Origin of the sequence: Nonomuraea sp. AD125B (assembly GCF_041402765.1) — a bacterium.
In the GTDB taxonomy this organism is placed as follows: Bacteria; Actinomycetota; Actinomycetes; order Streptosporangiales; family Streptosporangiaceae; genus Nonomuraea; species Nonomuraea bangladeshensis.
The window spans coordinates 55859-112663 of record NZ_JBGLOU010000016.1; the positions used below are offsets into that span (position 1 = coordinate 55859).

48 protein-coding genes and 1 riboswitch (1 of these 49 running past the window's edge) are annotated in these 56805 nt (G+C 71.3%); of the genes, 16 read left to right on the forward strand and 32 right to left on the reverse strand.

Translation table 11 applies throughout. From position 1 onward, the window contains the following. The first annotated feature begins 78 nt into the window (after positions 1 to 78). Complete coding sequence (locus ACBR40_RS35605) at positions 79 to 2049, forward strand: M3 family metallopeptidase (RefSeq protein WP_371251581.1); 1971 nt, start codon at positions 79 to 81, stop codon at positions 2047 to 2049. Positions 2050 to 2103: 54 nt separating this feature from the next. Here the strand turns inward: ACBR40_RS35605 and gltX are convergent, their stop codons facing one another. Together gltX and ACBR40_RS35615 are read right to left on the reverse strand one after the other, a co-directional pair. Beyond that, positions 2104 to 3444, reverse strand: a complete 1341-nt coding sequence (gene gltX, locus ACBR40_RS35610) for a glutamate--tRNA ligase (protein ID WP_371251672.1) — start codon at positions 3442 to 3444, stop codon at positions 2104 to 2106. A gap of 34 nt (positions 3445 to 3478) precedes the next feature. Next, a complete protein-coding gene (locus tag ACBR40_RS35615) occupies positions 3479 to 4255 on the reverse strand; it encodes a fumarylacetoacetate hydrolase family protein (protein ID WP_344206472.1) in 777 nt (258 codons plus the stop codon). A 117-nt stretch (positions 4256 to 4372) separates the two neighbouring features. Here ACBR40_RS35615 and ACBR40_RS35620 point away from each other — a divergent pair, with 117 nt between their 5' ends. Together ACBR40_RS35620 and ACBR40_RS35625 are read left to right on the forward strand one after the other, a co-directional pair. Then, positions 4373 to 4729 carry an antibiotic biosynthesis monooxygenase gene (locus ACBR40_RS35620; protein WP_344206471.1) on the forward strand — a complete coding sequence of 119 codons (357 nt, stop codon included), beginning with the start codon at positions 4373 to 4375 and terminating at the stop codon, positions 4727 to 4729. A gap of 106 nt (positions 4730 to 4835) precedes the next feature. Continuing rightward, entirely contained in the window at positions 4836 to 6479 is a 1644-nt protein-coding gene (locus ACBR40_RS35625) for a heparinase II/III family protein (protein WP_371251582.1), read from the forward strand. Positions 6480 to 6495: 16 nt separating this feature from the next. Here ACBR40_RS35625 and cimA read toward each other — a convergent pair whose 3' ends face one another. Together cimA and ACBR40_RS35635 are read right to left on the reverse strand one after the other, a co-directional pair. Continuing rightward, entirely contained in the window at positions 6496 to 8070 is a 1575-nt protein-coding gene (gene cimA / locus ACBR40_RS35630; protein ID WP_344206469.1) for a citramalate synthase, read from the reverse strand. A gap of 188 nt (positions 8071 to 8258) precedes the next feature. Next, complete coding sequence (locus tag ACBR40_RS35635; protein WP_371251583.1) at positions 8259 to 8903, reverse strand: DsbA family protein; 645 nt, start codon at positions 8901 to 8903, stop codon at positions 8259 to 8261. A 58-nt stretch (positions 8904 to 8961) separates the two neighbouring features. Between ACBR40_RS35635 and ACBR40_RS35640 the strand changes: the two genes are divergently transcribed. Continuing rightward, positions 8962 to 9606 carry an O-methyltransferase gene (locus tag ACBR40_RS35640; protein WP_344206467.1) on the forward strand — a complete coding sequence of 215 codons (645 nt, stop codon included), beginning with the start codon at positions 8962 to 8964 and terminating at the stop codon, positions 9604 to 9606. 21 nt (positions 9607 to 9627) lie between these two features. Here ACBR40_RS35640 and ACBR40_RS35645 read toward each other — a convergent pair whose 3' ends face one another. Together ACBR40_RS35645 and ACBR40_RS35650 are read right to left on the reverse strand one after the other, a co-directional pair. Next, a complete protein-coding gene (locus ACBR40_RS35645; RefSeq protein WP_344206466.1) occupies positions 9628 to 10725 on the reverse strand; it encodes a branched-chain amino acid aminotransferase in 1098 nt (365 codons plus the stop codon). A 223-nt stretch (positions 10726 to 10948) separates the two neighbouring features. Continuing rightward, positions 10949 to 11995, reverse strand: a complete 1047-nt coding sequence (locus tag ACBR40_RS35650) for a 3-isopropylmalate dehydrogenase (RefSeq protein ID WP_364454035.1) — start codon at positions 11993 to 11995, stop codon at positions 10949 to 10951. 112 nt (positions 11996 to 12107) lie between these two features. Beyond that, positions 12108 to 12249, forward strand: a riboswitch (cyclic di-AMP (ydaO/yuaA leader). A gap of 24 nt (positions 12250 to 12273) precedes the next feature. On the opposite strand from ACBR40_RS35650, the gene ACBR40_RS35655 reads away from it, so the two are divergent. Next, a complete protein-coding gene (locus ACBR40_RS35655) occupies positions 12274 to 12873 on the forward strand; it encodes a C40 family peptidase (protein ID WP_344206464.1) in 600 nt (199 codons plus the stop codon). Positions 12874 to 13287: 414 nt separating this feature from the next. On the opposite strand, the gene serA is transcribed toward ACBR40_RS35655, so the two are convergent. Further along, positions 13288 to 14877 carry a phosphoglycerate dehydrogenase gene (serA, locus tag ACBR40_RS35660; RefSeq protein ID WP_344206463.1) on the reverse strand — a complete coding sequence of 530 codons (1590 nt, stop codon included), beginning with the start codon at positions 14875 to 14877 and terminating at the stop codon, positions 13288 to 13290. 242 nt (positions 14878 to 15119) lie between these two features. Here serA and ACBR40_RS35665 point away from each other — a divergent pair, with 242 nt between their 5' ends. From ACBR40_RS35665 to dacB, 4 genes are all read left to right on the forward strand, one after another. Continuing rightward, positions 15120 to 15974, forward strand: coding sequence for a hypothetical protein (locus ACBR40_RS35665; protein ID WP_344206462.1), 855 nt, complete (start codon positions 15120 to 15122; stop codon positions 15972 to 15974). Between the two features lie 106 nt (positions 15975 to 16080). Next, complete coding sequence (locus tag ACBR40_RS35670) at positions 16081 to 17430, forward strand: MFS transporter (RefSeq protein WP_371251584.1); 1350 nt, start codon at positions 16081 to 16083, stop codon at positions 17428 to 17430. Positions 17431 to 17497: 67 nt separating this feature from the next. Next, positions 17498 to 18052: an FHA domain-containing protein gene (locus ACBR40_RS35675; RefSeq protein WP_371251585.1), complete on the forward strand. Its 555-nt coding sequence runs from the start codon at positions 17498 to 17500 to the stop codon at positions 18050 to 18052. A 79-nt stretch (positions 18053 to 18131) separates the two neighbouring features. Then, entirely contained in the window at positions 18132 to 19676 is a 1545-nt protein-coding gene (gene dacB, locus ACBR40_RS35680) for a D-alanyl-D-alanine carboxypeptidase/D-alanyl-D-alanine-endopeptidase (protein WP_344206459.1), read from the forward strand. Positions 19677 to 19988: 312 nt separating this feature from the next. Here the strand turns inward: dacB and ACBR40_RS35685 are convergent, their stop codons facing one another. The 11 genes from ACBR40_RS35685 to ACBR40_RS35735 all read right to left on the reverse strand — a co-directional run bounded on the left by ACBR40_RS35685 (position 19989) and on the right by ACBR40_RS35735 (position 31265). Next, positions 19989 to 20210 carry a hypothetical protein gene (locus tag ACBR40_RS35685; protein ID WP_329590521.1) on the reverse strand — a complete coding sequence of 74 codons (222 nt, stop codon included), beginning with the start codon at positions 20208 to 20210 and terminating at the stop codon, positions 19989 to 19991. A 202-nt stretch (positions 20211 to 20412) separates the two neighbouring features. Further along, positions 20413 to 21180: a type I methionyl aminopeptidase gene (gene map / locus ACBR40_RS35690; protein ID WP_371251586.1), complete on the reverse strand. Its 768-nt coding sequence runs from the start codon at positions 21178 to 21180 to the stop codon at positions 20413 to 20415. A gap of 78 nt (positions 21181 to 21258) precedes the next feature. Then, entirely contained in the window at positions 21259 to 21993 is a 735-nt protein-coding gene (locus ACBR40_RS35695; protein ID WP_371251587.1) for a siderophore-interacting protein, read from the reverse strand. After that, the gene (locus ACBR40_RS35700) at positions 21990 to 22514 is read right to left on the reverse strand and encodes a PadR family transcriptional regulator (protein ID WP_371251588.1); all 525 of its coding nucleotides are present in this window, start codon (positions 22512 to 22514) and stop codon (positions 21990 to 21992) included. Before ACBR40_RS35700 ends, ACBR40_RS35695 begins: the two co-directional genes overlap by 4 nt. Before the next feature lie 85 nt (positions 22515 to 22599). Next, positions 22600 to 23439 (reverse strand): hypothetical protein, encoded by an 840-nt coding sequence (locus ACBR40_RS35705; protein ID WP_371251589.1) that lies wholly within the window; start codon positions 23437 to 23439, stop codon positions 22600 to 22602. A gap of 123 nt (positions 23440 to 23562) precedes the next feature. Further along, entirely contained in the window at positions 23563 to 23937 is a 375-nt protein-coding gene (locus ACBR40_RS35710; RefSeq protein ID WP_364454059.1) for a VOC family protein, read from the reverse strand. Between the two features lie 72 nt (positions 23938 to 24009). Continuing rightward, positions 24010 to 24993 carry a ketol-acid reductoisomerase gene (gene ilvC / locus ACBR40_RS35715; RefSeq protein WP_344207143.1) on the reverse strand — a complete coding sequence of 328 codons (984 nt, stop codon included), beginning with the start codon at positions 24991 to 24993 and terminating at the stop codon, positions 24010 to 24012. A 34-nt stretch (positions 24994 to 25027) separates the two neighbouring features. After that, positions 25028 to 25552, reverse strand: coding sequence for an acetolactate synthase small subunit (gene ilvN, locus ACBR40_RS35720; RefSeq protein WP_344206453.1), 525 nt, complete (start codon positions 25550 to 25552; stop codon positions 25028 to 25030). Beyond that, positions 25545 to 27284 (reverse strand): acetolactate synthase large subunit, encoded by a 1740-nt coding sequence (locus ACBR40_RS35725; RefSeq protein WP_371251590.1) that lies wholly within the window; start codon positions 27282 to 27284, stop codon positions 25545 to 25547. The genes ilvN and ACBR40_RS35725 overlap by 8 nt, the downstream gene beginning before the upstream one ends. Before the next feature lie 205 nt (positions 27285 to 27489). Then, on the reverse strand, positions 27490 to 30066 hold the full coding sequence (locus ACBR40_RS35730; RefSeq protein WP_371251591.1) for a putative bifunctional diguanylate cyclase/phosphodiesterase: 2577 nt from the start codon (positions 30064 to 30066) through the stop codon (positions 27490 to 27492). Between the two features lie 290 nt (positions 30067 to 30356). After that, positions 30357 to 31265 (reverse strand): 2-hydroxyacid dehydrogenase, encoded by a 909-nt coding sequence (locus tag ACBR40_RS35735; protein ID WP_371251592.1) that lies wholly within the window; start codon positions 31263 to 31265, stop codon positions 30357 to 30359. 38 nt (positions 31266 to 31303) lie between these two features. Here ACBR40_RS35735 and ACBR40_RS35740 point away from each other — a divergent pair, with 38 nt between their 5' ends. Next, on the forward strand, positions 31304 to 32395 hold the full coding sequence (locus ACBR40_RS35740; protein WP_344217431.1) for a PQQ-dependent sugar dehydrogenase: 1092 nt from the start codon (positions 31304 to 31306) through the stop codon (positions 32393 to 32395). A gap of 4 nt (positions 32396 to 32399) precedes the next feature. Here ACBR40_RS35740 and ACBR40_RS35745 read toward each other — a convergent pair whose 3' ends face one another. From ACBR40_RS35745 to ACBR40_RS35755, 3 genes are all read right to left on the reverse strand, one after another. Further along, the gene (locus ACBR40_RS35745) at positions 32400 to 34391 is read right to left on the reverse strand and encodes a VanW family protein (protein WP_371251593.1); all 1992 of its coding nucleotides are present in this window, start codon (positions 34389 to 34391) and stop codon (positions 32400 to 32402) included. A gap of 93 nt (positions 34392 to 34484) precedes the next feature. Continuing rightward, positions 34485 to 35147: a response regulator gene (locus ACBR40_RS35750; RefSeq protein WP_371251594.1), complete on the reverse strand. Its 663-nt coding sequence runs from the start codon at positions 35145 to 35147 to the stop codon at positions 34485 to 34487. Beyond that, the gene (locus ACBR40_RS35755; protein ID WP_371251595.1) at positions 35144 to 36733 is read right to left on the reverse strand and encodes an ATP-binding protein; all 1590 of its coding nucleotides are present in this window, start codon (positions 36731 to 36733) and stop codon (positions 35144 to 35146) included. Before ACBR40_RS35755 ends, ACBR40_RS35750 begins: the two co-directional genes overlap by 4 nt. A 127-nt stretch (positions 36734 to 36860) precedes the next feature. Here ACBR40_RS35755 and ACBR40_RS35760 point away from each other — a divergent pair, with 127 nt between their 5' ends. From ACBR40_RS35760 to ACBR40_RS35770, 3 genes are read left to right on the forward strand one after another with little or no spacing between them, the layout of a single operon-like run. Then, positions 36861 to 37832: a tripartite tricarboxylate transporter substrate binding protein gene (locus ACBR40_RS35760; protein ID WP_344217440.1), complete on the forward strand. Its 972-nt coding sequence runs from the start codon at positions 36861 to 36863 to the stop codon at positions 37830 to 37832. Continuing rightward, positions 37832 to 38326, forward strand: coding sequence for a tripartite tricarboxylate transporter TctB family protein (locus ACBR40_RS35765; RefSeq protein WP_344217442.1), 495 nt, complete (start codon positions 37832 to 37834; stop codon positions 38324 to 38326). Before ACBR40_RS35760 ends, ACBR40_RS35765 begins: the two co-directional genes overlap by 1 nt. A 1-nt stretch (position 38327) precedes the next feature. Further along, positions 38328 to 39848 carry a tripartite tricarboxylate transporter permease gene (locus ACBR40_RS35770; RefSeq protein WP_371251596.1) on the forward strand — a complete coding sequence of 507 codons (1521 nt, stop codon included), beginning with the start codon at positions 38328 to 38330 and terminating at the stop codon, positions 39846 to 39848. Here the strand turns inward: ACBR40_RS35770 and ACBR40_RS35775 are convergent. From ACBR40_RS35775 to ACBR40_RS35815, 9 genes are all read right to left on the reverse strand, one after another. Next, positions 39824 to 41347: an MFS transporter gene (locus tag ACBR40_RS35775; protein ID WP_371251597.1), complete on the reverse strand. Its 1524-nt coding sequence runs from the start codon at positions 41345 to 41347 to the stop codon at positions 39824 to 39826. The two genes, ACBR40_RS35770 and ACBR40_RS35775, sit on opposite strands and share 25 nt — an antisense overlap. 145 nt (positions 41348 to 41492) lie before the next feature. Then, positions 41493 to 42980: an Asp-tRNA(Asn)/Glu-tRNA(Gln) amidotransferase subunit GatB gene (gatB, locus tag ACBR40_RS35780; RefSeq protein ID WP_344217744.1), complete on the reverse strand. Its 1488-nt coding sequence runs from the start codon at positions 42978 to 42980 to the stop codon at positions 41493 to 41495. A gap of 14 nt (positions 42981 to 42994) precedes the next feature. Then, entirely contained in the window at positions 42995 to 43579 is a 585-nt protein-coding gene (locus ACBR40_RS35785) for a hypothetical protein (protein WP_371251598.1), read from the reverse strand. After that, on the reverse strand, positions 43576 to 44739 hold the full coding sequence (locus tag ACBR40_RS35790) for an AAA family ATPase (RefSeq protein WP_371251599.1): 1164 nt from the start codon (positions 44737 to 44739) through the stop codon (positions 43576 to 43578). Before ACBR40_RS35790 ends, ACBR40_RS35785 begins: the two co-directional genes overlap by 4 nt. Positions 44740 to 44789: 50 nt before the next feature. Further along, positions 44790 to 46280: an Asp-tRNA(Asn)/Glu-tRNA(Gln) amidotransferase subunit GatA gene (gatA, locus tag ACBR40_RS35795; RefSeq protein WP_344217452.1), complete on the reverse strand. Its 1491-nt coding sequence runs from the start codon at positions 46278 to 46280 to the stop codon at positions 44790 to 44792. Then, positions 46277 to 46576, reverse strand: a complete 300-nt coding sequence (gatC, locus tag ACBR40_RS35800) for an Asp-tRNA(Asn)/Glu-tRNA(Gln) amidotransferase subunit GatC (RefSeq protein ID WP_242373478.1) — start codon at positions 46574 to 46576, stop codon at positions 46277 to 46279. The genes gatA and gatC overlap by 4 nt, the downstream gene beginning before the upstream one ends. A 143-nt stretch (positions 46577 to 46719) precedes the next feature. Next, positions 46720 to 48789 (reverse strand): putative bifunctional diguanylate cyclase/phosphodiesterase, encoded by a 2070-nt coding sequence (locus ACBR40_RS35805; protein ID WP_371251600.1) that lies wholly within the window; start codon positions 48787 to 48789, stop codon positions 46720 to 46722. A 166-nt stretch (positions 48790 to 48955) separates the two neighbouring features. Beyond that, the gene (ligA, locus tag ACBR40_RS35810) at positions 48956 to 51145 is read right to left on the reverse strand and encodes an NAD-dependent DNA ligase LigA (RefSeq protein ID WP_371251601.1); all 2190 of its coding nucleotides are present in this window, start codon (positions 51143 to 51145) and stop codon (positions 48956 to 48958) included. An 80-nt stretch (positions 51146 to 51225) separates the two neighbouring features. Next, a complete protein-coding gene (locus ACBR40_RS35815) occupies positions 51226 to 52212 on the reverse strand; it encodes a methionine synthase (protein WP_371251602.1) in 987 nt (328 codons plus the stop codon). A gap of 23 nt (positions 52213 to 52235) precedes the next feature. On the opposite strand from ACBR40_RS35815, the gene ACBR40_RS35820 reads away from it, so the two are divergent. Next, the gene (locus ACBR40_RS35820; protein WP_371251603.1) at positions 52236 to 52874 is read left to right on the forward strand and encodes an MBL fold metallo-hydrolase; all 639 of its coding nucleotides are present in this window, start codon (positions 52236 to 52238) and stop codon (positions 52872 to 52874) included. A gap of 4 nt (positions 52875 to 52878) precedes the next feature. Here the strand turns inward: ACBR40_RS35820 and mnmA are convergent, their stop codons facing one another. Further along, positions 52879 to 53952: a tRNA 2-thiouridine(34) synthase MnmA gene (mnmA, locus tag ACBR40_RS35825; protein WP_344217464.1), complete on the reverse strand. Its 1074-nt coding sequence runs from the start codon at positions 53950 to 53952 to the stop codon at positions 52879 to 52881. A gap of 67 nt (positions 53953 to 54019) precedes the next feature. On the opposite strand from mnmA, the gene ACBR40_RS35830 reads away from it, so the two are divergent. Beyond that, positions 54020 to 55075: a DUF695 domain-containing protein gene (locus ACBR40_RS35830; protein WP_371251604.1), complete on the forward strand. Its 1056-nt coding sequence runs from the start codon at positions 54020 to 54022 to the stop codon at positions 55073 to 55075. A gap of 103 nt (positions 55076 to 55178) precedes the next feature. On the opposite strand, the gene ACBR40_RS35835 is transcribed toward ACBR40_RS35830, so the two are convergent. Then, entirely contained in the window at positions 55179 to 56342 is a 1164-nt protein-coding gene (locus ACBR40_RS35835; protein WP_364454108.1) for a cysteine desulfurase family protein, read from the reverse strand. A 53-nt stretch (positions 56343 to 56395) separates the two neighbouring features. Here ACBR40_RS35835 and ACBR40_RS35840 point away from each other — a divergent pair, with 53 nt between their 5' ends. Beyond that, a protein-coding gene (locus tag ACBR40_RS35840; RefSeq protein ID WP_329590459.1) for a TetR/AcrR family transcriptional regulator crosses the window boundary here: on the forward strand, positions 56396 to 56805 show its 5' portion. 100 nt of this gene lie beyond the right edge of the window; the window shows 410 of its 510 coding nt (coding positions 1–410); the start codon lies at positions 56396 to 56398; its stop codon lies off the right edge, out of view.

The window sequence follows — 56805 nt, forward strand, 5'->3', positions numbered from 1 at the left end:
GGGTGACCGCCGGGCGCGGCGGGGGCGTGGCCGTGCCAAGCTGTGGGGGACAAAACACCACGTGGAGGAGCCCGAGCTTTGGCAGAGAACCCCTTCTTCGCCCCCAGTGACCTGCCGTACGAGCTGCCGCCCTTCGCCGAGATCCGCGAGGAGCACTACCTGCCCGCCTTCCGGCGCGGCATGGCGGAGCAGCTGGCGGAGGTCGAGGCGATCGCCGGCAGCACCGAGCCGCCGACGTTCGACGACACGATCGCCGCGCTCGAACGGTCGGGGCGCGTCCTCGACCGCACGGCCACGGCCTTCTTCAGCATCGCCTCCTCCAACTCCAGCGACGGCATCATGGAGATCGAGAAGGAGATCTCTCCCGAGCTGACCCGGCACAGCGACAGCATCCGGCTCAACCGGGCGCTGTGGGCGCGCATCAAGCAGGTCACCACCTCCGACCCGGAGGAGGCGTGGCTGCTGCAGAAATACCGCGAGGACTTCATCAGGGCCGGCGCCGACCTGTCGGAGACCGAGCAGGCCCGGCTGCGCGAGCTCAACGAGGAGTTGTCGCGGCTGTCCACCGAGTTCGCGCAGGCGCTGCTGAAGGCGGCCACCGAGGCCGCGCTGGTGGTCAAGGACCCGGCCGACCTGGACGGCTTCGACCAGGCCAGGATCGACTCGCTGCGCCAGGACGACGGCACGTACGCGCTGCCGCTGCTCAACTTCACCGCCCAGCCCGCGCTCTCCCAGCTCACGAACCGCGACGTGCGCCGCCGCCTGTTCGAGCTGAGCGTCGGCCGCGCGCCGGGCAACTTCGCGATCGCGGCCAGGATGGCGGCGCTGCGCGCCGAGCGGGCGGCGCTGCTCGGCTTCCCCGACCACGCCTCCTACGTGGTGGCCGACCAGACGGCCAAGACCGTCGAGGCGGTCGAGGAGATGCTCGGCCAGCTCGTCGGCCCGGCCGTGCGCAACGCCGGGCGGGAGGCCGAGGAGCTGGCCGCGCAGGCTGGGTTCCCGATCGAGCCGTGGGACTGGCCCTACTACTCCGAGCAGGTGCGCAAGGCCCGCTACGACTTCGACGACAGCGCGGTGCGGCCGTACTTCGAGCTGGAGCGGGTCTACCGCGACGGCATCTTCTTCGCGGCCGGCAAGCTGTACGGCGTCACCTTCGAGGAGCGGACCGACCTGGCCGGCTACCACCCGGACGTGAAGGTGTTCGAGGTGTTCGAGGAGGACGGCTCCGCGCTCGGGCTGTTCCTGCTGGACCCGTACGCGCGGGCGAACAAGCGCGGCGGGGCGTGGATGAACAACCTGGTGGACCAGTCGCTGCTGTTCGGGCTGCGGCCGGTGGTGCTGAACAACCTCAACGTCACCAAGCCCGCCTCGGGGCCGACGCTGCTCACCTACGACGAGGTCACGACCGCCTTCCACGAGTTCGGGCACGCCCTGCACGGCCTGTTCTCGAAGGTGCGCTTCCCGCGCGTGTCCGGCACCTCGGTGCCGCGCGACTTCGTCGAGTACCCCTCGCAGGTCAACGAGATGTGGGTGACCTGGCCCGAGGTGCTGGCCAACTACGCCAGGCACCACGAGACGGGCGAGCCGATGCCGGCCGAGCTGGTGGAGAAGCTGACCGCGGCCGAGACGTTCAACCAGGGCTTCAAGACCGTCGAATATCTCGCCGCCACGCTGCTCGACTGGGCCTGGCACCGGCTCGCGCCGGGCGAGGAGGTGGCCGACGCCGAGGCGTTCGAGGCGGCGGCGCTGGAGCGGGCCGGGATCGCCGTGCCGCAGGTGCGGCCGCGCTACCGCACCAACTACTTCGCGCACATCTTCGCCGGCGGCTACAGCGCCGGCTACTACTCCTACATTTGGAGCGAGGTGCTGGACGCCGAGAGCGTCGAGTGGTTCAAGGAGAACGGCGGGCTGCGCAGGGAGAACGGCGAGCACTTCCGCCGTGAGCTGCTGTCGCGGGGCGGCAGCCTCGACCCGCTGAGCGCCTTCCGCAACTTCCGGGGGCGCGAGCCGCGCATCGAGCCGCTGCTGAAGCGGCGCGGCCTGGACTGACGCCGAGCCCGGCCGGGGCGGCCCGCCACGAGAGCGGGCCGCCCGGCGGGCACGTCAGACGCCGACGGCGCCGAGGCGGGCCAGGGCGGCGCGCAGGCGGTCCTGGGTGCGCTCGCGGCCCAGCACCTCGATCGACTCGAACAGCGGCAGGCCCACCGTGCGGCCGGTGACGGCCACCCGCACCGGCGCCTGGGCCTTGCCCAGCTTGAGCCCGTGGGCCGCGCCGACCTCCTCCAGAGCCTCCTTCAGCGACTCGGGGTCCCAGCTCACGAGCTCCAGGCGCGCCAGGTAGCCGGAGATGATCTCCACCGGGGAGTTCTTCATCGCCTTGTCCCAGGACGCCTGGTCGAACACCGGCTCGTCGAGGAAGAGGAAGTCGACGTTCTGCCGGATCTCCGACAGCACCCCGATGCGGGTCTGGGCGAGCGGCGCGACCTTGCTGAACAGCTCGCGGTCCCAGCCTTCCTCCAGGTAGGGGGCGCAGCGCTCCTCGAACGTCTCCAGCGGCAGCGCCCGGATGTACTCGCCGTTGAAGGCCCGCAGCTTCTTCTCGTCGAAGAACGCGCTGGAGGAGTTGACGTCCTCCAGCCGGAACAGCGGCACCATCTCCGACCACGGCATGATCTCGCGGTCCTCGCCGGGACCCCAGCCGAGCAGCATGAGGTAGTTGACCATGGCCTCGGCGAGGTAACCCTCGGCGCGGTAGTCCTCCAGTGCCACCTTGTCGCGGCGCTTGGACAGCTTCTTGCGCTGCTCGTTGACGATCACCGGCAGGTGCGCCCACACCGGCGGGTTGGCGCCGAGGGCCGGCCAGAGCAGCATCTGCTTGGCCGCGTTGCCCAGGTGCTCCTCGCCGCGTACGACGTGGGTGATGTTCTGGGTGATGTCGTCGACCGCGTTGGCCAGCACGTAGAGCGGCGAGCCGTCGGTGCGGGCGATGACGAAGTCCTCCTGGGCCTCGTTGGGGAACTCGACGTCGCCGCGGATGAGGTCGGACACGATGGTCACGCCCTCGTCGGGGGTGCGGAAGCGGACCGCGCCCTCCGTCAGGCCGCGCTCGCGGCAGTGGCCGTCGTAGCCGCGGTGCTCGGAACCGGTGCGGGCGACCAGCGCCTCGCGGGTGCAGTCGCAGTAGTAGGCGCGGCCGTCGGCGAGCAGCTTGGCCACGGCCTCGCGGTGCTGCGGCTCGTACGCCGACTGGAAGTAGGGGCCCTCGAAGGCCGGGTTGGTGCCGTTGACACCGATCCAGTCGAGCGCCGAGATGATGCCCTCGGTCCACTCCGGGCGGTTGCGCGTGGCGTCGGTGTCCTCGACGCGCAGCACGAACCGGCCGCCGGACTGCTCGGCCAGCGCCCAGTTGAACAGCGCCGTGCGGGCGCCGCCGACGTGGAACATGCCGGTGGGGGACGGGGCGAACCTGACCCGTACGTCAGTCACGGGAGACCACCTTGTTCGTGAGTGTGCCGATGCCTTCGATGCCGACGCTGACCTCGTCGCCGACCTGGAGCGGGCCGACGCCGGCCGGCGTGCCGGTCAGGATGACGTCGCCGGGGATGAGCGTCATGACCGCGCTGACGTAGGCGACCAGCGCGGGGATGTCGTGGATGAGCTGGGTGGTGCGGCCGCTCTGGCGCACCTCGCCGTTGACCGTGGTCGTGAGGGCCAGGTCGCTCGGGTCGAGGTCGGTCTGGATCCACGGCCCGAGCGGGCAGAAGGTGTCGAAGCTCTTGGCCCGGGTGAACTGCACGTCCTTCTTCTGCAGGTCGCGCGCGGTCACGTCGTTGGCGCAGGTGTAGCCGAAGATGACGTCCTTGACCCGCTCGACCGGGACCTCGCGGCACAGCCGGCCGATGACCACGGCCAGCTCGCCCTCGTAGTCGACGCGGTCGGACAGGTGGACCGGGTAGGCGATCTGCTCACCGTGGCCGATCACCGAGGTGGACGGCTTCATGAAGATGAGCGGCTCCTCCGGCACCTCGTTGCCCATCTCCTGGGCGTGCTCGGCGTAGTTCCTGCCGATGGCGACGACCTTGCTCGGCAGCATCGGGGCCAGCAGCTTGACCTGGCTGAGCGGCTGGCGCTCGCCGGTGAACTGCACCTGGCTGAACGGGTGACCGGCGACGGTGGAGATGAACTCCTCGCCGGGACCGCCTTCGACCACACCGAACGACACGCCTTCGCCTGTGGAGAACCTCGCTATACGCACCTGTCCAGGCTATCGCCGCCGCCGTGGGAGTCCGTTCACCTGGCCCGCGCGGGTCACGTACGACGGGTTAGCCTGGACCCCTGACCTGCGCAGGTGCGCTGACGAGAGGGGTTTCCCATGTCCGTCGTGAAGATCAACGTGCTGACCGTGCCGGCCGCCATGCGGGAGGAGCTCGAACGGCGGTTCGCCGGGCGGGCGGGGATGGTGGAGTCCGCGGACGGGTTCGAGTGGTTCGAGCTGCTGCGGCCGGTGGACGGGACCGAGCGCTACCTCGTCTACACGCGTTGGCGGAGCGAGGCGGACTTCGAGGCGTGGCAGCAGAGCCAGGAGTTCGCCCGCGGTCACGCGCGGGCCGCCGGCGAGGCCGCCCAGCAGGGCCAGGGCCAGGGCCACGGGCACGGTCAGGGTCCGGCCGCGAGCGGGTCCGAGTTGTGGACGTTCGAGGTGGTCGAGAGCGCCACCCCCAAGGCGTAGCGGGCGGTTAACGAATCGGGCACTCGGCTTGACCGGATGATCGCGCACGCGAAAGCATGTCCCGCCTCAAGCTTGTCTGTCCTGGTTCGTGCTGAAAGGAACTGGCGTGCGCCGCCTCGCGATCCCTCTTGCCCTCACGCTCGCGCTCGGCGGCCTCGCGGGGACCCCCGCGTACGCGGACGGGGACGGCAAGGTGGCGCGCACCGCGGCGTGCCAGGGCGACTGGCTGCCCGGCACGCCGACCGCCGCGGACGTCATGGGCGGCGAGATCTCGCTGGTGGGGCTGCCGGCGTACAAACTGGGTGAGAAGGTCGACTGGGCCGCGAGCCCGTACAAGAACCGCTCGTGGGAGTTCGTCTTCCAGTCGCTGCGCTGGCTCGGCACGCTCGTCGTCGAGTACGAGAACACCGGCGAGCGGCGCTACCTCGACCGCGCGACCGAGCTCGCCAAGGACTGGGTGGCGAACAACAAGTACGGCGCCCGCGGCACCAAGCCCTACGTCTGGAAGGACCACCCGGTCTCGCTGCGCACCCAGCCGCTGCTGTGCCTGAGCGAGCACGTCAAGGACTCCTGGCTGAAGGACAGCCTGGCCGTGCACGCCAAGCTCCTCGCGAACCCGGCCCTGTACAAGAAGGGCCACAACCACGGCATCGACCAGGACATCGCGCTCATGGGCATCGGCTGCCGCTACGGCCGCAAGGACTGGGCCGACCTGGCGTCCAGGCGCCTGACCGGGACCGTCAAGCTGGACGTGGACGCCCAGGGCGCGCTGATGGAGCAGGCGCCCCGCTACGCCGTCTACGTCTACGGCCGCCTCCAGGTCGCGATGACGAACATGAAGTCCTGCGGCCGCAAGGTCCCCGGCGAGATCGCCAAGCGCGCCGAGGCGCTGAAGGACTTCATCGCGCACGCCACCATGCCGAACGGCTACATGGCGCCGCTCGGCGACGGCAGCGCCGAGACCGAGCCGAAGATGGAGACCGGCACGCCGAAGCAGAAGGTCAAGGTCTACCGGGCCGGCTACGTGTTCGGCCGGACGGCCTTCGGCAAGCAGGACTCGGCGTACTACTCGATCAGGTTCGGGCCTGGGATGAAGTTCCACGGCCACGAGGACCACCTGGGCGTCACCTACTACGCGCAGGGCCGCGACATCCTCGTGGACGCCGGCTTCCACTCCTACGAGAAGAGCGCCTACCGCTACTGGACGCTCTCCCCCGAGGCGCACAACGTGCCGACGGTGGTCGGGGCGAAGTTCCGGCCGCGCACCTCCTCGCGGCTGACGAAGTCCTCGCTCGGCGACGACCGGCAGGCGTTCCGGGTGACGGACGACGCCTACGGCGTGAGCCGTACCCGGTCGGTGCTGGTCGACCACGGCGAGGACCTGATGGCGGTGCTCGACACCGCCGGGGGCGGCAAGCAGGTGCGGAACCTGTGGCGGTTCGCCCCGTCGCTCAAGGTCGTCTCGAACGGCGGCGGCAAGGTCGTGCTGGCCGACGGCAAGTTCAAGGTCACGCTGCTGCAGCTGTCGCCGTCGTGCGCGAAGGTGGGCGGGCAGCGGGTGGAGCGCGGCGGGAAGCTCGGCTGGGTGTCGCCGACCTACCTGTCGAGGCAGGCGGCCACGGTGGTGGTCTCGCCTGCGGCGAAGTCCCTGCTGACGGTGGTCGTGCCTGGGACGGACGCGCCGAAGGTGTCGTGCTCCGGCGGCAAGGTGACGGTCGAAGGGGTCTCCTTCTCCGCCCGCCTGCTCTGACCTCGTACTCCCTGGCTCAGCAGTCGCGGCCGGCGCGCAGCAGGCCGTACGTGACCGCCTGCTCCAGGGCCTGCCAGGAGGCGTCGATGATGTTCTCGGCGACGCCGACCGTGGCCCACTCGCCGGTGTCGTCGCTGCTGGTGATGAGCACGCGGGTGACCGCGTCGGTGCCGTGGGTGTCCTCCAGGATGCGGACCTTGAAGTCGACCAGCTGCACCTTGGCCAGCTCGGGGTAGAGCTGCTCCAGCGCCAGCCGGACGGCCTTGTCGAGGGCGTTGACGGGGCCGTTGCCCTCGCCGGTCGCCACGATGCGCTCGCCCTTGGCGTGCACCTTCACGGTGGCCTCGCTGACCAGCTCACCACCCTTGGTGCGCTCGACGATGACCCGCCAGGACTCCACCTCGAAGTGGCGCTTGCGCTCGCCGTGGACGGTGTCGCGCAGCAGCAGCTCGAAGGAGGCGTCGGCGGCCTCGAAGGTGAAGCCCCGCGACTCCAGCTCCTTCACCCGCTCGACCAGCGCCTTGGTGTGCTCGCCCGTCAGCTCGTAGCCCAGCTCGCGGCCCTTGAGCTCGACGGAGGCGCGACCGGCCATGTCGGAGACCAGCATGCGCATGTCGTTGCCGACGGCGGCGGGGTCGATGTGCTGGTAGAGGTTGGGGTCGACCTTGATGGCGCTGGCGTGCAGGCCGGCCTTGTGCGCGAAGGCGGACATGCCGACGTAGGGGGCGTGCGAGTTGGGGGTGACGTTGGTCACCTCGGTGATGGCGTGCGCGATGCGCGTCATGTCGGCGAGCGCGGCCTGCGGCACCAGGTCGAAGCCGCGCTTGAGCTGCAGGTTGGCGACGACGGTGAAGAGGTTGGCGTTGCCCGAGCGCTCGCCGTAGCCGTTGGCGCAGCCCTGCACGTGGGTGGCGCCGGCACGGACCGCGGCGAGGGTGTTGGCGACCGCGCAGCCGGTGTCGTCGTGGCAGTGGATGCCGACCCTGGCCCCGGCCTGGACGGCCTCGTGGACGATGTCGGCCAGCTCGTCGGGGAGCATGCCGCCGTTGGTGTCGCACAGCGCGATGACGTCGGCGCCCGCCTCGGCGGCGGTGCGCAGCACCTCCAGCGCGTACGCGGGGTTGGACTTGTAGCCGTCGAAGAAGTGCTCGGCGTCCAGGAAGACCCGCTGGCCCTCCGCACGCAGGTGGGAGACCGTGTCGCGGATCATCGCGAGGTTCTCCTCCAGCGTGGTGCGGAGGGCCAGTTCGACATGCCGGTCGTGACTCTTGGCGACAAGGGTCACGACGGGCGCGCCGGATTCGCGCAATGCGGCCACCAAGGGGTCGTCGGCGGCCTTCACCCCGGCCCGGCGGGTCGCGCCGAACGCGGCGAGCTGCGCGTGCTTCAGGTCGAGCTCGGTGCGAGCACGCCTGAAGAACTCGGTGTCCTTGGGATTGGCTCCGGGCCAGCCGCCCTCGATGAAACCGACGCCCAGTCCGTCCAGGTGACGCGCGACGGCCAGCTTGTCGGCGACGGTCAGGTTGAGCCCTTCCTGCTGCGCGCCGTCACGCAGTGTCGTGTCATATACGTGGAACCGGTCATCGGCCATGAGCTTCTTCCTTCTGGAGATCCCTGGAAAACAAAAAGACCCCTCACGGACGTGAGAGGTCTGCGCGCTGGCGGTGTCCCTGTGTCAGCCAGCGCGCCTGCCGATAATGAGCAGACCGTAGAACATGGTGCTCATCAGTCTGCCATACGTTTCCACCATTCGGCACAAGGATCTCACTGCTCGGACGCCTACACGGTGACGCCGCCACCGCCCGTGATGGCACGCTCCAGGGCCTGCGGGTCGAACGCCTCGCCGCCCAGCAGCTTGCCGTCCAGCAGCAGCGTGGGGGTGCCCTCCAGCCGGACCTTCGCGGTCTCGGCCAGGTGCGCGTCGGCGTACGACTGGTCGCGTACGCAGCTGTCCACCTGCGCGCCCGCCTTCCTGGCCGCCCCGACCAGCTCCTCGACGGTGAAGCCCGAGGCGACGCCGTGCGGGGCCGGCTGGATGGCGTACAGCTCGTCGCGGAAGGCCAGCCAGCTCGACTCGGGGACGCAGCGCGCGGCCGCGGCGGCGCGGATGGAGTTGGAGCGCATGGGCTCGTCGCGGAAGATGGTCACGGCGTGGAAGACGACCTTGACCTTGCCCTCACGCGCCAGCCGCTGGATCGTCGGATCCACCTTGGCGTGCATGTCCTTGCAGACCGGGCAGTCAAAATCTTCGTAAACGTCCAGGACGGGAGCATCGCCGCCGCGGTCCGCCAGCACCATGGACCCGTCGAGCTGACGGGTCAGCCGCACCTCGGCCGAGCTCTCGCCCGGCCCGGAAAAGGCCAGCACACCGAGCACCGCGATCACCGCGCACGCGACCGCGACCGCCACCAACCGCTTCATCATTCGCCCACTCTCAGCTTGTCGATCGCGCAGACCCTACCGGAACGGAAACAATGACCGTATGAAGGCAGACCTCCTGACCCCAGCCGTGGCGCGTTACGTGTACGAGCACTCGACCAAGCCCGACCCCCTGCTGGAGCGACTGGCCCAGGAGACCATGGAGGTCACGGGCGACAGCGCGGGGATGCAGATCTCCCCCGACCAGGGCACGTTCCTCACGATGATCACCCAGCTCATGGCTCCCCAGGTGGCCGTGGAGGTGGGCACGTTCACCGGCTACTCGTCGGTCTGCATCGCCCGGGGCCTGCGGGGCGGCCGGCTGCACTGCTTCGACGTGAGCGAGGAGTGGACCTCGATCGCGCGCCGCTACTGGGCGGAGGCCGGGGTGGCCGACCGGGTGACGCTCACCCTGGGCCCGGCGCTGGACACCCTCGCCGCTTTCGACCAGACCGTCGACCTGGCCTTCGTGGACGCCGACAAGGGCAACTACCCCGGCTACTACGAGCTGCTGATCGAGCGCATGCGGCCGGGTGGGCTGCTGATCGCCGACAACACGCTGCGCCGCGGGCACGTGGCCGACCCGTCCCACGACGAGCCGACCACGGTGGAGATCCGCCAGTTCAACGACCTGGTGATCGAGGACCCGCGGGTGAGCGTGCTCATGCTGCCGGTCGCCGACGGCATGACGCTGATCACCAAGCACTGAGACGGGCGCGGGTCCCCGAGGTCAGGCGATCTTGTGGACCCAGCCGTGGGCGTCGGGGCGGGCGCCGTACTGGATGCCGACCAGCTCCTCGCGCACCCGCATGGTCACCGGGCCGGGCGTGCCGTCGGCGACCGTCCAGGCCCGGTCGGCGCCCTTGACCGAGCCGACCGGGGTCACCACGGCGGCCGTGCCGCAGGCGAAGACCTCGGTCAGCTCGCCCGACTCGCACGCCGACTGCCACTCGTCGACCGAGATGAGCCGCTCCTCGGTCTCCAGGCCGAGGTCGCCGGCCAGCTCCAGGATCGACTCGCGGGTGATGCCGGGGAGCAGGGTGCCGGTCAGCGCGGGCGTGACGAGCTTGTTGCCGAAGACGAAGAACAGGTTCATCCCGCCCATCTCCTCGACGTACTCGTGGGACTGGGCGTCCAGCCACACGACCTGGTCGCAGCCGTTCTCGACGGCCTGGCGCTGGGCGACGAAGGCGGCGGCGTAGTTGCCGCCGCACTTGGCGAAGCCGGTGCCGCCGGGGGCGGCCCGGGTGTACTCGGTGGACAGCCACACCGAGACGGGCTTGACGCCGCCACTGAAGTACGACGCCGCCGGCGAGGCGATGACCATGTACGAGTAGGTCCTGGAGGGGTAGTTGACGCCGAGCCCCGCCTGGGTGGCGATCATGAAGGGCCGCAGGTAGAGGCTGTGCCCCTCGGTGGTCGGCACCCACTCCTCGTCGGTGCGGACGAGGAGTTCGAGCGACTCGACGAACGTCTCCTCGGGCAGCTCGGGCATGGCCATGCGGGCGGCCGAGCGGTTGAAGCGGGCGGCGTTGGCGTACGGGCGGAACATCACGATGGAGCCGTTGGCCTGCCGGTACGCCTTCAGGCCCTCGAACAGCTCCTGCGCGTAGTGGAAGACCGCGGTGGCCGGGTCGAGCGAGAGCGGCCCGTACGGCGCCAGCCGGGCGTCGTGCCAGCCGCGGCCCTCGGTGTAGTCGATGATGATCATGTGGTCGGTGAAGGACTGCCCGAATCCGGGGTTCGTCAGTACCTGCTCCCGCTCGGCCGCGGTGCGAGCGTGGTCGGATAGCTGCACGTCGAAGCTGAGCTTCTGAGCGATGGTCATGACGATGGTCCTTCTCTCTGCGATTTCGCGAAAATCTACCGAATCCTGAGGGTCCGTGGACCCGCTACAGCGCGGCAGTGCTGCCCGAAGGCAGCTAGTACTTCCTATTGTCTCGCCATATGGGATGACAAGCTGCCGTTGGGCGATTCGGCCACTTCGGACAGCAGAAAGCGCCTGGCGATCCGGGTGCGGACCGCCAGGCGCGTGGGGAGGCTAGGCGGCCCTAGCCGGATACTCGCGCGGTGATGTCGTCGCCGATCTGCGAGGTGGTGCGGCCGGTCCAGCCGGTCAGCCGCTCGACGATGTCGTCGGCGACCGCCTGCTCGACCTTGGCCGCCTCGGCGCTCAGGCCGAGGTGGTCGAGGAGCATGGCGACCGACAGGATGGTGGCGGTCGGGTCGGCCTTGCCCTGGCCCGCGATGTCGGGGGCGCTGCCGTGCACCGGCTCGAACATGCTGGGCGCCGTGCGCTCGGGGTTGATGTTGCCGCTCGCGGCCAGGCCGATGCCGCCCGCGATGGCCGCGCCGAGGTCGGTGATGATGTCGCCGAACAGGTTGTCGGTGACGACGACGTCGAAGCGCCCCGGCTGGGTCACGAAGAACATCGACGCCGCGTCGATGTGGCAGTAGTCGGTGCTGACCTCGGGGTATTCCTCGGCCACCCGGTTGACCGTGCGCTGCCACAGGTCGCCGGCGAAGGTGAGGACGTTGGTCTTGTGGACCAGCGTCAGCTTCTTGCGCGGGCGGCTCTGGGCCTTGTCGAAGGCGTAGCGGACGACGCGCTCGACGCCGTGGGCGGTGTTGAGCGACTCCTGGGTGGCGATCTCGTGCGGCGTGCCGCGACGCATGGCGCCGCCGGTGCCCGCGTAGAGGCCCTCGGTGCCCTCGCGGACCACGATCATGTCGATGTCCTCGGCCGTGGTGTCGGCCAGCGGGGTCTCGACGCCGGGGAAGAGCTTGACCGGGCGCAGGTTGACGTAGTGGTCGAACTCGAAGCGCAGCCGCAGCAGCAGGTCGCGCTCCAGGATGCCCGGCGGCACGCTGGGGTCGCCCACCGCGCCGAGCAGGATCGCGTCGTAGCCGCGCAGCTCCTGCAGCACCGAGTCGGGCAGCGTCTCGCCGGTGCGGTGGTATCGCGCCGCGCCCAGGTCGTAGTGCGTGGGCTCGATCTTCGTGCCGACGGCTTCGAGGACCTTGAGCCCTTCGGTGACGACCTCGGTGCCGATGCCATCGCCGGGGATGACGGCCAAGCGGATGTTACGCGACTCCATGCCGGTACCTTACCGGCTCGTCTCGCCTGACGAACACTCGGTCTCATTTTTCGGACTGTTCCAGAAAAGTCCGATTTGTGAAGGTTTGCGATCTTTTGACTGATTCGTTAGCGTCCGTGCCCTGCCTAATCCACGCGGCGGTTCGCGTGGAGCCGGGGACCCACTCTCCCCCAGGGGCGAATCGGCATGCGCCGTAGGGCTGCTTCCAAGCCCGAGCCCGTCAGCTAACCCGGTCGGCCGTATGGAAGGACAGTCCCCTGTCTCGCATCGCCATTCTCGTGGCGGCGGGCGCGACCGGCCTCGCCGTGCTCGCCTCCCCCGCCCAGGCCTCCACCCCCGACGAGAACAACCCCGGCCGCGCGCCCAAGGCCGAAACCCTCGACCAGCGCGCACTCACCACCACGCTCACCGGTCCGGAACTCAAGAAGATCCGGGACCGGCAGAGCAGGCCCGCCTGGAAGATCGCGCTGAACTTCGCCCTGAAAAAACAGGGCATCCCGTACCTATGGGGCGGGACCGGCAGGGGCGGGTACGACTGCTCGGGCCTCATGCTCCGGGCGTACCAGAAGGCGGGGATCCAGCTGCCCCGCGTCGCCGCCGACCAGTACGCGGCATTCGACAAGAAGGTCTCCTGGAACCACCTCAAGCCCGGCGACCTGGTCTTCTTCAGCAACCTCGGCCACGTCGGGATGATCTCCCGGCCCGGCTACATGGTGCACGCGCCCCGCACCGGCGACGTCATCAAGGAGGAGAAGCTGTCGAGCTGGCGCAGAAGCGTCTTCGTCGGCGGCGTCCGGCCCGACCGCAAGGGCGTGCGGGAGTGGGCGGAGCGGCAGGAGGAGCCGGCACCGCCCATGCCCGTCGCGTCGGTGCTCTGACCGACGTCCCTGATGTGCGAGCCGGGGCCCTACCGGCCGGACTCCTGCGGGGCGCCGCCGTTGTCGCGGCGGTCCAGCGCGGTCTGCAGGGCCTCGGCGGCCTCGTCCTTGTGGTCTTCCGCACGGTTCCAGGCGTACATCTCGTACATGATCGTCAACTCGTTTCGCGAGGAGGCGTTACTGACGGGAGGGACTTACCGGCCGACGCGACGCCGTTCACCGCGGCGAGTCGCCGACCTGCCCTAACAGGCCTCGCCGCGGCAGGTAATGAGTACGAGCACCTGGCGCATGTGCTTCCACGTTAACCGAGGAATCTCGTTGGATGTCCTAGCATCCCGCATGCTGAGACAGCTGAGACGACGAAAAGGCCGCCGCCCGATCCGGGCGGCGGCCTTTCGCGCGAGGCGGGGAGTGTCAGTCCTCCAGGTCCACAGAACGGCCGCTCTCGGCGCCGATCTCGGCCACGATCTGGTCGACGATGTCGGCCGGGATCGCCGAGTCGACGGTCAGCGCGATGAGCGCCTTGCCGCCCTTGACGTCGCGGGCCACCTGCATGGAGGCGATGTTGACGCCGTGCTCGCCGAGCAGGCGGCCGACCACGCCGACGATGCCGGGACGGTCGGCGTAGGTGAAGAACGCGAGGTGCGCCGTCGGCTCGATCTCCATCTCATAGCCGTTGACCTCGACGATCTTGGTGATCTGGCGGGGACCGGACAGCGTGCCCGACACCGAGACCTGGCGGCCGTCGGCCAGCACGCCACGGACGGTCACCACGTTGCGCCAGTCGGGGCTCTCGGAGCTGGTGATCAGCTCGACGGCGACGCCGCGGTCCTTGGCCAGCAGCGGCGCGTTGACGTAGGTGACCTGCTCCTCGATGACGTCGGCGAAGACGCCCTTGAGCGCGGCCAGCTCGATGACCCGCACGTCCTGGGAGGCGATCTCGCCGCGCACCTCGACGTCGAGCTTGGTGGCGACCTCGCCGGCCAGCGCGGTGAACACCCGGCCCAGCTTCTCGGCCAGCGGCAGGCCCGGCTTGACGTCCTCGGCGACGGCGCCGCCCTGGACGTTGACCGCGTCCGGCACGAACTCGCCCGCGAGCGCCAGCTTCACGCTCCGCGCGACCTGGGTGCCGGCCTTCTCCTGGGCCTCGTGGGTGGAGGCGCCGAGGTGCGGCGTGACGACGACCTGGTCGAGCTCGAACAGCGGGCTGTCGGTGCAGGGCTCCTTGGCGAAGACGTCGAGACCGGCGCCCGCGACGCGGCCCTCCTTGATCGCGGAGTAGAGCGCGGCCTCGTCCACGATGCCGCCGCGGGCGACGTTGACGATGCGCACGCTCGGCTTGACCTTGTGCAGCGCCTCGTCGCCGATGAGCCCGAGGGTCTCCTTGGTCTTCGGCAGGTGCACGGTGATGAAGTCGGCCTGCTTGAACACCTCGTCGAGGCTCACCAGCTTGACGCCGAGCTGCGCGGCGCGGGCCGGCGGCAGGTAGGGGTCGTAGGCGATGATCTCGACGCCGAACGGCGCCAGCCGCTGCGCCACGAGCTGGCCGATCTTGCCGAATCCGAGGATGCCGACGACCTTCTCGTCCAGCTCGACGCCGGTGTACTTGGACCGCTTCCACTCCCCGTTCTTCAGCGCGGCGTGCGCCTGGGCGGTGTTGCGCGCGCTGGCCAGGATGAGGGCGACGGTCTGCTCGGCGGCGCTGGTGATGTTGGAGGTCGGCGCGTTGACGACCATGACACCGGCCTTGGTGGCCGCCTCGACGTCGACGTTGTCGAGCCCGACGCCCGCGCGGGCGACCACGCGCAGCTTGGGCGCCGCGGCGATGGCCTCGGCGTCGACCTGCGTCGCGGAGCGCACGATGAGGGCGTCCACGTCGGCGAGGGCGGGCAGGAGCTGGGAACGGTCGGCGCCGTCGGTGTGGCGGACCTCGAAATCGGCGCCGAGAACGGCGAGGCCGGCCTCGGACAGCTCCTCAGCGACCAGTACGACGGGCTTGTTCACAGGTGAATCCTTAGGGGCTTCCGGCGAGTCATGAGGGGGACACGTCCATGGATCCCCCGGCGGTCCTACCGAGTCTAACCGGCGCTTGTGAACGCATTCACGAAGGACCCACGATGTGAGACGGACGGGCGGCTACCCGGTAGAGGACAAAGTCACCCACTCCGGGGCCATCTTCGTCTTGATCGGGAGATTTATTCGCCATTAGCCTGATAAGCCGTGGCCGACTACCTATGGTTCGTCATATGAGCATCGGGAATCCTGCGCTTGCCGACGTTCTCGCCCAGCATGGCACGCCCCACCGGCTGCTGGGCGCCCTCGCCGACGGTGGCGTCCTGGTGGCAGTGCGCCCTGACCGTTCGGTCGTCCTCGGGACGACCCAGGCCGGCGACCGCGTGTTGCTCGGCTACACCAGCGCGACCACCTACGCCCGGCACCGTGGCAGCCATTCCCTGTCGGCGTGCGACGCCGACACCATCCTGGACATCCAGCGCGTCACGGGCGTGCGGGAGATCGTGATCGACGCGGCCGGACCAGCCGCCGCGGCCGTGCCCATCGACGATCTCCAGCGCTTCCTCACCACGACGCGGACCGGGCCCACGCCCGTCCTGTCGGGGGCGGCCCCCGCCGCCTACGCGACGGGCGCGATGGCCACCGTGTCGCGGGGTGCCGCGCTGGCCCAGGTCGCCCCGCCGGCTCCGCAGGCGCCGTCGTTCCCGTGGGTGCCCGCGCCGAGGCCGCACCTGTCGGGCCCGATGCAGCAGGTGGACCCCGGCTACCGCAGGTGCACCCATCCCATCCTGCCCGCGCTGCGGCAGGCGATCGCGCAGCTGCTCATGGACTTCCCGCTCGTGCACCACGTGTGGATCTCCGAGGCGAGCACCGCGTCCGGGGCCACCGGGATCATGCTGCACGTCAAGGTCCACATGTCGGCCGCCGAGGACGTCGTACGCGACCTGCACCGCCTGGTGCGGGCCCGGCTGCCGCAGTTCGCGGCCAGCGGCGCGCCGATCCTCATGGCCCGGGTGGCCGACGCGCGCAGCGAGCGCCGGATGATCGAGATCGGCGCGCACGTGGTGTGCGCCGACGTACGCGACTGACCCAGCGCGCCGACGTGCGCGGCTGACCTGCGGCGGCGGGATTCTCCTGCCGCCGCCGGCCGAATGGGTCTCCCCAAACAAGCCGTTGCTCGGCTCTAATGTGGGGATGATCACACCGGTCGCGGCCACGGTTCCCCGGGGCGTGCGCCTCGGTTACGGGGTCGGCTCCTTCTGCACGGCAACGGTCAACGCCGTGCCGGGGTTGTTGTTGCTCTACTACATGACCAACTTCCTGGCCGTGCCCGCGTGGCTGGCCGGCGTGGTGGTGACCGCGCCCAAGGTCTGGGACCTGGTCATCAATCCGCTGGTCGGGCGGTGGTCCGACCGGACCGTCTCGCGCTGGGGCCCGCGCCGGCCGTGGCTGCTCGCCGGGGCCTGCACGCTGCCGGTCGCGTTCTTCCTGGTCTTCGCGGGGCCGCCGCTGACGGGGGTGCCCGCCGCCGCCTACGTCGCGGTGTGCTTCCTCGCCACGGCGACGGCGTACGCGCTGTTCGAGGTGCCGTACAAGGCCATGCCCGGCGAGATGACGCACGACTACCACGAGCGCACCTCGCTGCTGCAGTGGCGCATGGTCTTCATCGGCGTGGCCACCGCGATCAGCGGCGTGCTCGCCCCCGCCATCGCCACCGGCGAGGGCGAGCACGGGACGCTGGGCAGCTACCGGGCGATGGCGCTCACCATCGCGGTCATCCTGCTGCTCGCCATGCTCGGCTCCTTCTTCGGCACCGCCCGCGCCCCCATGACCGGCGCTCCGGAGGCCGACCGGGGCGACTGGCGCGAACAGCTCGCCGCGATCAAGGGCAACCGGCCGTTCCTCTGGCTGACCGTGCTGGCCTGCACGCAGATGCTGGCGGTGAGCATGATGCTGGCCGCCGCGCCGTACTTCGCCACGTACACGATCGGCGATCCCAAGGCCACGCAGACGCTCTTCGCGGCGCTCGTGGGGCCGATCCTGCTGACCATGCCGCTGTGGGTGCGCCTCGCCAGGCGCTTCGACAAGCGGGGGGCGATGGTGCTGGCGGCCTCGCTGTTCGCCGCGGGGACTGCGGCGGCCATGGCCACGCCGCTGTTCGGGGCGTTGTGGGCGCACGTGACGATCCTGTTCGTCGGCGTCGGGTACGCCGGGCTGCAGCTGCTGCAGTTCTCCATGCTGGCCGACGTCATCGCCGTGGACGCCGCGGAGACCGGCAAGCGGCGCGCGGGCGTGCTCACCGGGCTCTGGACGGCCATCGAGAGCGGGGTCAGCTCGTTCGGCGCGCTGATCTTCGGTGTCGTCCTGTCGATCGGCGGCTTCGTCGAGTCCCAGCCGGACACGCCCGTACGGCAGCCGGACAGCGCCGTGACGGCCGTGCTGATCGGGCAGACCGCCATCCCCGCGCTGATCATCTTCGCGTCGGTGCTGGTGACGCTGAAGTACCGGCTCACGCCACCCGTCGCGCCGCCCGCGGACGCGTGAACCCGAGGGCGGCACCCGATTCGGCGTATTCTGGACACGAACCGAGGTTGAGGCCGATACTCGCTACATGAGCTCGACCCATCCACCCTTCCGCGCCTCCGACGGGGAACGCGACCGTGCGATCGACGAGCTCAAGGTCCGCGCGGTGGAGGGCCGCATCTCCCACGACACCTTCGTCGGCCGCGTCGACCAGGCGCTGCGCGCCCGCAGTCAGCACGAGCTCGACGAGCTGGTGGCCGACCTGCCGAAGCGGCCCACGTTACGGCAGCGGCTGACCGACGCGGTGTCGTCGGTGTCGGAGTTCACCACCAAGCTGCAGTCCGCCTGGCGGCGGCCCCGGCTGCCCCGGCTCGCGCTGCCCGACGACGAGCGGGTGCGTTACGTCGTGGGGCGGGGCTCGGCCTGCGACCTCGTGCTGTCCGACCTGACCGTCTCCCGGGTCCACGCCGAGCTGCGGCGCGACGACGAGGGCCGGTGGGTGCTGGTCGACCTCGGGTCGCTGAACGGCACCCGGCTCAACGGCTGGCGGCTGGTGGGGCCGGCGCGGGTGACGCCGGGCGACGAGGTGTCCTTCGGGGACTGCGGTTTCCTGCTGACGTCCGGCGTGCCGACCGGCCAATAAATACGGAATTTTGCGGATTACAGGCTGTCTGCGCTGATCCATGCTCTCAGGCGATCCCCCAGTCTTCTTTGGAGACCCCATGCGGCGCACCTCAGCCTCCCTCGTCGCGGGCGCGCTCGTCGCGTCCCTCGCGTGGGCGTCCAGCCCGTCCTCACCCGCCGTCGCCCTGGACCCCACGGCCGGCGTGGCCGACCTCACCCAGGACCTCAACCAGATACTCAGCGACTCCCGGCTCACCATCGCCCGCGCGGGCGTCGTGGTGAAGAGCGCCTCCACCGGCGAGGAGCTGTACGCCACCGACGCCGGCAAGCAGCTCATCCCGGCGTCCAACACCAAGCTGTTCACCTCGGCCGCAGCGGTGGAGACCCTCGGCCTCGACTACCGCTTCCCGACCACCGTGCTGAACACGGGCCGCAAGGCGGGCTCGGTCCTCGCCGGCGACCTCGTGCTGCGCGGCACCGGCGACCCGACCATGCTGGCCGAGGACTACGACGCCCTCGCCGCCAAGGTGGCCGCGGCCGGCGTCAAGGTCGTCACCGGCCGTCTCGTGGCCGACGACACCTGGTTCGACTCCCAGCGGCTCGGCAACGACTGGACCTGGGACGACGAGACCGCCTACTACGCGGCCCCGATCTCCGCGCTGACCGCCTCGCCCGACCGCGACTACGACGCCGGATCGGTGATCGTCTCCGTGGCCGCCGACGGCGGCAAGGTCAAGGTCTCCACGACGCCCGAGACCGACTACCTGAAGATCGTCAACAAGGCCACGGCGGGCGCCGAGACCGACGTGCTCATCGAGCGCCAGCACGGCACCCGTACGGTCGTCATCACCGGCACGGTGGCGGACCCGTACCAGGAGTGGGTGGCCGTGGACGACCCGACCGCCTACGTCTCGACGCTGTTCCGCGCGTCGCTCGCCAAGCACGGCGTGAAGGTGCTCGGCGCGACCGCCACGGGGGCCGCGCCCGACGGGGCCAAGGAGCTGGCCCGGCACGAGTCCATGACGCTGGGCGAGCTGCTGGTGCCCTTCATGAAGCTGAGCAACAACATCCACGCCGAGATCCTCACCAAGGCCATGGGCCGCAAGGCCGCCGGCCAGGGCACGTGGTCGGCCGGGCTCAAGGTCGCGACCGACTTCGCCAAGGCGAACGGCGTGCAGGTCATCAACATGCGGGACGGCTCCGGGCTGTCGCGCCGCGACGGGTTCTCGCCCGGCTCGATCGTCCAGCTCCTGACCTCCGTACGCGGCAAGCCGTGGTTCCCCACCTGGTACGCGGCCCTGCCCATCGCCGGCGACGCCGACCGCTTCGTGGGCGGCACCCTGCGCAGCCGGATGCGGGGCACCCCCGCCGCGGGCAACGTGCACGCGAAGACCGGCTCCCTGACCGGCGTGACGTCCCTGTCGGGCTACGTCACCAGCGCCGACGGCGAGCCGCTGGTCTTCTCGATCATGCTGAACCAGTACCTGTCGGGCTCGCCGAAGGACATCGAGGACAAGATCGCGGTACGGCTCGCGCAGTTCACCCGCGCCGCCGCCGTCGACGCCCCGGCCCAGCTCCGCTCGGCGGCCGAGGGGCAGGCGGGCGACCTGGAGTGCTCGTGGCTGAAGCCCGTCCAGTGCTGATCCCCTGACGCCCAGGGGGGCACGCGGGTTTACCTGGAGCTCCAGATATCGGCCGACTTTTCAGGACATGACCGACATCGGAGAACCAGAATCCCTTCTCAGGACAGCCCACCGAGGACCACGGGAGCGCCCGGGCCTTCACCGGCCTCACCCTTGAGCCGGTTACCCACCGCACGCCCACGGCGCTCCCCTCCCCGCGGGCTCGGCCGCGCCTCCCCCCGCATAGGACCGCGGCCGGGCCCGCCCACCGGCCCAGGACAAAGCGAAGGGGCCCATCCTCAGGATGGGCCCCTGCTTACGACTCGTAGGGCGTCAGCTGAGCGCCTGGCCCAGGAGGCCGTTCAGGAGGTCCAGGTCGAGGAGGTCACGGTCGTCGCCGAAGTTGTTGAACTGGCCGCTCTCCCACTCATAACTGGGGCCGTGGCCGGGGCCGTAGCCGCCGGGGCCATAGCCACTGGTTGCCGCCAGCGCGGAGCCGCCGAACACAACCATCCCGCCGACGAGGCCGGCAAGGACAAGTCCTGCTCTGTACATTTGTATCTCCTCTGATGCCTATCGACTACTCTCCGTAGCTGCCGGGAAGAGATCTGCCCTACGGCCTCTTGCACCAAACGCCAGCGATCTCACCCTTGACCAGGGCAAACACTCGCTCCGGGCGAAGCGATGCCGATCCCTGCCGTCCTTGACGCGACCATGCGTGCTACGGAGAGACATCAGGCCCTTCGCTGACCCCCGCTTAGGGAAGGGTCAGGACCACGGGCCCGTCGGCCGTCACGGCCACGGTGTGCTCCACGTGGACGCTGCGGCTGCCGTCCCCCGAGCACACCGACCAGCCGTCCTCGGCCATGTAGTAGTCGTCGCCGCCGCCCGCCATCAGGCTCGGCTCGATCGCGATCACCAGCCCCGGGCGCAGCCGCAGCCCCCGCCCGGCGCGGGCCTCGTTCGGCACGAACGGCGTCTCGTGCATGGCCCGGCCGATGCCGTGGCCGCCGAAGTCGTTCTGCATGCCGTAGCCGGCGCCGCGCCCGACGGTGGACATCGCGTGGCCGATGTCGCCCATCCGGCCGCCGGGCACGGCCGCCCTGATGCCGGCGGCCAGGGTCTCCTCGGCGACCTGGATGAGCTTGAGGTCCTCGGCGCGCGGCGTGCCGACGGTGAAGCTCACGGTGCCGTCGGCGTGCCAGCCGTCCACGATCGCGCCGCAGTCCACGCTGATGAGGTCGCCGTCGCGCAGCCGGTAGGCCGTCGGCAGCCCGTGCAGCATGGTCCCGTTGACCGAGGTGCAGATGACCCCCGGGTACGGCGTCGCGCCGAACGACGGGTGGTAGCCCAGGAACGACGCTCCGGCCTTGGCCTCCTCGATGACGGTCCGCGCCACCTCGTCGAGTCGCCTGAGCGTCACGCCCACGGCGGCCTGGTCGCGGACCGCCGCGTGCACGGCGGCCACCACCCGTCCCGCCTCGCGCATCGCGTCGATCTCCCCGGCGCTCTTCAGCTCGATCACGGCCCCTCCTCGTCGTTCACCGGTCGGCGTGGCGATAACTATACCGGTATTTTTATCGAAGAGAGCCGGGGGGCGCCGTCAGTCGAGGCCGCGGCGGCCCGGCGTCCAGAACGGCTTCGTCCGCACGTCCCTGCGGCTCCAGCCGCGCTCGTCCACCAGATGGGCGCGGACCGCCTGGATCGTGCGGGCCTCCCCCGCCAGGTAGGCGAAGCCCGGCTCGTCCGGCAGGTCCAGCGCCCGTACGGCGTCGACCAGGACCTGCGAGCCGGCCGCCGGGGCACCCTCGCGGCACACCCGGGTCAGCTCCCGCGGCAGGCCCAGGTGGTCGCCGGGCCGCTCGGCCTCCACGGCGCCGTACGCGGCCGCCTCCGGCGGCAGGGCCCGCAGCATCGCCCCGAACGCGACCGACGCCGTCTCCTCCCCCGCGAACAGGTGGTAGGGGGCGTCCTCGCGCAGCACGAAGCCGCCCTCGGGGCGCATGAAGACGACCTCCTGGCCGGGCGCGGCGTCGCGCACCCAGACGGCGCCGGGGGCGTCTCCGCCGTGGTCGAGCCCGATCAGGTCCAGGGCCTCCCAGCTCGGGTCGTACCACCACACCGAGTACGTCCGCAGCACCCCGCCCACCAGGCCGCCGCCGTCGCCGATGAGCACGCGTACGTGCTGGCCCGGCACATACGCGAGGGCGGCCAGGCCCTCGCCGCCGATCCTGATCCGGCGCATGCGCGGGGCCACCTCCTCGACCTCCAGGATCTCGCCCTCCACGAACACGCGGCCGAGCAGCCGCCTGGCCACGCTCTTCCTGGCCGTGGTCATCGCCCCCTCCTCGGGTCCAGCTCCTCGACGCGGTGACGGGCCTCCACGAAGATCTGCTGGATGCGCTCGACCACCTGCGGATCGCCGTGGGTGTGGGCCAGCGCCTTGACCGCGGCCTTCACCAGGCGCAGGGCGGGGGCGACGATCTCGGCGGCCTGGGGGTCGCGGAACATGCCCCACTCGCCCCTGCTGGCCGCCCGGCCCCACAGCCGCTCGATCTCGTCGGCCTGCTCCTCGACGGCCCTGCGGCCCTCGTCGGTGACGTGGTGGACCTTGCGGCCCTCGTCCTGCTCGACGCGGACCAGGCCCTCGTCCTCCAGGAGCTGGAGCGTGGGGTAGATGGAGCCGGCGCTCGGCTCGTAGGTGCCGTTGAAGCGGTCGGACAGGCGGCTCATGACGTCGTAGCCGTGGCCGGGCCGCTCGGCGATCAGCGCGAGCACGGCGAGGCGCAGCTCGCCGGGTCCGAAGAAGCGTCCGGTGGGTCCGTACCCGCCGGAGGCGCGGCGCGCGTTCATCATCATGAGTCGGATGCTATATCGAACGATATATCTTCGTACAGAAAAACCCGGGGGTGCGGGTCACGCGCCCCCGGGCGCACCGACGGCGTCAGCTCCAGAGGGCGGGGGCCTGCGCCGGCACCTCGTCCTTGACCTCCGGCTGGTCGATGACCTCGCCGCGCAGCGGCAGCAGGACCGTCACCTGGCGGCCCCACTCGGTGTAGGTCGTGTCCGACTGGACCCGCACCGAGCCCTTGTCGTAGGGCAGCTCACCCGTCACCGACACGCGCTCCACCCGGCCGCCCGCGCTGAGGCGCAGCGCGTAGGAGATCCTGCCGGGACGGCTCTTCATCCACTGCTCGCCGTAGCGGGCGACGAACGAGGCCGACGCCCTGGCCAGCTCATGCGGCTTGATCGTGCCCTTCACCACGCCGCCGCTCCAGGACGCGCGGTGGTCCATGAGCGCCTTGAGCGTGGCGGGCTCGAAGACGTCGAGCAGCAGGTTGCCGGACGGGACGTCGGTGCCGCCGTAGCGCACCCAGCTCGTCCCCTCGGGCAGGGCGTCCTGGACCACCGCGCCGGAGACGTAGCTGACCCGGCCGGAGGAGAGCACCCGCACCGGCGAGTGCTGCAGCGTCTCGGTCTCGCGCGGGCTCACCTTCGCCATCTTGGCGAGCAGGCTCTTGCTGTAGCTCAGGTTCTGGCTCGTGTCGGCCGCCCGCGCGCCGCGCGCGTCGAACTCGACGGTCCCGTCGAGCGTCGAGGAGATGTACTCGCCCGCCGAGTACGTCACCCTCGCCGTGGCCCGTACGTTGACGCCCTTGCCCCGCGCCAGCTCGGACTTGAGCACCTTCACCGGATCGATGTTCTGCGCCGCCTGCGCGGGCGCGGCGACGGCGAGCTGCAGCGCACCGGCGACCACGGCGACACCGACGATGGTTCGCTTCATGGGTTGATGGTTTCCTTGAGGGGGGATTTTCCGGGAACGCGAACAATCTGGTGCATGCAAGATCACCAGTCAAGTCGGTTCACTGCATGGTTATGCAGCTCGCCGGCCCCTTGACCCCGGCCCTCAGCTCAGGCGGGCGCGCAGCAGGCAGAACTCGTTGCCCTCGGGGTCGGCCAGGACGTGCCAGGACTCCTCGCCGGTCTGGCCGACGTCGGCCGGGCGCGCGCCGAGGCTCAGCAGGCGTTCGAGCTCGGCGTCCTGGTCGCGGTCGGTGGCGTTGACGTCGAAGTGCATCCGCAGCGGGCCGGTCTTGGGCTCGGTGGTGGGGCTGAAGATCAGGGTCGGCTGCAGCCCGCCGAACCCTTCCCGCGGGCCGATCTCCACCGAGCCGTCGTCCTCGGTGTCGAGCACCACGAAGTCCAGCACCTCACACCAGAACGCGGCCAGCCCGTTCGCGTCCTGACAAGGAATGATCAATTCGGATATGCGACTTGCCATGATCGGCATCCTACGCACGAGACGCCCCCGGCGAAGACCGCTTCGCCGGGGGCGTCTCACGCCGGAGAGAGCTCAGCCCTTGAGCCAGCTCATCATCGGACGGAGCTTGGCGCCCGTCTTCTCGATGGCGTCCTCGGCCAGCTCGTCGCGGTACTGCTGGAACTTCTTCTGCCCGCTGTCGAACTCCTCGACCAGCTCGCGCGCGAACGACCCGTCCTGGATCTCGCCGAGGATGCGGCGCATCTCCTGCCGGGTCTCCTCGGTGACGACGCGCGGGCCGCGGGTGTAGCCGCCGTACTCGGCGGTGTCGGAGACCGACCAGTACATCTTGGAGACGCCGCCCTCGTACATGAGGTCGACGATGAGCTTCATCTCGTGCAGGCACTCGAAGTAGGCGACCTCGGGCTGGTAGCCCGCCTCGATGAGGGTGTCGAAGCCCGCCTTGATGAGCTCGGACACGCCGCCGCAGAGCACGGCCTGCTCGCCGAACAGGTCGGTCTCCGTCTCCTCCTTGAACGTGGTGCGCAGCGCGCCGGCGCGGGTGCCGCCGATGCCCTTGGCGTACGACAGCGCCAGGTCCAGCGCCTTGCCGGAGGCGTCCTTCTCGACGGCGACGAGACAGGGCACGCCGCGGCCGGCCTCGAACTGGCGGCGCACCAGGTGGCCCGGGCCCTTGGGGGCGACCATGCAGACGTCGACGCCCTCGGGGGCCTCGATGAGGCCGTAGCGGATGTTGAGGCCGTGGCCGAAGAAGAGGGCGTCGCCCTCGACCAGGTTGGGGGCCACGTGCTGGGCGTAGAGGTCGCGCTGGATGTGGTCCGGCGCGAGGATCATCGTGAGGTTGGCCTCCTCGACGGCCTCGGCCGGGGTGAGGACGCGCAGGCCGTCGTTCTCCGCCTTCTCGCGGCTCTTGGAGCCCTCGGGCAGGCCGACGCGCACGTCGACGCCGGAGTCACGCAGGGAGAGCGCGTGGGCGTGGCCCTGGCTGCCGTACCCCAGCACGGCCACGTGGCGTCCCTGGATGATCGACAGGTCGGCCTGGTCGTCGTAGTAGATCTCGGTCACTTGCTTAGAACCTTTCAGGCGAAATTCAGGCGGTACGGTCCAGTGCCCTGAGGGACCGGTCGGTGATGGAACGGGCACCGCGGCCAACAGCCACCATGCCCGACTGGACGAGTTCTTTGATCCCGAACGGCTCAAGGACCTTCACGAAGGCGTCGAGCTTGTCGGGAGTGCCGGTGACCTCGATCGTCACCGCGTCGGCGGCCACGTCCACGCAGCGGGCACGGAAGAGCTGGACGAGCTCCAGCACGTGCGAGCGGCTCTCGGCGTCGGCCTTGACCTTGATGAGCGTCAGCTCGCGCTGCACGGACTGCGCCGGGTCCAGCTCGACGATCTTGAGCACGTTGACGAGCTTGTTGAGCTGCTTGGTGACCTGTTCGAGCGGCAGCTCCTCGACGCTCACGACGATGGTCATGCGTGAGATGTCGTTGTGCTCGGTGGGCCCGACGGCCAGCGAGTCGATGTTGAAGCCGCGCCGGCTGAACAACGCGGACACGCGTGCCAGCACGCCCGGCTTGTTCTCGACGAGCACGGACAGCGTGTGCCTACTCATCTTCGTTCTCCCACTTCGGCGCCATGTCCCGGGCGATCTTGATGTCGTCGTTGCTGGTGCCCGCAGCGACCATGGGCCAGACCATCGCGTCCTGGTGGACGACGAAGTCGATCACGACGGGCACGTCGTTGATCTCCATGGCCTTCTTGATCACGGCGTCCACGTCCTCCGGACGCTCGCACCTGAGACCAACACAACCATAGGCGTCCGCCAGTTTGACGAAGTCCGGGATGCGGCGCGTCGCCTGCAGGTCGGTGTTGGAGTAACGCTGGTCGTAGAAGAGCGTCTGCCACTGGCGGACCATGCCGAGGTTGCCGTTGTTGATGACGGCGACCTTGATCGGCACACCTTCCAGGGCGCAGGTGGCGAGCTCCTGATTGGTCATCTGGAAGCAGCCGTCGCCGTCGATGGCCCAGACCGTGCTCTCCGGGCGGCCCATCTTCGCGCCCATCGCGGCCGGGACGGCGAAGCCCATCGTGCCGGCGCCGCCGGAGTTGATGAACGTGCCGGGGTTCTCGTAGTCGATGAACTGCGAGGCCCACATCTGGTGCTGGCCGACGCCGGCCACGTAGTAGGCGTCAGGACCGACGATCGCGCTCAGCCGCTCCATGACGTACTGAGGGGCCAGCGAGCCGTCCTCGAACTGCTCGTAACCCAGCGGGTAGGTCCGCTTGTAGCCGTTGAGCAGCCGCCACCACTCGTCGTAGTCGCCCTTCTGACCGCCGGCCTGGACGGCCGCGATGAGGTCGGTGAGGACCTCCTTGCAGTCGCCGACGATCGGCACGTCGGCGTGACGGTTCTTGGAGATCTCGGCCGGGTCGATGTCGGCGTGCACGATCTTCGCGTACGGCGCGAACGTCGACAGGTCGCCGGTCACCCGGTCGTCGAACCGCACGCCCAGTCCGATGATCAGATCGGACTGCTGCAGCGCGCCGACCGCCGAGACGGTGCCGTGCATGCCGGGCATGCCCATGTGCTGCGGATGGCCATCGGGGAACGTGCCGCGGGCCATCAGGGTGGTGACGACGGGGATGTTCGTCAGCTCGGCGAGCTGCAGCAGCTCAGCGGAGGCGTGCGCCTTGTGGACGCCGCCCCCCACGTAGAGGACCGGCCGCCGGGACTCGGCGATCAGCTTGGCCGCCTCGCGGATCTGCTTGGAGTGCGGCCGCGTCACCGGGCGGTAGCCGGGCAACTGCATGACCGGCGGCCACGAGAACGTGGTCTCGGCCTGCAGCGCGTCCTTCGAGATGTCGACGAGCACCGGCCCGGGACGGCCGGTCGAGGCGATGTGGAACGCCTCCATGATCGTACGGGCGATGTCCGCGGGATCGGTCACCAGGAAGTTGTGCTTGGTGATCGGCATGGTGATGCCGGAGATGTCCGCCTCCTGGAAGGCGTCCGTGCCGATCATCGGCGAGGCCACCTGCCCCGTGATCGCCACGATCGGCACCGAGTCCATGAACGCGTCGGCCAGCGGTGTCACCAGGTTCGTCGCACCCGGGCCGCTGGTCGCCATGCACACGCCCACCTTGCCGGTGGCCTGCGCGTAACCTTCGGCCGCGTGCCCGGCGCCCTGCTCGTGCCGTACAAGCACGTGCCGCACCTTGACCGAGTCGTAGAGGGGATCGTAGGCGGGCAGGATGGCGCCGCCGGGGATCCCGAACACGGTGTCGACCCCCACGTGCTCCAGCGCCCTGACCAGGGCCTGTGCACCTGTCATGCGTTCGGTCATCGGCTCGTTCCTTGCGTGGCTACTCGCTTAGGACATAAAAAATGCCCCTTCCCACCTGGGACGGCGGGACTGGGGCGGCGCGCAGGTCGTCGTGCTTCGCTATCGGCCTGCGCGCCAGCGAAGTACTACGAGAATCTCACTGCGAAGCATGTCGTCCACGATATCCGCTCCGAGAGCCCTGGTGTCAACTTGGTGGACACAAGTCTCAAACAGTGAGACTTGTCCGCATCAGCGAGTCGACGCCCCGCGCCGCCATCGGCCGGGCCACGAGGAAGCCCTGACCTCGGGTGCAGCCCATCTCTCGGAGGAGTTCGAGCTGCTCGGGACGTTCGATGCCCTCCGCCACCACGATGAGGCCGAGATCGTGGCCGAGCCGCACGATCGTACGGGTGAGCAACGTCAGGGTGTCGTCCCTGCCGAGCCCCGCCACGAACGACGGATCGATCTTGATCATGTCGACGGGGAGCTGCCGCAGGAACGCCAGCGAGGCGTAGCCGGTGCCGAAGTCGTCGATGGCCAGCCGCACGCCGAGCGCGCGCAGCTCCGACAGCCGCTTGATCGTCTCCTCGGCGTCCTCGACCAGCATCTCCTCGATGACCTCCAGGGTCAGCGCGGAGGCGGGCAACCCGCTCTCGGCCAGCGCCTCCTCGACGGTCTCGACGAAGCGCGGCGCGGTGATCTGACGGGCCGACAGGTTGAGCGACAGGCCGATGTCCCAGGAGGAGGCCCGCCAGGCGGCCACCTCGCGGCACGCCTCGCGCAGGATCCACTCGCCGAGCGGCACGATCAGGCCGGTGTCCTCGGCCGGGCCGAGGAACTGCTCGGGCGGCACGAACACCGACCCGCGCCACCAGCGCACCAGCGCCTCCACGGCGGTGACGCGCGAGGTGGCGAGGTCCACGACCGGTTGGTACTCGATGGCGAACTGGTGCTCGATGAGCGCCCGCTGCAGGTCGGCGGCGAGCTCCAGGCGTCGTACGACGTCGGCGTGCATCTGCGCCGCGAACACCTCCACGCGCCGCCCGCCCAGCTCCTTCGAGCGGGCCATGGCCACGTCGGCATTGCGGATGAGGTCACCGGCGGGGATGTCGTCCTCGGCGAAGGCCACGCCCACGCTCGCGGTGAGCGCCACGTCGCGGTCGGCGACACGGAACGGCTCCTGCGACACCGCGCGGACCAGCCGCTCGGCCAGGTCGACCGCCACCTGCGCGTCGCCGCCCGTCTCCACCAGCACCGCGAACTCGTCGCCGCCCCACCGGGCGAGCGTGTCGTCGGCGCGTACGGCCCCGCGCAGCCGCCGGGCCGCCTGCCCGAGCAGGTAGTCGCCGCTCGCGTGGCCGACCGAGTCGTTGACCGAGGTGAACCCGTCGAGATCGAGGAAGATCACCGCGACGTTGCCCACCGCGCGGCCGGAGAGCACCTCGCGGGTGCGCTCCTCGAAGTAGGCGCGGTTGGGCAGGCCGGTGACGCCGTCGTGGAAGGTCAGGTGGGCGACCTGGTTGCGCAGGGCCTCCTCGTCGCTGACGTCCCTGGTGGTGACCAGCATCAGCTCGTCGCCGCCGACGTGGCGGGTGGCGACGGACTCGGTGGGCCGCCAGGTGCCGTCGGCGGCGCGCACCCGGCAGGCGATGAGGCAGGCGCCGGCGACGGCGGTCTCCTCGTCGAGGCCCATGGCGCGCAGCGCGGCCTGGATGCCGGGAACGTCCTCGGGATGGATGTAGTCGAAGATCGAGCCGCCGACCACCTCGTCGGGCGCGTAGCCGTAGGTGACCTCGACGCCCGCGCCGATCTCGCGCACCACGCCCTCGTAGTCGCACAGGAAGACCACGTCGCCGGTGCTCTCGGCCAGCTCCCTGAGCTGCCGCTCGCCGAGCCTGACCAGGCCGCGCAGGCGTACGTTGACCGCCGAGACCACGACCAGCCGGACCAGCAGGAGCAGCACGACGCTGACCGCGACCACCACGACGCCGGTCACCGGCCGCCCGGCGTTGCCGCCGGCCACGTGGACCAGCAGCGTGCAGGCGGCCACGGCGACCAGGCCCAGCGGGACCATCGCGACGAGGCTCTTCGCCGTGGGCCCGCCGCCGTGGCCGGGCCACTGGATCCAGGGCACGGCGGCCAGCAGCAGGAACACCACCGGGGCCGGCAGCACCGCCCAGGCGGACGGCGCGCCGTCGTCGAGACGGGCCACGGCGACGGCGAGGCCCGCCACGTTCATGGCGACGAGCGCGCCGGCCCCGGCCAGGCTCAGCGTCCACGACCGCGCCCTGCTCATCGCCACCGACGGGAGCACCGCGCAGGTCACCAGCAGGCCCATCATGGGCGGCAGCATGACCAGGGTGAACGTCGGCGGGTCGGCGGTGGCGTCGTAGACGTGTCTGAGCTGCACCACCCATCCGACGAGGAAGATCGAGGCCGCGCACAGGTAGGCGTCGGTGATGTGCCGTAACACCGACCTGGCCGGCAGCTTGCGGTCGGCGGCGATCAGCGCGCCACCCGCGGTGACCACCGTGCCGAGCAGGAGGAACAGGTCGGCGAAGCCGGCGACGAAGCCTCCGTCGACCGGCCGCAGCGCCAGTCCGGCGCCCCAGATGACGGCGCCGCCGCCGATCCAGCGGGCGCCCATCGCGGTGGGGCGGTGCCCGCCCGACCGCAGCGAGGCCACCACCAGGGAGGCGGCGGCCGCGAGCGCGGCGATCCCTCCGATGACCGCTCCGGCGACAAGGACCTGATCGTCGTTCAGGAACGCGGCGGCGAGCACCACCACACCTGCCGCGATCACGGCGGTCAGCGGCGCACGAGGATCACGCCAGCGGATCACAGTCGTTGCCCATCCCGTCTCGAACTCGGCGTCTCGCGACCGCCGAAGCCCGGCGATCACCTCGCCAGTGTGTGCGGTCCCGGGCGCCCGGGTGGTGACAACGCCGATGTCGTCACCGATCTGATAACCACACGGACCAATTGCCGCCAAGAGATCCTTGACAGCGAGTCAGGAGTTCCCTGCAAACGTAACGGTACGCACCCCAGGTCACGGACCAGCCACGTTCCGGAATCCTCTCAGTACGCGTCCCTTCAGTAGGACGCGGTGATGACGTTGTCCAGCTGCTCGCCCGCGCGGTAGCGCCCGAGCTGGGCCCTGATCAGCCGCAGCATCCGCCGCTCCGAGGCAGGGGTGCTGCCCGCCACGTGCGGGGTGATGAACACGCCCGGCACGCTCCACAGGGGGTGTCCCTCGGGCAGCGGCTCGGGCGCGGTCACGTCCAGCGCGGCCCGCAGCCTGCCGGTACGCAGCTCCGCGACCAGGGCGTCGGTGTCGACGACGCTGCCGCGCGCGGCGTTGACCAGCACGGCGCCGTCGCGCATCCGGCCGAGGAAGGCGGCGTCCACCATGCCGGCGGTGTCGGGCGTGGACGGGACGAGCAGCACCACGACGTCCGCCTCCGGGAGCAGGGCGGGCAGCTCGGCCATGCCGTGCACGCCCTCGCGGGCCGTGCGCGCCACCCGTACGACCTCGACCTCGAAGCCCTCCAGCCGGCGTTCGAGCGCCGCGCCGATGGAGCCGTAACCGATGATCAGCACGGTGGAGTCGGCCAGCACGCCGGTGTGGTGATAGGTCCACTCGCCCCGGCGCTGGGCGTCGGCGAACCCGGGGAACTCCCGCAGCACCGCGATCATCGCGCCGACCGCCCACTCGGCGGTGCCGGCGTCGTGCACGCCGCGCGCGTTGCAGAGCAGCGCGCCCGCGGGCATGTGCGGCCGGTACGGGTCCACGCCCGCGGTGACGGTCTGCACCAGCCGCAACGAGGTCATCTTGGCCAGCGTGCCGGGCACGTCGGGCACCGGGATGAGCGGCGGGACCCAGACCTCCACCTCCTCGATCCCCTCCGGCATGGGGGTCGAGGAGTTGTAGACGGCACATTCCACGCCCGGGAGGTCGGACAGGACTTCGGCTACCGATGCGGACGGAACCCAGGTCTTCATGCCCAGAACCTTACGGCGCGCGGGTAAGTATGGAACACATGAGGAAGCTCTGGACGCTCGTGCTCCTGGCCGCGCTGACCGCCTGCTCCCCCGGCGCTCCCGAGGCCGGTCCCCGGGAGGGCCCGGCGACCCCGCAGGCCGCCGCCACCCCGGCGGCCTCGGTGACGGCCGCCGTCAGCCCCGGCACGCCCAAGGACGTCGCCACGGGCCTCGCCGTGCCCTGGGGCATCGCGTTCCTGCCGGACGGCGGCGCTTTGGTGACCGAGCGGGACACCGCCCGGCTGCTCAGGATCAGCGCGTCCGGGCAGGTCAGCGAGGTGGCGAAGATCGCCGAGGCGCGCCCCGACGGCGAGGGCGGCCTGATGGGCGTGGCGGTCAAGGACGACCGGGTCTTCCTCTACTACACCGCCGAGCGGGACAACCGCGTCGTCGGCTACGCCTTCGACGGCAACCGGCTGGGCGCGGCGAAGGTCCTCGTCGAGGGCATCCCGAAGGGCGGCATCCACAACGGCGGCCGGCTCGCCTTCGGCCCCGACGGCTACCTCTACGCGACCACCGGCGAGACCGGCGACCGCCCGTTGGCGCAGGACCGCGCCTCGCTGGCCGGCAAGATCCTGCGCATGACCACCGAGGGCGCGCCCGCGCCCGGCAACCCGTTCGGCACGCTCGTCTACAGCTACGGCCACCGCAACGTCCAGGGCCTCGCGTGGGACCAGGAGGGCCGCCTGTACGCCAGCGAGTTCGGCCAGAACACCTGGGACGAGGTCAACCTCATCAAGCCGGGCGGCAACTACGGCTGGCCCGAGGTCGAGGGGCGCGGCGACGACCCCCGCTACGTGAACCCGATCGTCACCTGGCCCACCTCCGACGCCTCGCCGTCCGGCATGGCCTACGCCGGCGGCTCGCTGTGGGTGGGCGCGCTGCGCGGCGAGCGGCTGTGGCAGGTCCCGCTGGCGGCCGACGGCACGGCCGGCGAGCCGGTCGCCCGGTTCGAGGGCCGCTACGGAAGGCTGCGCGCCGTCGCGGCCATGCCGGACGGCTCCGCGCTCTGGGTCGGCACCAGCAACAAGGACGGCCGCGGCTCGCCGCGCGCGGGCGACGACCGCGTGCTGTCCGTCCCGATCTCCTGACCCGCTACTGGCCGCTGCCGGTGCAGGTGATCTGCGCCTGCGGCCGGTACTCGGTGGTCAGCTTCGGGTCCCGCTTGACGACCTTGCCGCCCTGGTGGAAGACCCGGGTGACGTCCACGGTGAAGCCCTCCTGCCCGAGGGTGGGCAGGCAGCCGGGCTCGGAGCTGACCTCCGTGCGGAAGGCGACGACGTCCCGCCGCTCCGACGTGATCGCCTCGATCTTGTCGTAGCGCTTGGTGCTCCAGAGCGTCACCGTCACGGAGGTGTCCGTGGAGGCGGTCTTCACCAGCACCCCGAACTCGGAGTCGTTGCGCCACTTGAGGTCGGTCTCGGGGTAGAGCAGCGCGACGTCGCGGCCGGCCGGGTAGCGCGGCGCGTAGTAGTCCATGGGCTGGTGCTCGACGTCCTCGAAGCCGCCGAAGAAGGCCGCGTTGTACATGGTCGTGGCGAACTGCGAGACGCCGCCGCCGACCAGGCTCACCATGCGCCCGCCGACGATCTGCCCGGCCATGACGTAGCCGTCCTCGACGGTCCGCTCGCCGACGACCTCGTTGATGGAGAACGTCTCCCCCGGCTTCACCACATGGCCGTCGAGCTGCTGCGCCATGCGCCTGATGTTGGTGACGCGGGTCTGGCAGCACTCGAAGGACGTGGTGAAGGTGGCCACCTGCTCCTTGATCCCGAGGCCGCGGATCTGCTGGGTGGTGACGGCCGGCTCGACCGTGCCCAGCCGTACGGGGACGACGCGGGCGCCGCCGGCGTCGAAGACCTTCTCCGCGTCCCTGGCGAGCAGCTTGTCGTTCACGCCCCGGCCGGTGCGCGAGGGCACCAGGACCGGCGCGCCGTTCACGATCTGGTACGTCGCGTCGCGCGGCTGCTGGGCGGCGTCGACCAGGGTGCTCTCCAGCCCGGCGAGCGCCGCCTTGGCGTCGAACTGGGCCACCAGCGTGCCGTCGCCGTCCGGCACGTACGCCAGGTTGGCCGCGATCACCGCGGGCGTGACCTGCGCCTGCCGGCCGTCCGCGGTGAGCGTCAGCGGCGCGGACACGGCCTGGCGCGCCTTGGTCACGGCCGCCTCCACCGCCTCGGGGGTGGTGACGGGCTTGGCGGGCCGCAGGGTGAGGACGACGTTGCCGCCGCCGCGCAGGAAGGTGTCGCCGATGCGGCGTACGGCGTCCTCGCGGTCGAGCACCACGCCGTCGGCGGGCTGACGGGCCTTGGGCTCCAGCCCGGCGAACGTGACGCGCCCTTCGACCGCGGGCTTGTCCACGGTCTCGGCCAGGCCGTCCACGGTCCTGGCGAGCTGGGAGGAATCGATGTTGATCTTCGGCTGGAGCTCGGTGGTGCCGGTCAGGCCCCGCCAGACCTCCACGGGGCTGGGGAAGCCGCTGGGCGCCTGGCCGATGGTGCCGACCACGTCCAGCTCCAGCCCGGCCTCGTCGGCCTGGACGGTGTCCTTCTTGTCGCCGATCTCGACCGTGACCGGCCTGCTGAGCTTGGCGCCCAGCTCGTCGCGGAGCTTGTCGGCCGCCTGCGTGACGGTCAGCCCGCCGATGTCCACCCCCGCCACGCGGGTGCCGCGTAACACCGAGCCGGACATGAAGACGGCGGGCACCACGTACGCCAGGGCGGCGAGCACCACGACGAGCAGCGCGAGGCCGGGCAGCAGGCGGCGGCGCCGGGGCGGCTCGGGGTCGCCGGCGAAGGAGGGCCGCTCGCCGGGCCCGGACCCGAACACGGGCGCGGGCTCCTTCTCCTTCATCGGCCACGGCTGGGCCGGCGGCGTCGCGGGCGGCAGCGTGCCGGCCGCGGGACCGCCCGGCGTGCCGGGGCCCTGAGCCGGCCGGCTGTCCTGGCGGTCCGGCGGGCCGAAGATGTCGCGGGAGACGCCCGGCGGCAGTCCTTCGATGCGCGGCTTCCTGGAGACGCTCGACGAGGGCAAAGGCACCGAGGCGAACGGGTCGGTCGGTGATTCGATCGGTCCGGCGTCGCGCACGCCCTCAGTCTCCTCCCGGTCCGCAGCCAAGTCTCAGGCAACAGTAAGGCACGACGATCCGCATATGTCACGGGAAATGGATACGGAAGTGTGTCAACCTAGCCACCGGTAGCGGTGCTCCGGCCGGCCGGCGGTGCCGTACCGTGGCCGCGCCTCGGCCCGGCCCACCGTGCTCAGGTGGTCGAGGTAGCGGCGGGCGCTCACCCGCGACAGGCCCGTGAGCTCGGCGGTCTCGGCCGCGGACAGGTCGCGTCCCGCCTCCCTGAGCGTGTCCGCGACCAGCGCGCACGTCGCCGCCGACAGCCCCTTCGGCAGGGGCGCGGTGGCGGCGGGGGCGCCGAAGAGCCGGTCCACGTCGTCCTGGCGGACCTCGGCGCCGATGGCGGTCAGGCGGCGGCGGGTGTCGGCGTAGTGCCGGAGGCGTTCGGCCAGGGCGGCGGCCGTGAACGGCTTGATCAGATAGTTCACCGCGCCGCCGCGCATGGCCTCCTGCACCGTGGGCACGTCGCGGGCGGCGCTGATCATGATGACGTCCACGTCGTGGAGCGCCTTCAGCACCTCCAGCCCGGACATGTCGGGCAGGTAGATGTCGAGCAGCACGAGGTCGGGCCGCGACTCGGCCGCCGCGGCGAGGGCGCCCGCCCCCGTGTGGGCCGTGGACACCACCCGGAAGCCGGGGACGCGGGCGACGTAGCCGCCGTGGATGCGGGCCACCATGAAATCGTCGTCCACGACGAGCACCCGTACGTCGTTCATCGCGTCCCACCCTGCGTGAGGGCCGGCAGGAGGGCCGTGAAGACCGCGCCGCCCGCGTTGCCCACGCGCACCCAGCCGCCCCGGCGCAGACACGCCTGCCGGGTCAGGGCCAGGCCGAGGCCGCGCGGCCCCGAGTGGGCGGCCTTGGTGGTGAAGCCCTCCCTGAACACCTCCTCGACCAGGTCGGGAGCGATGCCGGGGCCGGAGTCGCCGACCCGTACGCGCAGGCCGCCCGCGTCCGAGCGCACCGAGACCTCGATCGTGCCCGGCGCGCCGTCGAGCGCGTCGATCGCGTTGGCCACCAGGTTGCCGACGACGAGGACCGCGTCCTGCGGATCGCCGAGCGTGCCCTCGGGCACCCGGGAGTCCTCCGACAGCACGAGCGTCGCGCCGCGCTCGGCGGCCTCGGCGGACTTGGCCAGCAGCAGCGCGGCCAGCGTGGGGTCCTGGACGCGTTCGCGCAGGTCGCTGGCGTACGTGCCGCGCGTCGTCCGGGTGATGAAGCCGATCGCGGCCTCGTGCTCGCCCAGCTCCAGCAGCCCGACGACGGTGTGCATGCGGTTGGCGAACTCGTGGGCCTGCGCGCGCAGCGCGTCGGTGGCGCTGCTGGCGTCGTCCAGCTCGCGGGCCAGGCGGATCAGCTCGGTGCGGTCCCTGAGGGTGACGACCCAGCCGAGCTGCCGGCCGCGTACGGACACGGGGGTGCGGTTGAGCACCAGCACCCGCTCGCCGTGCAGCACGACGCGGTCCTCGCCGGGGTCGGCGCCGCCGAGCACGTCGCGCAGGCGCTCGGAGACCGGCAGCCTGGTCAGGTCCTCGCCCTCGGCGACCGCGCCGAGCAGGTCGCGGGCGGCGTCGTTGACCAGCGTCACGCGGCCGTCGAGGTCGAGCGCGAGCACGCCCTCCTTCACGCCGTGCAGCACGCCCTCGCGCTGCTCCAGCAGCGCCGCGATCTCCCTCGGCTCCAGGCCGAAGGTCTGCCTGCGCACCCGGGCGGTGACGAGCGCGGCCAGCGCCAGCCCGGCCAGCATGACCGCGAGCGCGGTCCACACCAGCGGCGGCAGCGCGCCGCCGAGCTGGTTCATCACCGTGGTCTCCAGGACGCCGACGGAGACCAGGCCGATGACGGCGCCGTACTCGTCGCGGATCGGGGTCTTGCCGCGGACCGTGGTGCCGAGCGTGCCGGTCTCGGTGCCGACCCAGCTCCGGCCGGTACGCAGCACCACCGTGCCGTCGGTGGACAGCCGCTTGCCGATGAGCGAGGCGTTGGGGTGGGCGAAGCGGCGCTGCTGGGCGTCGGCGATGACGACGTAGTCGGCGCCGGTCTCCTGCTGGACGCCCAGCGCGAGCGGCTGCAGCACGCTCTCCGGATCGGGCCGCCTGAACGCGTCGCGGACCTGCGGGAGCGCGGCCACCGACTGGGCGATGGCGAGCGCCCGCTGCTGGTGCAGCGCGTCGAGCTGCTCGCGGGTGTGCCCCGCCCACACCGCGGCGGTGCCGCCGGCGGCCATCAGCACGATCACCATCTGGAGCACGAAGAGCTGGGTGCCCAGCGGGGCCTCACGCACCCGTCTCGCGGACCACATATGCCTGCACCCAGGTCACGACCAATACGACCACTATGACGGCAAGCATGCAAAGCCTCGACGCGGATCGGAAGGGGATTCACCATCCCAGTTTCATAACCGTGAACTCTCTTTCCTGGAGTCGATCATGCGTCTGCGCATATTCGCCACGCTCGCGGCGTTCTCCCTCGCCGTGCTGAGCGGCTGCGGCGGGCAGGGCGGCGGGACCAGCGCCTCGGGCACGCTGCGGATCATGGCCCCGGCCGCGCCCGGCGGCGGCTGGGACCAGACCTCCCGCACCGCCGAGCAGGCGTTCAAGAGCGCCGCGCCGGACCGCAAGGTCGAGGTGTACAACGTGCCGGGCGCGGGCGGCACGATCGGCCTGGCGCAGCTGGCCGGCGAGAAGGGCAATGGCAACCTGCTCATGACGATGGGCCTGGTCATGGTGGGCGCCATCGAGCAGAACAAGTCGAAGGTCACGCTGGCGGAGACCACGCCGATCGCGAAGCTGACCGAGGAGTACGAGATCGTCGTGGTCCCGGCCTCCTCGCCGCACAAGACGCTGGCCGACCTGGTGGCGGCGTGGAAGGCCGACCCGGCGAAGGTGTCGATCTCCGGCGGCTCGGCGGGCGGCACCGACCACATCGTGGCCGGGCTCATGGCCAAGGCCGCGGGCGTGGACCCCAAGCAGGTCAACTACATCGCGCACTCCGGCGGCGGCGAGGCGCTGAACGAGCTCCTCGGCGGCAAGGTCACCGCGGGCGTCTCGGGCGTCTCGGAGTTCGCCGAGCACGTCCGGTCGGGCAAGCTGCGCGCCCTCGGCGTCACCTCCGGCGAGCGCCTGGCCGACCTGGACGCGCCCACGCTCAAGGAGGGCGGCCTGGACGTGGAGCTGGCCAACTGGCGCGGCTTCGTCGCCCCCGCCGGCCTGTCCGAGGCCGACAAGACCGCGCTGACCGACCTGGTCACCAAGATGCACGACGCGCAGCCGTGGAAGGACGCCGTGGCCAAGAACGGCTGGATCGACTCCTTCCAGACCGGTCAGCAGTTCGCCGACTTCCTGAGCGCCGAGCAGGCCCGGGTCAAGGGCATCATCGCCGAGATGGGGCTCGTGTCCTGATGACGCGCCTGCGTTCGTGGTGGCGGCCCGAGCTCGGGCTCGCGCTCGTGGTGCTCGGGCTGGGGGTCTTCGTGATCGCCGGGACGCTCGACGTCTCGGCGGCGGCCTCCCGGCTCGGGCCAGGGCCGCGGTTCTTCCCCGTGCTGGTCGGCGGGGCCATGGTCGTGATCGGCCTGTTCTACGTGCTCGACGTGCTGCGCGGCGGGCACGGCGACCCCGAGGAGAGCGAGGACGTGGACGCCGCCGCCCCCGCCGACCTGCGCGGCCTGCTGCTGGTGAGCGGCATCTTCCTGGCCTTCGCGGCGCTGCTCGACCTGCTCGGCTGGATCATCGGCGCGAGCCTGCTGTTCTTCGGGCTGTCGGTGGCGCTCGGGGCCGAGCACAAGGCGCGGGCGGCCGTGGTCGCCGTGGTCATGGGCGTGCTCACGTACGTGCTGTTCGTCAACGGGCTCGGCGTGCGGCTGCCGGACGGGCCGCTCGCGGGGGTGCTGTGAGATGACCTCCCTGGAGCTGCTGCTGGACGGCTTCGCCGCCGCGCTCACCCCCGTCAACCTCATGTACGCGCTCATCGGCGTCACCCTCGGCACCCTGGTCGGCGTGCTGCCCGGCATCGGGCCGGCGATGACGGTGGCGCTGCTGCTGCCGGTCACGTTCACGGTGCCGCCGACCGCCGCGTTCATCATGTTCGCCGGCATCTACTACGGCGGCATGTACGGCGGCTCGACCACGTCCATCCTGCTCAACACGCCCGGCGAGTCCTCCTCCATGATCACCGCGCTGGAGGGCAACAAGATGGCCAGGCGCGGGCGGGCGGCGCAGGCCCTCGCCACGGCGGCCATCGGCTCGTTCGTGGCCGGGACCATCGCCACCGCGCTGCTGGTCGTGGCGGCCCCCGCGGTGGTGGCGTTCGCGATCTCGTTCGGGCCGGAGGACTACTTCGCGCTGGCCGTCCTCGCGTTCATCGCGGTGTCGTCGGTGCTGTCGCGCTCGGTCGTACGCGGCCTCGCCTCGCTCGGCCTCGGCCTGGTGATCGGGCTGATCGGCATCGACCAGCAGACCGGGCAGGCGCGGCTCACGCTCGGCGTCCCGCAGCTCCTCGACGGCATCGACGTGGTGATCGTCGCGGTCGGCCTGTTCGCGCTCGGCGAGGCCCTGTACGTGGCCTCGCGGCTGCGCCACTCCCCGCCCTCCGTGGTGCCCGTCGGCCGGGCGTGGATGGGGCGCGCGGACTGGCGGCGTTCCTGGGGGCCGTGGCTGCGCGGCACGGCGCTGGGGTTCCCGTTCGGGGCGCTGCCGGGCGGCGGGGCCGAGATCCCGACGTTCCTGTCGTACGCGGCCGAGCGCCGCCTGGCCCGCGGCGTGGCCCGCGAGGAGTACGGCAAGGGCGCCATCGAGGGCGTCGCCGGGCCTGAGGCGGCCAACAACGCCTCCGCCGCCGGCACCCTGGTGCCCCTGCTCACGCTGGGCCTGCCCACCTCCGCGACCGCCGCGATCATGCTGGCCGCCTTCCAGCAGTACGGCCTGCAGCCCGGCCCGCAGCTCTTCGACCACAACCCGGCGCTGGTCTGGGCCATGATCGCCTCGCTGTTCATCGGCAACGCGATGCTGCTGGTGCTCAACCTGCCGCTGGCCCCGGTGTGGGCGCGGGTGCTGCGGGTGCCCAGGCCGTACCTGTACGCCGGGATCGTGCTGTTCGCCGCCCTCGGCGTGTACGCGCTGAACGGCACCGTCGTGGACCTGTTCGTGCTGTACGTCCTCGGCCTGCTCGGCTACGCCATGCGCCGCTTCGGCCTGCCGATCGCCCCCGCGGTGATCGGCATGATCCTGGGGCCGATGGCGGAGATCCAGCTCCGCCGGGCGCTGGCGATCGGCGCGGGCGACGTGAGCGTGCTGGTGCGCAGCCCGGTCGCGGCGGCGCTGCTGGCGCTGGCGGCGCTGGCGCTGCTGACTCCGCTCGCCAGGCGGCTGGCAGCCCGGCGCCGCGCGACCTCCTACGCCGAGCCCGCCGAAGACTGACCCGCGGCCGCCCCGGCCGGGCCCGCGCTTTCCTGGCCCGCGCTCGCCTGGCCCGCGCTCGCCTGGCCGGCACTTGCCTGGCCGGCGCTTGCCTGGCCGGCGCTCGCCTGGCCGGCGCTCGCCTGGCCGGCCTGGCTCGTCCCGGCGGCCTGGCCGGCCAGGCTCGCCTCGCCATCCCCGCCGTCCCCGGGTGTTCCGGTGGCCTTCGGGCCGCCGAACGCCCTGGGGGCGACGGCCAGCCCCGCCACCGCCATCACCAGCGTCGCCGCGAACACCACCCAGTACTCCCGCCCCGCCGACAGGAACAGCGCCCCCGTGACCGCCACCGACACCACCGAGAACACCGACTCACCCACCTGCAGCGCCGAGCTGTTCTCCCCCTGCTCGCCGGGCGCCGACAGCTCCAGCGTGAGCACCGACAGCGTCGGATAGATCAGCCCGATCCCGAACCCGGTGACGATCCACGCCGGATACGCCACCGCCAGCGGCACCGACGGGATCGTGACCGCCCCCATGACCACGATGCCCAGCGCGATCATCGCCGAGCCGAGCCGCAGGTTGGTCCGCTGCCCGAAGACCTCCCGCCCCTGCAGCCACGACGCGAACGACCAGCTCAGCGCGCCACCGGTGAGCACCAGCCCGGCCGCCGTCGTGGACAGCTCCCGCTCCTCGCGCAGCATGAGCGGCACCATGACCTCGGCCGCGAAGAACGCCCCGGCGGCCAGCCCGCGCAGCCCCACCACGGACGGCAGCCCGCGGGCCGCCCGCAGCGTCCCGGCCGGCAGCAGCCTGGGCAGCGCCACGGCCAGCACCACGAGCCCGATGATCAGCAGGGGCAGCCGCCCGTCCGTGCTGCCGTACTGCATGAGCGCGGCCCCGACGGCGGTCACCGCCGCCCACGTGATCTTCGCCGGCAGGCCGGGGGCGGGCCCCCGCTGCCCGCCGCGCACCGGCTGTCCCGCCAGCCCGCGCAGCAGCAGCAACCCGGCGACCACGGTCAGGAACGGCACCAGCAGGAACACCGACCGCCAGCCGAGCGTGTCGGTCAGCACGCCCACGATCACCGGGCCCACCATCGACGGCACCACCCACGCCGTCGCGAACAGCGAGAAGATCCGCGGATGCAGCTCCTCGGGATAGACCCGGGCCACCAGCACGTACAGCGCCACGCTGACCAGCGCCCCGCCGAACCCCTGGACGAAGCGGCCCGCGATCAGCACCTCCATGCTCGGCGCGAGACCCGCCACGGCCAGCCCGGCCCCGAACCCGGCCACGCCCGTCCACAGAGGCGCCATGGGCCCGCGCAGGTCGGCCCACCGGCCGCCGAGCACCGTGCCGACCACGCTCGCCGCCATCGCGCCGCTGAAGGCCAGCCCGTACAGCTCCAGCCCGCCCAGTTCCTCGGCCACGACCGGCATCGCGATCGCGACCGCCATGTACTCGAAGGCCACCAGTGACATCAGCGCCACCAGGCCGGCCGTCAACGCTCTTCTCGACATGCCGCAGAACCTACGGCCTGCCGGCGCGCCGCACCTCCGGCGGGGGTGCCGCTCCGCCTCGGCAATCGGTCCTAGGACCGGCCCTGCCCACGTACGAGGGCCCCGCCGCCGAAGCGACGAGGCCCCTGACCACACGTCCGTACGGTTACTCGGACACGCCCAGCTTCTCCAGGATGAGCTGACGGGCGCGGGCGGCGTCCGCCTTGCCCTTGCTGGCCCGCATGACGCCGCCGACCAGCGCGCCGGCGGCGGCGATCTTTCCTGCGCGTACCTTGTCGGCCGCGTCGGCGTTGTCGGCCAGCACCTGGTCGATGATCGCCGACAGCTCGCCCTCGTCGTTGACGATCTTCAGCCCGCGCGCCTCGACGACCGCGTCAGGGTCGCCCTCGCCGCCGAGCACGCCCTCCAGCACCTCGCGCGCCAGCTTGTCGTTGAGCGCGCCGGAGGCGACCAGCTCGGTCACCCGCGCGACCTGCGCCGGCGTGATGGCCAGCTCGGCCAGCGGCACGCCGGTCTCGTTGGCGCGGCGGGCCAGCTCGCCCATCCACCACTTGCGCGCGTCGGCCGCCGGCGCGCCGGCCGCCACCGTCGCCTCGACCAGGTCGAACGCGTCGGCGTTGTGCATGGCCTGCATGTCGAGGTCGGACAGCCCCCACTCGGCCTGCAGCCGCTTGCGCCGCACCGACGGCAGCTCGGGCAGCGCCGCCTTCAGCTCGGCCACCCACGCGGGGTCGGGCGCGATCGGCACCAGGTCGGGCTCGGGGAAGTAGCGGTAGTCCTGCGCCTCCTCCTTGGAACGGCCGGACGTGGTGGTGCCGGTGTCCTCGTGGAAGTGCCGCGTCTCCTGGACGATCGTGCCGCCGTCGGCGAGGACGGCGGCCTGCCGCTCGATCTCGCTCCGCACGGCCCGCTCGACGCTGCGCAGGGAGTTGACGTTCTTGGTCTCGGTGCGGGTGCCCCACTCCGACGCGCCGCGCGGCATCAGCGAGACGTTGACGTCGCAGCGCAGCGAGCCCTCCTCCATGCGCACGTCGGAGACGCCGAGCGAGCGCATGATCTCGCGCAGCTCGGTGACGTACGCGCGGGCGACCTCGGGCGCGAGCCGGTCGGTGCCGGGGATGGGCTTGGTGACGATCTCGACCAGCGGGATGCCCGCCCGGTTGTAGTCGACGATCGAGTGGTCGGCCCCGTGGATGCGCCCGGTCGCGCCGCCCACGTGGGTGGACTTGCCGGTGTCCTCCTCCAGGTGCACCCGCTCGATGCCGATGCGCACGGTCTCCCCGTTCACCTCGACGTCGAGGTAGCCGTCGAAGCAGAGCGGCTCGTCGTACTGGGAGATCTGGTAGTTCTTCGGCATGTCCGGATAGAAGTAGTTCTTCCGGGCGAAGCGGCACCACTCGGCGATCGAGCAGTTGAGCGCCAGGCCGATGCGGATCGTCGACTCGATCGCCATGGCGTTGGCCACCGGCAGCGAGCCCGGCAGCGCAAGGCAGGTCGGGCAGACCTGCGTGTTGGGCGGAGCGCCGAAGGTGGTCTTGCAGCCGCAGAACATCTTCGACCTGGTGCCCAGCTCGACGTGCGTCTCCAGCCCGAGCACCGGCTCGAACCGCTCCAGCGCTTCGTCGTACGGCATGAGCGTGTGCGTGCTCACAAGTAACCAAGTCCTTTCAGTACGTTCTTCGCCTCGGCAACCCAAGCGGCGTAGGCGGGCACCTGCCCCAAGACGTCGAGGTCGATATTTCTGCCTATGTATTCGAAGTAATCGCGGACCGGCCAGTCCTGCCCCCCGACGACCTCGTCCAGGAGCTTCTCAGGGTCGGCGACCTTCTCCACCTCACCCGGACTGCCGGGCAGAGGTCGCAGGTCGACGCCCTTGAGTCCGCCCCAGACCTGCCGATCGGCCAGGAGCCATGCCTCGGTCTCCTTCACCGGTATCAGGCCGATGACCGGAAGCCGCAGACCTGCCAGGACGGCCTCCGCCTTGCCGCGTTCGCGATGATCGTTGTGCACGAACAGCACGTGGCAGTCGGCTGCCAGGTCGGTCAGCGCGCTCGTCACGCGCGTCTGGCCACGGATCGACCGGCAGGAGGCGATCTCGGTCGGCTCGACGTCGACCACGCACCGCCCTGACGACCACGTCAACTCCCGCAGCTGCCTGAAGATCACCAGCCCCAGGAAGATCTCGTCAGTCTCCCCTTCTGCGATCAGGCCGGGCACCAGCGGGCGGCTCATCCGGGTATCTCCACGGCGCTGAGATAGCGCCGCACCTGCCGCGGGGAGACGAAGGTGCCGGGCCGGCCCTCGTCGCGCACCGGCTTGGCAACCGTGACCCGGGACATCCCCTTCTGTTCCGGATCCACCCGGGCGACGCTGTCCAGAAAGACCAACGCGTCCGGCCGGAGCCGGTAAAGCTCGGAGACCACCACGGGTGAATGTGTCGTGAGGATCACCTGCCGCAGGGGCCGCCGCAGCGCCTCGCGGTCACCGAGATCCGTCACCAGCCGCTGGACGCGGCGCAGCAACTCGGCCATTCGGCTGGGATGCAGGCCGTTCTCGATCTCCTCGATCAGCAGCACGCCCGCATGATCCGGGTCGTGCAGGGCCGCCAGCAGCCCCAGGATCCTCAGTGTGCCGTCGGAGAGCAGCGCGCTGGGCACGGCGCCCTGTCCGTCCACCATCAGCTCGAAGGACCATTCCTGCCGGCGTTCGTCGTGGAAGGGCACGACACCGTTGACGTCCGGGATGAGCGCCGCCAGATCAAGAGCGACCCTGTCGAGGGCCTCCGTGGCGCTGAGCCTGCCCAGCACGGCGGCCACGTTCGAACCGTCGGAAAGGAGCGGACGACGGTCGGCCGCCGACGCCACCTCGCGCATGGCCCGCGGCTCTGGTTCGTACCAGCGCCAGTCGACCATGGCGGCAGGTGTCGAGGAGAGCTCCGGATGCTCGCCCTCCACGCAGTCCACGGCGTCGAACTCCGCGGCCCAGCACTCCTTCACTGCTTCGGGCAGCCTGTCACGCTCCCCCGGAGCCCAAGGGAGCAGTCGCGACTGCTCCACGACCGCACGTGCGGGGTCCGGGCGATAACGCGCCGTCGTGTCCAGACGGACCGGTCGCACGCCCGAACCCTGCTCAGCCAGCAACCTGAGCCGGATCTGGAACTCGCTCCGCGGCATTCCCCGGGCCGGCCGGTGGAAAAGCTGGTGGGCGCGGCCACGTTTGGCGGTGAAGAACGCCTCCTCCCCGCCACGGGCCGCGGCCGCCACGAAGTCCAGCGCGTCCAGCAGGTTGGACTTGCCGCTTGAGTTCGGGCCCACGAGGGCGAGGAACGGCGGCACGTCGAGGGCGAAGTCCAGGAAGGACTTGAACCCGTCGATCTCGATGCGCGTGAGCATGCCGCCGTCTCCTCCCTCGTCCTGCAGTCCGCGTCTGACAGCCCGCAGTCCTACAGCTCCGGGGCCTGGGCCAGGAGGCTGCCGCCCCAGCGGCTTTCGAGGGCGTGCTCGATGGCGGCGCCGACGCGGTAGCAGCGGTCGTCGGCGAGCACCGGGGCCATGATCTGGAGGCCGACCGGCAGGCCGTCCTCGTCGGCGAGTCCACACGGCACCGACATGGCGGCGTTGCCCGCGAGGTTGGACGGGATGGTGCACAGGTCGGCGAGGTACATCGCCATCGGGTCGTCGGCGCGCTCGCCGATCGGGAACGCCGTGGTCGGCGTGGTCGGCGAGACCAGGACGTCGACCTGCTGGTAGGCGGCCTCGAACTCGCGCGCGATGACGGTGCGGACCTTCTGCGCCTGGCCGTAGTAGGCGTCGTAGTAGCCGCTGGACAGCGCGTACGTGCCCAGCATGATCCGCCGCTTGACCTCAGGGCCGAAGCCGGCGGCGCGGGTCAGCGCCATGACCTCCTCGGCGCTGCGTCCGCCGTCGTCGCCGACGCGCAGGCCGTAGCGCATGGCGTCGAAGCGGGCCAGGTTGGACGAGCACTCCGACGGCGCGATCAGGTAGTAGGCCGGCAGCGCCGTGGTGAACGACGGGCAGGAGACCTCGACCACGGTGGCGCCCAGCGACTCCAGCAGCTTGACGGCCTCGTGGTAGCGGGCCAGCACGCCGGTCTGGTAGCCCTCGCCGGAGAACTCCTTGACGACGCCGACGCGCAGGCCGGCGATGTCGGGGTTGCGGGCCGCCTCGACCACGCTCGGGACCGGCGCGTCGATGGAGGTGGAGTCCATCGGGTCGTGGCCGGAGAACGCCTCGTGCAGCAGCGCCGCGTCGAGCACGTTGCGGGCGAAGGGGCCCGGCGTGTCGAGCGAGCTGGCGAAGGCGATGAGGCCGTAGCGGGACGAGCCGCCGTAGGTCGGCTTCATCCCCACGATGCCGGTGACCGAGGCCGGCTGCCGGATCGAGCCGCCGGTGTCGGTGCCGGTGGACAGCGGCGCCTCGTAGGCCGCCACCGCGGCGCTGGAGCCGCCGGAGGAGCCGCCGGGCACCCGCGTCAGGTCCCACGGGTTGCGGGTGACGTGGTAGGCGGAGTTCTCCGTCGAGGAGCCCATGGCGAACTCGTCGAGGTTGGTCTTGCCGAGGATGACCAGCCCGGCCTCGCGCAGCCGGGCGGTGACGGTCGCGTCGTAGGGGGGCCGCCAGCCCTCAAGGATCTTGGACGCGGCCGTGGTCGGCATGTCGCGGGTGGTGAAGATGTCCTTGTGCGCGATCGGCACGCCGGCCAGCGGGCCCAGCTTCTCGCCCGCGCGCAGCCGGGCGTCGACCGCCCGCGCCTGCTCCAGCGTCACCTCGCGGTCGACGTGCAGGAACGCCTGGACCTTGGGCTCCACCTCGGCCATGCGGTCGAGGTGCGCCTCGGCCACCTCGACGGCCGACACCTCGCCCGCGGCGATCATCGAGCCCAGCTCGGCGGCGGTCTTGCGGATGAGACTCATGCCTCCTCCCCGAGGATGCGCGGCACCTGGAAGCGGTCGTCCTCGACGGCGGGCGCGCCGGAGAGCGCCTGCTCGGGGGTCAGGGACGGCCGCACCTCGTCGGCACGGAAGACATTGGTGAGCGGAAGCGCGTGCGACGAAGGCGGAACGTCCTCGGCCGCGACCTCGGCCACCTTCGCGACCGACTCGATGATGGCATCGAGCTGGGTGGCGTAGTGGTCGAGCTCGTCGTCCGTGAGCGCCAGCCTGGACAACCGGGCCAGGTGTGCGACCTCGTCGCGGGTTATGGCGGACATGAGTCGTTTAACCCGTTTCGTGGATGGAGTCTTTGGACACTGCCATCCTAGGGGGCTTGACGCAGCGCACCCGAACGATTAACCCCCTGGCAACATCCGCGCGGCGATCCGTGGAAGCGCTCCCACGAAGCACGGCGGCATGGTCAGGCGGTGTGGGTCACCTCGGGCTGGTAGCCGTACTCGGCGGACAGGGCCCCTGCGCGCTCACGCAGCCAGGCCGTCATCTCCGCGGCCGGCATCGGCTCGCCGAACAGCCACCCCTGCCCCACGTCGCAGCCCATCTCGGCCAGCCGCATGGCGACGTCGTCCGACTCGACGCCCTCGGCGACCGAGCGCAGCCCGAGCGAGCGCACCAGGTCGACGATCGAGCGGACGATCCGGTCGTCGTCCTCGGACTCGGCGATCCTGCGGACGAACGAGGCGTCGATCTTGACCTCGGACACCGCCAGCCGCTGCAGCCGGATGAGCGAGGAGTAGCCGGTGCCGAAGTCGTCCAACGACAGCGGCACGCCCAGCGTGACGAGCGCCTTGATGGTCTCCTGCGTGTAGGCCTGGTCGCCGGTCAGTATGCGCTCGGTCACCTCCAGCTGGATGGCCGCGGGCGGCAGCCCGTAGCGGGCCAGCCCCACCTCCAGCTGCTCGGGCAGCGCGGAGTCGAGCAGGTCGCGGGCCGAGATGTTGACCGAGACCGGCACCCGCAGCCCGCCGTGCCACCAGCACGCGGCCTGCGCCAGCGCCTGCTCGATCACGTACGCCGTGAGCTGCCGCATCAGGTAGGACTGCTCCGCCAGCGGCACGAACTCCGACGGCGGGATCATCCCGTGCACCGGGTGCCGCCAGCGCAGCAGCGCCTCCACGCCCCGCACCGCGCCGCTGCCCAGCCCGACCTCGGGCTGGTAGTGCAGCCGCAGCTCGCCGCCGTCGATGGCGCGTCGCAGGTCACCCAGTAACGTCAGCCGTTCGGGCGAGTTGCGGTCCTTGTCCGGCTGGTAGAGCTCGACGCCGGTGCGTCCCTCCTTGGCGAGGTACATCGCCACGTCGGCGCGCTGGAGCAGCAGCTCGAAGTCGGGGGCGTGGTCCGGGTAGAGCGCGATGCCGACCGAGGCGTCCACGTCGAACGTCATGCCCTCCAGCCGCACCGGCTCGGTCAGCGCCGCGCGCAGCCGGGCCGCGACCTCGCGGGCCGCATGGGTGTCGCGGATCGAGGGCAGCAGCACGGCGAACTCGTCGCCGCCCAGCCTGGCCACCACGTCGCCGGGCCGCACGGAGTGGGTCAGGCGGTGCGCGACCATCTGCAGCAGCCGGTCGCCCACCGGGTGGCCCATCGTGTCGTTGACCTCCTTGAACCGGTCGAGGTCGAGCAGGAACAGGCCGACCCGCTCGTCGTGGCGGGCCTCGGCCAGCGCCTCCTCGGTGCTCACGATGAGCATCTTGCGGTTGGGCAGGCCGGTCAGCTCGTCGTGCATCGCCTGGTGGTCGCGCCGCATGGACAGGGTGGCGGTGAAGTAGACGGCCGCGAGCGGCGCGACGAACAGCGGCACGAGGCCGGGCGTGTGGTTCATGACCACGACGACCAGCGGCGCCATGCCGAGCAGCGCGACGTAGACGAGGCCCTGCGGCCCCACGGTGACCCGCAGCACCCGGACGATGGAGCGCCGTTCGTGCAGCGCGACCGCGCCGCAGACGAGGGTGGCGCGGGTGGCGAAGTAGGCGATCCCGGCCAGCGCGATCGGCACCAGGCCGGGCACGTCGGGCTCCCAGGGCACGGACGGGCTCGGCGCGATGCCGAACGCCCCGAGGACCACGGCCGCTGCGGTGAGCGCGAGGGTGGACTGCGCGATGTTGAACATGACCCGGTGCCACGCCTTGCGTGTCAGCACGCCGTTGAGCGCGACCGCGACGGCCTGCAGCAGCACCGCGACCGGCAGCCCGTAGTGCAGCAGCACGGCGAAGGTGAACATGGTGGACGGGTAGGTGCCGCCCACCGAGGCGGCGGAGGACACCATCACGGGCCGCAGCTCGCCGAGGATCACGAGGACCACCAGCACCCAGAACAGCGCGGTGCGGGCCAGCGCGGTGAGCCCCGTGGCGTCGAGCCTGAGCATGGCCACGAGCAGAGCGGTGAAGCCGATCACCGTGATGCCGGCGAGGAACGCCCAGAGCGGCGTGCCGACGCGTGGTCCGGTGTCGCGGGTGTCGGTTGGGTCAGTCATCGATAACAGAACCCCCATGAGGTCACTATGGGAGGGTACGACCTTCAGCCCACTTCGCGAAACCAAGCGCGTACGGTCCGTAATTCTCCTTTCCGACATATACCCAAAAACCACCGTACGTAGCAAACCCTGCCCGGTGCGTACCGGCCCTCCCGGTACAGGCCGTTCACTCCTCCGGTTTGACCGCCGCCGCGGCCGCCGCCTCCGGCCCTTCCTCCAGCAGCACCGCGAATCCGGCCCCGTCCAGGATCGGCACCCCGAGCGTCACCGCCTTGTCGTACTTCGACCCCGCGTTGTCCCCCGCGATCAGGAACGACGTCTTCTTCGACACCGACGAGGCCACCTTGCCGCCCCGCGCGGCGATCGCGTCGGAGGCCGAGTCGCGCGTGTAGCCCTCCAGGGTGCCCGTCACCACGAACGTCAGCCCTTCGAGCGTCTGCGGCCCCTTCTCCGGCGCGGGCTCGTCCTCCATCCGCACCCCGGCGGCCCGCCACCGCTCGATGATCTCCCGGTGCCAGTCGACCTCGAACCACTCCTTGATCGTCGCCGCCACCCGCGGCCCGATGCCCTCGATCGCGGCCAGCTCCTCCTCGGATGCGTTCATGATCGCGTCGATCGAGCGCAGGGCGCCCGCGAGGTCGCGCGCCGTGGGCGGCCCGACGTGCCGGATCGACAGCGCCACCAGGAGCTGCGCGAGCGGAACCTGCTTGGCCCGCTCCAGCTCCTCGATGAGCAGCCGGGCCCCGGCGCTGGGCTCGCCGTTCTGGTTGGAGAAGAGGGTGACGACCTTCTCCTCGCCGGTCTTCGGGTCGATCTTGGGCAGGCCGGAGTCGGGGTCGCGGACCACGGACCTGATGGGCAGCAGCTGCTCCAGCGTGAGGTCGAACAGGTCGGCCTCGGTGCGCACCACCGGCTCCTGCGGCGGCAGCGGCTGGGAGAGCGCGGTGGCCGCGACGTAGCCGAGCCCGTCGATGTCGAGCGCCCGCCGCCCGGCCGCGAAGTAGACGCGCTCGCGGATCTGCGCCGGGCAGGCCCGCGCGTTGGGGCAGCGCAGGTCGGCGTCGCCCTCCTTCTCGTACGCGAGCCGCGTGCCGCACTCGGGGCAGTGCGTCGGCATGACGAACTCCCGCTCGGAGCCGTCGCGCAGCGCCGTCACCGGGCCCACGACCTCGGGGATGACGTCGCCCGCCTTGCGCAGCACGACCGTGTCGCCGATGAGCACGCCCTTCTTCTGCACGATCGCGGCGTTGTGCAGCGTGGCCCGCTCGACCGTGGACCCGGACACCACCACCGGCTCCATCACCGCGAACGGCGTCACCCGCCCGGTGCGCCCCACCCCGACCTGGATGTCGAGGAGCTTGGTGTTGACCTCCTCGGGCGGGTATTTGAAGGCCATCGCCCAGCGCGGCGCCCGCGAGGTCGAGCCCAGCTCGCGCTGCGTGCGCAGGTCGTCGACCTTGACCACGACCCCGTCGATCTCGTACGCCGGGTCGTGCCGGTGCACCCGGTAGTGCTCGATGAACTCGTTGACCTCGGTGAGCGTCGGCACCACCTGGTAGAGGTCGCTGACCGGCAGCCCGAACTCGCGCAGCCGCGCGTAGGTCTCCGACTGCGTGCGCGGCGCGGCCGCCCCCTCCCAGACGCCGACGCCGTGCACCAGCATCCGCAGCGGCCGCTGCGCGGTGACCCGCGGGTCCTTCTGGCGCAGGGTGCCGGCGGCGGAGTTGCGCGGGTTGGCGAAGGGCGGCTTGCCCTGCTCGACGAGCTGCTCGTTGAGCCGTTTGAAGCCCTCGACCGGGATGTAGACCTCGCCGCGCACCTCGACCAGGCTCGGCACGTCGTCGCCGGCGAGCCGGTGGGGGACGCCCTGGATCGTGCGCACGTTGTCGGTCACGTCGTCGCCGGTGCGCCCGTCGCCGCGGGTGGCGCCCCGCTCCAGCCTGCCGTCACGGTAGACCAGCGCGATGGCCAGGCCGTCGATCTTGAGCTCGCAGAGGTAGGGCCCCGGATCACCCTCGGCCAGCCGCTCGGCGCGGGCCTGCCAGGCCGCCATGTCCTGGGGGGTGAACGCGTTGTCGAGGCTCTCCATCCTGGCCAGGTGCTGGACCTTGGCGAAGTCGCCCGAGGGCGGCGCGCCCACCTTCTGGGTCGGCGAGTCGGGCGTCTGCAACGACGGATGGGCCTCCTCCAGGGCCAGCAGCTCCCTGAACCACGCGTCGAACTGCGCGTCACTGACCGTCGGCTGGTCGAGCACGTAGTAGCGCCAGCGGGCGTCCTCGACCAGATCGCTCAGCTCGGCGTGCCGCTTGAGCGCGGCCACGGGCACGCCCTGGACCTCGGTGCTTGACTCGCTCACGCGGGCTCTCCTTCCGTACGGCAACCTGAGCAAACGCTACCGCTGAGCACCGACAACACCGTGCTTACGAACGCGTGCCGCTAGCCCTCGCCGCCCGCCGGATCGTCCTTGAGGACCCGGGCGGCCTTGCGGCAGGCGGCCAGCGCGGCCCGCGCGTACGCGGGCGAGGCCCCGGCCAGCCCGCACGCGGGCGTGAGCACGACCCGCCCGGCCAGCTCGTCCGGCGCGAACCCGAGCCGCCGCCACAGCTCCACGGCCGGTCTGGCGATCGCCCCGAGGTCCGGCAGCCGGCTCCCGGCGCCGGGCACGACCCCCAAGAACAGCGTCATCCCGGCCTCGACCAGCTCGCCCAGCTCGTCCTCGTCGCGCCGCCGCAGCAGGGAGGCGTCGACGGAGACCCCGCGCGCCTTGGCCCGCCGCAGCAGCGCGAACGGCACCGCGGGCGCGCAGCAGTGCACCACCGGCTCGCCGAACAGCCCCAGCGACTCCTCCACCCGCCACTCCTCCACGGCGGCCAGCCGCCCGAACCCGGACGCCGTCGGCACCGTGCCCGCCAGCACCCCCGGCAGGCCGGGCTCGTCGAGCTGCAGCACGATCTCCGTCACGCCCGGCAGCCGCCGCCGCACCTCGGCGCAGTGGTCGGCCACGCCCTGCGCCAGCGAGGCCGTCAGGTCGCGTACGGCCCCCGCGTCGGCGAGCATCTTGTCGCCGTGCCGCAGCTCGATCGCCCCGGCCAGCGTCCACGGCCCGCACATCTGCACCTTGAGCGGCCCCTCGTAGTCGTGGCCGATCTCCTCCAGCCCGTCGAGGTCGCGCCGCAGGTGGTCGACGGCCCGCTGATGGTCGCGGCCCGGCCGGTCGGCGATCCGCCAACCCGACGGCTGCACCTCGACGGGCATGTCGACCAGCAGCGAGGCCGTCCGGCCGATCAGGTCGGCGCCGACGCCCCGTGCGGGCAGCTCGGGCAGATAGGGCAGTCCGGGCACCTCGCCGAACACGACCCGGATCGCCTCAAGATGATCGTCGCCCGGGTGCGAGCCGACCCCGGTGGCTTCCCACGTTGACATGGCACAAGCGTAGGCTCTTCGCCATGGAGCTCACGAAATACGGTCACGCCTGCGTCCGCCTGGAGAAGGACGGCAAGGTCCTCGTCATCGACCCGGGCTCGTTCACCAGGGACCCGGTGCTCGACGGCGCCGACGCCGTGCTGATCACGCATGAGCACTTCGACCATGTGGACGTGGCGAAGCTGCGGGAGTCCTCGCCCGGCCTGGAGGTCTTCACGTGCGAGGGCGTGGCGGCCCAGTTGTCCGAGGTGCCGGCCAAGGTGCAGGTGGTGCGCGACGGCGACGCCTTCGAGACGGCCGGTTTCCGGGTCCGGGTGTTCGGCGAGCGGCACGCGCCCAACCATCCCGACATGGAGATCGTCCAGAACGTCGGCTTCCTGGTGGACGACGAGGTCTTCTACCCCGGCGACGCCCTGACCGTGCCCCCGGCCGAGGTGCCCACGCTGCTGGTGCCGACCGGCGGGCCGTGGCTGAGGCTGGCGGAGATGGTGAACTATCTCCGAACGGTGCGGCCGGCGCGGGCGTACTCGACGCACGACGCCCTCTACAGCGACATCGGGCTCGCGCTGGTGGACGGCTGGCTGAAGATGGAGGCCGACAAGCAGGGCGCCGACATCCGCCGCCTCGCGGTCGGCGAGTCGGTGACCCTCCAGGGTCGGTGACCCTCTAGCCGAGCTGGTCCCTGCTCGCCGACCTGATCGTGGCCGAGCCGATGACCGTGTCGCCGGAGTAGAGCACGGCCGCCTGGCCCGCCGCCACTCCGGTGGCCGGGCGGTCGAGGTCGATGCGCAGGCCGCCCGCGACCTCAGCGAACCGGCAGCCGTAGACCTCGCCGTGGGCGCGCAGCTGGACGGTGAGGTCGTCGCGCCGGTCGGGGCCGTTCCAGACGGGCGGGCCGCAGTGGATCGTGGTGACCTCCAGCGCCGAACGCGGCCCGACCGTGACGGTGTTGCTCACCGGCTCGATGGACAGCACGTAGCGCGGCCGGCCGTCGGGCGCGGGCCGGTCGATGCGCAGACCCTTGCGCTGCCCGACGGTGAACCCGTGTGCGCCCTGGTGGCTGCCGACGACCGCGCCCTCCTCGTCCACGATGGGGCCCTCGGCCGCGCCCAGCCGGTCGGCGAGGAAGCCGCGGGTGTCGCCGTCGGCGATGAAGCAGATGTCGTGGCTGTCGGGCTTGTCGGCGACCGTCAGCCCGCGCCGGGCCGCCTCGGCGCGCACCTCGGCCTTGGTCGAGTCGCCGAGCGGGAAGATCGCGTGGGCGAGCTGCTCGCGGGTGAGCACGCCCAGCACGTACGACTGGTCCTTGCCCTGGTCGGGGCTCCTGGACAGCACGCCGTCGGTCAGCCGGGCGTGGTGGCCGGTGGCCACGGCGTCGAACCCGAGCGCCAGCGCCCGGTCGAGCACCGCCGCGAACTTGATCTTCTCGTTGCAGCGCAGGCACGGGTTGGGCGTGCGGCCGGCGGCGTACTCGGCGACGAAGTCCTCGATCACGTCGCGCTGGAAACGCTCGGCCATGTCCCAGATGTAGAAGGGTATGCCGATCACGTCGGCCGCCCGGCGGGCGTCGCGGGAGTCCTCGATCGTGCAGCAGCCCCGGGCGCCCGTGCGATGGGATTGGGGGTTGGCCGACAGCGCGAGGTGCACACCGGTGACGTCGTGACCGGCCTCGGCGATGCGAGCGGCGGCCACGGCTGAGTCGACGCCGCCCGACATGGCGGCAAGCACACGCAGTCCCATGACCTTTCAAGCGTACTGTCCGGCACGGGGTGCGCGAGCGCGGCCCACGTCTGCGAGGATTCAGCTCATGCGACTGTTCGGGCGCAAGGACGCCGAGGACCACGGCGGCGGGTCATCCGAGGACGGGCTCGCCGGATTCTGGACGTGGTGGGAGGAGACCAGGCCGGCCGTCGACGCGCTGGTGGCCGCGGGCGACACCGCCGGGCTCGAGGACCTGGTGGCGCCCGCCGTGGCGGCCGTGCACCCCGACCTGGTGTGGGAGATCGCGCCCGGCCGCAACGCCATGCACGCCCTGGTGGTGACCTCGGCGGGCGACGCCGAGCTGCGCCCGCTCGCGCATCGCTGGGCCAAGGCCGCGCCGCCGGCCGACCTGTTGTGGGAGTTCCATCCGTCGCGGCAGGCCAACCTGCAGGCGGCCGAGCTGACGCTGGACGTGGGCGGGTTCGACTTCGCGCTGGACAAGCTCGTGCTGGGCCTGCGGGTGCCGCGCAACCAGCCGCGCGTGGACGTCGCCGCCTACCATCCGATCTTCGCCGAGCTCGACGAGGACGTCAGGCTGGACGCCGCATTGCTCGCCCTCGACTGGCTTCTCGGCGAGGACGAGGTGGCCCGGTGGGTGGGCGAGATCACGGCGGTGACGTTCGAGCCGATCGACGCCGTGGCCGCCCCGCACCTGCCCGCCGTGGTCGCCGACCTCGCCTCCGGCTACGACGAGGAGGAGTGGGTGCTGCTGGAGGGCCAGACGGCCGGCGGCGCGCCGCTGGTGGCCACCGCCCGCTACCCGCTGCGGCCGGTCGATCATCCGCTCTTCGACCAGCACATCGCGATCACGCTCCCGTACGCGCACCGCGACGAGGCCGGGCTGCCGATCGGCGAGTCGCTGGCCGCGCTGCGCGACTTCGAGGAGCGGCTGGCCGCCCGCCTGCTCAAGCTGCGCGACGACGCGGTGCTGGCCGCGCACCTGAGCGCGGAGGGGCAGCGGACCATCCACGTCTACGCCGATCCGACCGGTGACGCCGCGATCCACGCGAAGGAGCTGATCGTGAGCTGGGAGGAGGGCGAGCCCCGGGTGGACGTCGCCACCGATCCCGCCTGGACGGCCGTCTCGCCGTTCCTCAGCTAGCGCTCGGCAGCCTCCGGACGCGGCGCTCAGCCCTCCTCGGACGCGGCTGAATCCTCGGACGCGGCTCAGCCCTCGCACGCGGCTGAGCCCTCGGACGCGGCGCTCAGCTCAACCCGGCTCGGCGGGCGCGTTCGACGGCGGCGGGCAGCACCTCGATCAGGCGGTCGATGTCCTCCCTGGTCGAGGTGTGTCCGAGGGAGAAGCGCAGCGAGCCCCTGGCCGCGGCGGCGTCGGCCCCCATCGCCAGCAGCACGTGCGACGGCTGGGCCACGCCCGCCGAGCAGGCCGAGCCGGTCGAGCACTCCACTCCCTTGGCGTCGAGCAGCATGAGCAGCGCGTCGCCCTCGCAGCCGGGGAAGGAGAAGTGGGCGTTGCCGGGCAGCCGCTGGGTGGGATGCCCGTTGAGCACGACGCCGGGGACGGCCTGGCGGACGCGTTCGATGAGCTCGTCGCGCAGCGCGGTCAGGTGGCGGCTCGTCTCCTCCTGGTGCGCGACCGCGGTGCGGACCGCCGCCGCGAGCCCGGCGATGGCGGGGGCGTCGAGGGTGCCGGAGCGTACGTCGCGCTCCTGGCCGCCGCCGTGCTGCACCGGCACCGGCGTGAGGCCCCGGGCCAGCAGCAGCGCGCCGGCCCCCATCGGGCCGCCGACCTTGTGCCCGGTGAGCGTGAGCGCGTCGGCTCCCGATGCGGCGAACGACACCGGCAACTGCCCGACGGCCTGCACCGCGTCGGTGTGGAACGGGATGCCGTGGTCGTGGGCGATGGCCGCGAGCACGTGGAGCGGCTGGACGGTGCCGACCTCGTTGTTGGCCCACATCACGCTGATCACGGCGACGTCGTCGGGGTCGCGCTCGACGGCGGCCCGCAGCGTGTCGGGGTGCACCATGCCGTGCTCGTCGACCTCCAGCAGCTCGACCTCGGCGCCCTGGCTCTCGGCCAGCCAGTGGGCGGGGTCGAGCGCGGCGTGGTGCTCGATGGCGCTGAGCAGCACCCGCCGCCGGGGCCGGCGCGACCAGTAGAGGCCCTTGATCGCCAGGTTGTCGGCCTCGGTGCCGCCGGAGGTGAACACGACCTCGCTGGGCCGGGCGCCGAGCGCGTCGGCGATGCTCTCGCGCGACTCCTCCACGACCCGGCGCGTCTGCCGGCCGGCCGCGTGCAGGGAGGAAGGGTTTCCGACCCGCCGGAGTTGCTCCGTCATGGCCTCGATCGCCTCGGGCAGCATGGGCGTGGTCGCGGCATGATCGAGATAGGCGGACGGTCTGGTCACCCGCTCAGGGTATCTCGTTTGCGACTGTACCGTCCGGCCGGTACAGTAGAGGCATGCGAAGGGACGAGCTTTTGGACGCGGCGGAGGAGATCCTCTGCGACCAGGGCTCGGCCGCGCTCACCCTCTCCGCGGTGGCCGACCGGGCCGGCGTCAGCAAGGGCGGGCTGCTCTACCACTTCAACTCGAAGGAAGCCCTGATCAAGGGCATGGTCGAGCGGCTGATCGAGGATTTCGACCAGCTCATGGCAGCCCAGCAGGACGACACCTACACCGAGCGCTACCTGGGGGCGACCCTGGCGGCGGTGCGCACGGGCCGGCTGCGACGCTGGGCCGTGGTCACGGGCGCGTCGGGAAACCTGTTCCTGCTCGCGCCGCTGCGCGAGGCGATGGCCCGCTGGCATCGCGAGGACCTGGAGGCCGAGCCCGACCCGGTGACGTCGCAGATCGTCCGGCTCGCCTGTGA

Bases quoted from the DNA above. Each gene is read 5' to 3' on its own strand.
- gltX (WP_371251672.1), bottom strand. From the start codon at position 3,444: ATGTTCCACGTCGGCGGCGCCCGCACGGCGCTGTTCAACTGGGCGCTG.
- ACBR40_RS35620 (WP_344206471.1), top strand. From the start codon at position 4,373: ATGTCCGTCGTGAAGATCAACGTGCTGACCGTGCCGGCCGCCATGCGG.
- cimA (WP_344206469.1), bottom strand. From the start codon at position 8,070: ATGGCCGATGACCGGTTCCACGTATATGACACGACACTGCGTGACGGC.
- ACBR40_RS35635 (WP_371251583.1), bottom strand. From the start codon at position 8,903: ATGATGAAGCGGTTGGTGGCGGTCGCGGTCGCGTGCGCGGTGATCGCG.
- ACBR40_RS35640 (WP_344206467.1), top strand. From the start codon at position 8,962: ATGAAGGCAGACCTCCTGACCCCAGCCGTGGCGCGTTACGTGTACGAG.
- ACBR40_RS35645 (WP_344206466.1), bottom strand. From the start codon at position 10,725: ATGACCATCGCTCAGAAGCTCAGCTTCGACGTGCAGCTATCCGACCAC.
- ACBR40_RS35650 (WP_364454035.1), bottom strand. From the start codon at position 11,995: ATGGAGTCGCGTAACATCCGCTTGGCCGTCATCCCCGGCGATGGCATC.
- ACBR40_RS35665 (WP_344206462.1), top strand. From the start codon at position 15,120: ATGAGCATCGGGAATCCTGCGCTTGCCGACGTTCTCGCCCAGCATGGC.
- ACBR40_RS35670 (WP_371251584.1), top strand. From the start codon at position 16,081: ATGATCACACCGGTCGCGGCCACGGTTCCCCGGGGCGTGCGCCTCGGT.
- ACBR40_RS35675 (WP_371251585.1), top strand. From the start codon at position 17,498: ATGAGCTCGACCCATCCACCCTTCCGCGCCTCCGACGGGGAACGCGAC.
- dacB (WP_344206459.1), top strand. From the start codon at position 18,132: ATGCGGCGCACCTCAGCCTCCCTCGTCGCGGGCGCGCTCGTCGCGTCC.
- ACBR40_RS35685 (WP_329590521.1), bottom strand. From the start codon at position 20,210: ATGTACAGAGCAGGACTTGTCCTTGCCGGCCTCGTCGGCGGGATGGTT.
- ACBR40_RS35695 (WP_371251587.1), bottom strand. From the start codon at position 21,993: ATGACCACGGCCAGGAAGAGCGTGGCCAGGCGGCTGCTCGGCCGCGTG.
- ACBR40_RS35700 (WP_371251588.1), bottom strand. From the start codon at position 22,514: ATGATGATGAACGCGCGCCGCGCCTCCGGCGGGTACGGACCCACCGGA.
- ACBR40_RS35705 (WP_371251589.1), bottom strand. From the start codon at position 23,439: ATGAAGCGAACCATCGTCGGTGTCGCCGTGGTCGCCGGTGCGCTGCAG.
- ACBR40_RS35710 (WP_364454059.1), bottom strand. From the start codon at position 23,937: ATGGCAAGTCGCATATCCGAATTGATCATTCCTTGTCAGGACGCGAAC.
- ilvN (WP_344206453.1), bottom strand. From the start codon at position 25,552: ATGAGTAGGCACACGCTGTCCGTGCTCGTCGAGAACAAGCCGGGCGTG.
- ACBR40_RS35725 (WP_371251590.1), bottom strand. From the start codon at position 27,284: ATGACCGAACGCATGACAGGTGCACAGGCCCTGGTCAGGGCGCTGGAG.
- ACBR40_RS35735 (WP_371251592.1), bottom strand. From the start codon at position 31,265: ATGAAGACCTGGGTTCCGTCCGCATCGGTAGCCGAAGTCCTGTCCGAC.
- ACBR40_RS35740 (WP_344217431.1), top strand. From the start codon at position 31,304: ATGAGGAAGCTCTGGACGCTCGTGCTCCTGGCCGCGCTGACCGCCTGC.
- ACBR40_RS35750 (WP_371251594.1), bottom strand. From the start codon at position 35,147: ATGAACGACGTACGGGTGCTCGTCGTGGACGACGATTTCATGGTGGCC.
- ACBR40_RS35755 (WP_371251595.1), bottom strand. From the start codon at position 36,733: ATGTGGTCCGCGAGACGGGTGCGTGAGGCCCCGCTGGGCACCCAGCTC.
- ACBR40_RS35760 (WP_344217440.1), top strand. From the start codon at position 36,861: ATGCGTCTGCGCATATTCGCCACGCTCGCGGCGTTCTCCCTCGCCGTG.
- ACBR40_RS35765 (WP_344217442.1), top strand. From the start codon at position 37,832: ATGACGCGCCTGCGTTCGTGGTGGCGGCCCGAGCTCGGGCTCGCGCTC.
- ACBR40_RS35770 (WP_371251596.1), top strand. From the start codon at position 38,328: ATGACCTCCCTGGAGCTGCTGCTGGACGGCTTCGCCGCCGCGCTCACC.
- ACBR40_RS35775 (WP_371251597.1), bottom strand. From the start codon at position 41,347: ATGTCGAGAAGAGCGTTGACGGCCGGCCTGGTGGCGCTGATGTCACTG.
- gatB (WP_344217744.1), bottom strand. From the start codon at position 42,980: ATGCCGTACGACGAAGCGCTGGAGCGGTTCGAGCCGGTGCTCGGGCTG.
- ACBR40_RS35785 (WP_371251598.1), bottom strand. From the start codon at position 43,579: ATGAGCCGCCCGCTGGTGCCCGGCCTGATCGCAGAAGGGGAGACTGAC.
- ACBR40_RS35790 (WP_371251599.1), bottom strand. From the start codon at position 44,739: ATGCTCACGCGCATCGAGATCGACGGGTTCAAGTCCTTCCTGGACTTC.
- gatA (WP_344217452.1), bottom strand. From the start codon at position 46,280: ATGAGTCTCATCCGCAAGACCGCCGCCGAGCTGGGCTCGATGATCGCC.
- gatC (WP_242373478.1), bottom strand. From the start codon at position 46,576: ATGTCCGCCATAACCCGCGACGAGGTCGCACACCTGGCCCGGTTGTCC.
- ACBR40_RS35805 (WP_371251600.1), bottom strand. From the start codon at position 48,789: ATGACTGACCCAACCGACACCCGCGACACCGGACCACGCGTCGGCACG.
- ACBR40_RS35815 (WP_371251602.1), bottom strand. From the start codon at position 52,212: ATGTCAACGTGGGAAGCCACCGGGGTCGGCTCGCACCCGGGCGACGAT.
- ACBR40_RS35820 (WP_371251603.1), top strand. From the start codon at position 52,236: ATGGAGCTCACGAAATACGGTCACGCCTGCGTCCGCCTGGAGAAGGAC.
- mnmA (WP_344217464.1), bottom strand. From the start codon at position 53,952: ATGGGACTGCGTGTGCTTGCCGCCATGTCGGGCGGCGTCGACTCAGCC.
- ACBR40_RS35830 (WP_371251604.1), top strand. From the start codon at position 54,020: ATGCGACTGTTCGGGCGCAAGGACGCCGAGGACCACGGCGGCGGGTCA.